This is a genomic window from Brevibacillus borstelensis (genome assembly GCF_036700025.1).
Classification (GTDB): Bacteria; Bacillota; Bacilli; order Brevibacillales; family Brevibacillaceae; genus Brevibacillus; species Brevibacillus borstelensis.
On sequence record NZ_CP144922.1, the window covers coordinates 240,001 to 297,671 of the forward strand.

A 57,671-nucleotide genomic window follows, 5' to 3' on the forward strand; every position below is an offset into this window, starting at 1 on the left:
CGTTCCGAAGAACAGGTACCTGTCTTCGCTGAACTCTTTTACCGGGATGACCGCACTGACCCGCTCCCCTTTTTCGATCTGAATCAGGTTGATGATCGGAGTGCCTTTGGCTGTACGGTTGAGATCCGGGATTTCGTAGCCCTTCAACCGGTACACCTTGCCCTTGCTGGTAAAGAACATGATGTGGTCGTGCGAATTCGTGATATACAGATGCTCGACAAAGTCGTTATCCTTGGTGCCGATTCCCTGGATACCGCGACCGCCCCGCTTCTGCGCACGGTAGGTAGTCACCGGCAAACGCTTGATGTACCCATCATGCGTCAGCGTGATCACCACATCCTCTTCCGGAATCAGGTCGGCATCCTCGATGCTTTCCTCGTCAAAGGTAATGACCGTACGGCGCTCGTCGCCAAACTTCTCTTTGATCTCCTCAAGCTCTTCGCGGACAATCGCGTAGATCTTGTTTTCATCGGCGAGAATAGAGCGCAGCTCGGCGATTTTTGCCAGGAGCTCCTGGTATTCGTTCTCGATTTTTTCGCGCTCCAACCCGGTCAAGCGCTGCAGGCGCATGTCCAGAATGGCTTGAGCCTGCTCATAGCTTAGACCGTAACGGTTCATCAAGCCGTCACGCGCTTCTTCGGTCGTTTGCGAAGAGCGAATCAGGCTGATGATCTCATCGATATGATCGAGCGCGATCCGCAAGCCCTCTAAAATATGGGCCCGCGCTTCCGCTTGCTTCAGATCGTACTCGGTCCGTCTGCGGATGATTTCCCGCTGATGCTGGAGATAGTAGTACAGCATATCCCGCAAATTCAGAACGCGGGGACGATTGTCGACCAGAGCCAGCATGTTCACGCCGAAGGTGCTCTGCATCTGCGTATGCTTGAACAGATTGTTCAAGACAACCTTCGGTACCACGTCGCGGCGCAATTCGATCACGATCCGCATACCTTTGCGATCGGACTCGTCACGCAGATCCGTAATGCCCTCCAGTTTCTTTTCGCGAACGAGCTCGGCAATCTTCTCGACGAGCCTTGCCTTATTCACCTGGTAAGGAAGCTCGGTTACGATGATGCGCGGCTTTCCTTTTTCTTCCTCAATCATGGTTTTGGCACGCATGATAATCGAACCGCGGCCAGTTTCATAAGCCCGGCGGATGCCGCTGTAGCCCAAAATTTCACCCGCTGTAGGGAAGTCAGGCCCTTTGATGATCTTCATCAGATCCTGCAGGGTAATATCGGGGTTGTCGATCATGGCAACAACGCCATCGATGACTTCTACCAGGTTATGCGGTGGAATATTGGTCGCCATCCCAACGGCAATACCTGCAGAGCCGTTCACCATCAGGTTGGGAAAACGGGATGGAAGTACGACAGGCTCTTCTTTCCGCCCGTCGTAGTTGGGAGTGAAATTGACTGTTTCTTTATCGATATCTCGCAGCAATTCAAGCGCCAGCTTGGACATGCGGGATTCGGTATAACGCATGGCAGCCGCAGGGTCCCCGTCCACAGAACCGAAGTTGCCCTGTCCCTCAACCAAGAGGTAGCGCATGTTGAAATCCTGAGCCATCCGGACCATTGTTTCATAGATGGCGCTGTCACCGTGAGGATGGTAGTTGGCCATTACTTCACCGACGACGTTTGCCGACTTTCGGAACGCTTTGTCCGGAGTCAATCCCATGTCGTGCATGGCATACAAAATACGCCGGTGAACCGGCTTCAGCCCGTCGCGAACATCTGGCAACGCACGGCTCACAATTACACTCATCGCGTAGCTAATGAACGATTCTTTCATCTCATGACTAATGTCAACTTTAGGAAACCGAGCTGTTTCTTCAGCCATAAAGAGTAAACCTCCAACTGGTTATCGCAATACGTCATTATACCATATTCGGACGGTCCTCGTCCAAAGTCTCGCAAAAAGCGCAACCAGGCTGTTTCTCAAGATGGATGAATGTCGGCTTTCTCCTTGCTCTCCACCCGTCGCCATACATACACAGAGTAGATCACCAAGAAGAGAATCACGAACAATGTGGAGAAGCGATACATGTGGGCAAAGCCCGTTGTTTTCGCCACCGCGCCCAGCACCATCGCCCCCATCCCGATGCCGAGATCAAAGGCGGAAAAGAAAGTCCCGTTCGCTGCACCGCGCCTGCCCGGCTCCACTCTGTTGATCGTCCATGCCTGCAGCGAAGGCTGAACAGCACCGAAACCGGCACCGAACAAAACGGCTGCAAGCGCCAGCCCGACAGCCGATGTGCTGAAGGAAAGAACTGCAAGTCCGATGCCCGCGATCAATGCACCAGGAATCAGCACCCAGACGTGTCCCTTTTGGTCAAACAGCTTCCCGGCAAAGGGGCGAACCAGCATCAGGGAAACGGCATTAAACAGGAAAAACAGCCCCACATTGGCGATGTGGACCTCTTGGCCAAACAAGGTGATGAAGCTGACGATACCGCCGTAGGTAACGCCAAACAGCAGGGCTAGCAGAGAGGGGAACAGGGCCTTTTTCTCTACCAATCCGCTCACCGCAGAATGGGCAGGTGCGGAAGCCGCCGGTTTTTCAGCTTTGATAGGCTCACTGACCTTCACAAACTTGGACATCAGCAGGGCAGCCACCGTAAGCAGCGCGGAGATGGCAAACAACCATCCGTATCCGCTGGATTCAACCAGCCACAGTCCAAACATCGGTCCCAGAGCCATGGCGAGATTGCCGAACATCCCGAAGTACCCCATCCCTTCTCCCCGCCGCTGGGCCGGAATCAGGTCGGATGCGATCGTTCCATAGGTCGTCGTAGCAATGCCCCAGCCGATGCCGTGGATAAATCTGACCACGAGGACAAGTGCTACTGTCGTCATCCAGTAATAGCCGGAGACGGACAGGAAAAAAATCGCCAGTCCCACTACGAGTATGGGCATTCTTCCGATGGAATCGAGCGCTTTTCCAGCGAAGGGGCGGATCAGAAGCGCCGAAATGGTAAAAATGCTGATCACCAATCCGACGTCCACCTGGTCACCGCCGCGCTCCGTAACAAAAAGCGGAAGGGTGGGAATCAGCATTTGAAAGGCGATAAACAACAAAAAGTTGGATAGCGCCAGGAGTATAAAGTTTCTCGTCCAAAGGGACTCTGTTTCTGTCATGACTTTCTCCCCTTCCTGCATTGCCGAAACAAACGTAACAAGCAAACTTCCTATACATTATGCTTTTAAAAGTTTTTTAATGTCAACATGCAAACTTTACTCACGGTCCAGCTCCCGCAATTGTTTCAAAGTTTCCCGGTAAGCCCTCTCCATTTCCTCCTTCTCGGCTTGTTCCAGCTTTGGCGACGACAGACGGCCGATCAAATCGGTCAGTCTCGTTTCCAACACCATCCGCTCTTCCTCCCGCCCTCGTTTTGGCTTGTTTTTCCGTTCCAGATATTCTTGATAGGTTCCGGAAAAAAGTGTGAGCTTTTCTTCGTCAAGACAGAGAACAGCATCGGCTAGCCGTTGGATGAATTTGCGGTCGTGGGAGGCGAACAGGATCGTTCCGGGAAACTCCAGCAGGATCCGCTCCAGCTCTTCCTGCGTAGGAATATCGAGAAAGTTGGTTGGCTCATCCAGCAGCAAAACATTGTAGTCGCCGAGGAAAACCTTCGCCAGTGCGGTCTTGACTCGTTCACCACCACTTAAAACCGATACCGTTTTGTGAATTTCATCGTTTGTAAACAACATCCGGGCCAGTGCCGTGCGAATCGTTGTGTCCGAGTGGCGACTGCTTTCCCTGACGTTATTCCAAATGCTCTTGTTCTCATCAAGAATGGATAGGCTCTGGCTGAAGTACCCGACTCTGCTGCTCGGAGATACAGATATTCCGTCCGCCTGGCTGTATATCATGGAGAGGAGCGTCGATTTTCCGCAGCCGTTTCCCCCAATGATGGCTACCTTTTGGCCGGGGCGGACGGAGAAGGAAAGCTGTTCAAACAGCGTTTTCCCTTCTACACGCCTGGTAACCTTCCCGACCTGGATGACCGTTCGTCCATGCTGTTCTCCGTAGTGATTTACATCAAATCTGACGCTTGGCAGCTCCTTCGGCTTTTCCTTTTTTTCCAGCCTGGCCAGACGGCTCTCCATGGCGAGAGCGGCTTTCTCCACCTTTTCCCGTTTGCCATTTGCTTTTCTTTTGTGCAGGCGGGCCTCAGAGTTTCCCATTCGCTTCGGAGCCTTTCTGATCTCGCTGGCCCGTTGCTTTGTCTCCGTAAACGCTTGAGTCAGCCGCTCCTTTTCTTTGCGGTATTCCTCGTACTCAAACCACTCCCGTTCGCGCTTTTTTTCCTTCTGCTCGCGATAGTCGGAGTAATTCCCCTTGTACTCGCTTATCTTGCCGTCTTCCACTTCCCAAATGCGGGTGCATATCGTGTCAAGCAATTCGCGGTCGTGCGAAATCAGGATTACGGCTCCATCGTAAGCGAGCAAGGACTCCTCAAACTGGCGAATCCCGGTCATGTCGAGATGGCTCGTCGGTTCATCCGCAAAAAGAAGCGGAGCTTGCTGTTCCAATGCAGCGGCAATTTTTAGCCGAACCGTCTCGCCCCCGCTCATTTGCGAATGAATATGAGAGATGCCCCACATGCGTCTGGCGTGCCCGGTTGTTTCCGCCGCTTCTTCCCCCTGATCGATCTGCTGAATCAAGGCGGTCGAGCCGTACCAGTTGACTTGGCCTGCATCCGGCTGCGTAAGCCCTGCAAGCACATGCATCAACGTGCTTTTTCCGACGCCGTTTTGACCGACGATGCCGATCCTGTCTCCGTAGAATACCTCCAGTTTTTTTGCTTCAAAAATCACTCTGTCGCCAAAGCTTTTTTCAATCTGACGCGCTTCCAGCAGTAGCATAAAAAAATTCCTCCTTTGCTGCCTTTGGATTGGTTCCTGCCTGGTTGGAAAGCAAGACTTTCTTCCGAACCAGGCAAACAAAAAAGAGACGCCGAAACATACCGACGTCTCCTCTGGGAAAAACGAACGCCGCCGCTTGCGCTCGCCTCTTTCATGCAGCTATAAAAAAGAGCGCTCGCAATACGGCGCTCCGTTTTTTCCAATACAAACGCTCCCGTCATGCCGGAAGCCCGCTCCAGATGACTGGAAATAGAAAAAAGGCACCGGCATATCGGTACCTTTCGTATCGCGTTTGTCTGCCGCGTTGCAAGCATGGCAAAAAGCAAGGTTATAGAGCACCCGATATGTTTTCGTTACTATGCAGTTGAGCTGTATTCGTAACGAAAACTACTTTCAATGGACTGCCCTCCGGTTCTGACCACAGTAATGAATACCTTACTTTATCAGTATAGCTTACATCTTTCCCCAAAACAAGAAAAGACAAGCATCTATTGCTTATTTTTTGCAAAAGCAGGGACGCTCCCGTAGGTGAAGAGCCGCCACAGCCATTCCATCGGCCCCATCGCAAACCGGGCCATCCGCCAGCAGCTTTCGGCCGGTTGCACGAATATGCTCGATGTAGATGGCGATGCAATTCAACATGGTTTGTACGTATCCGACTTTGGACTGAAGAGCAAACAGATTGGCAATGGCCACAATGAGCGCCGTTCCTTACGCCTCATGCGAGCAGTTATCACAGCTTGACGATTCCTTCGAGACTGCTGTTTTGAATCGTAGATTTGGCGTCTACCACTAATCGGATGGCTATGAGAACCATATGAATAACCCGTTTCATAAAATGTTCTCCCCTTTCTTGCTGTCGTTTCTGACTTCATTGTAAGGGGAACGGGAAAGGGCCGCTATCGAATTGTCTTTCAGATTGCTTACATTGTCGTAAGGCAGAAAAACGGTGTAGGATCATGACATTTTTGCTGTCAAAGAGGAAATACACTGCTCAATCTAAAGAAAACAGCTTCTCTTGGCCAAACAATTTTCCTGCAAAGAACACAACAAATAAATATTGAAATAACCATATGATTATATTAGTATCTGAATCAGAAGAGGTATTGGAGGAGAATGATGGACACGAAACAGGTAGTAGCCATGTTAAAGGCTTTAGCAGACCCTACAAGGCTAAAAATTATTGCCTTATTGCAAACTCGCAGCTGCTGCGTATGTGAGCTTGTACCGATCTTTGGCATATCCCAACCAGCGATTTCCAAGCACATGAGCCGCCTGAAAAGTGTGGACCTTGTCATCGAGTCAAGAAAAGGCCAATGGGTATTTTACACTCTCAATAAAGCACGCTTGGAACAAGTAGCGCATGCACTCGGTAACCTGCCTGATTACTCCGAAGAATTTTCAAAGTTGGAGCAGCAGGGGTTATTGGTTACCTGTGAATAGGAAGGACTGAATTAAATCATGTTCGCTATCTGGAGTGCCTTTCTGATTTTTGCTTTGACATTAATTTTTGTAATTTGGCAGCCAAAGGGGCTTAACATTGGCTGGTCTGCTGCCGGAGGAGCCCTCCTGGCCTTGCTGTGCGGCGTTGTCAGCTTTGCGGATGTTGTCGCCGTCACCGGTATCGTGTGGAATGCCACATTGGCCTTTGTAGCCATTATTTTCATATCGCTGCTCCTGGATGAAATCGGCTTCTTTGAGTGGTCCGCTCTGCATATGGCCCGTCTGGCAAAAGGGAACGGGCGACTCATGTTCATCTATGTCGTGTTGCTCGGAGCCGCAGTAGCCGCTTTCTTTGCCAATGACGGAGCTGCTCTCATTTTGACCCCCATTGTTCTGGCGCAAGTCAGAGCATTGAAGTTTCCTGACAAGATGGTCCTGCCCTTTGTCATGGCTAGCGGTTTTATCGCAGATACGACATCTCTGCCGCTGATCGTCAGCAACCTGGTTAACATTGTATCTGCCGACTACTTTGACATCGGTTTTGTCGAATACGCTTCCCGTATGATCATTCCGAATTTCTTTGCCCTTGGAGCCAGCTTGCTTGTCTTGTATTGGTATTTCAAAAAAGATATTCCCCGACAATACGATTCGTCACAACTGAAAAAGCCGCATGAAGCCATAAGAGACAAACGGCTGTTCCGGCTATCCTGGGTGATTTTAACGCTTTTGCTCGTTGGTTACTTGATGAACGAGCTTCTGGCTGTTCCCGTATCGATTACAGCAGGACTTGCAGCCGTGATCTTTCTCCTGATCTCACGAAGAAGTAAAGTCATCGCCACCAAACGAATCATAAAAGAGGCTCCCTGGTCGATTGTCATTTTCTCAATCGGGATGTATGTCGTCGTGTATGGGTTGCGTAATGCGGGATTGACTGACATGCTCAGCGATGTCATCCAGAAAATCTCTGATCAAGGGCTCCTGGCTGCCACAATCGGCATGGGCTTTTTATCTGCCTTCCTGTCTTCGATCATGAACAACATGCCTACTGTCATGATCGATGCTCTCGCTATTCAGGGGACGCAAACATCCGGGATAATTCGGGAAGCACTGGTGTACGCAAACGTAATTGGTTCCGACCTCGGTCCAAAGATTACGCCGATCGGTTCGCTCGCCACTTTGCTCTGGCTCCACGTGCTTTCCCGGAAAGGAGTTGCGATCAGTTGGGGGCAGTATTTCAAAACCGGGATTGTCTTGACGATTCCCACATTGTTCATCACACTGCTGGGCTTGTATCTATGGCTGCAGATCATTTCGTAATGAAAACCAACTTTTCATCCATGAAAGGAATGGCGATGTCATGCAGAAAAAACCGTTGATTTACTTCCTTTGCACGGGAAATTCTTGCCGCAGCCAAATGGCTGAAGGCTTTATGAGATCACTTGGCGGAGACCGTTATGAGGTAAAAAGCGCAGGTCTGGAAGCCCATGGACTAAACCCGCTTGCGGTACGTGTAATGAAAGAAGACAATGTAGATATTCGTTCGCATACGTCCGATGTGATTGATCCCGATACGCTTGCCCGCGCCGACTACGTGATTACGCTTTGCGGCCATGCCGATGAGCATTGCCCGGCGGTTCCCGGCAATAGCGCAGTAAAATGGCATTGGGGCTTTGATGATCCGGCTAAAGCCAGCGGCACGGAAGAAGATATAATCAATCGTTTCCGCGTTGTACGTGATTCTATTAAAAGTCGGATTGAACAGTTTTTGAAGGAAGGCAAATAACGAAAGCATAACAAAAAGCTTGCCCCCGAGAGGACAAGCTTTTCTTAATTCTCTTCCAGACAGTTTTGAGAGAAAGTATTCCTAAATATCCAAATCCCGCACATTCGCCGCATACTGTTCAATAAATTCGCGACGCGGCTCTACTTCGTCGCCCATCAGCGTCTGGAACACCAGATCGGCCTCCATCGCATCATCCAGGTCTACCTGCAGCAGGGTGCGAACTGCAGGGTCCATGGTTGTTTCCCACAGTTGCTCTGCGTTCATCTCACCCAATCCTTTGTAGCGCTGAATGTTTGGCTTAGGCGTAGTTTTCAGCGAAGCGAGGATTTCATCACGCTGTTGATCTGTATAGGCATAGTGAATTTGTTTACCCTGCTTGATGCTGTAGAGCGGCGGCTGAGCGATGTAAATATAGCCGGACTCGATCAATTGCCGCATGTAACGGTAGAAGAACGTCAAGAGCAGTGTCCGAATATGGGAACCGTCGACGTCGGCATCCGTCATGATGACCACTTTGTGATAGCGCGCTTTGGAAATGTCAAAGTCTTCACCTACACCCGTTCCGAGCGCAGTGATGATCGTCCGGATCTCATTGTTTCCGAGAATTTTGTCCAGACGGGCTTTCTCTACGTTCAAAACCTTACCGCGCAGCGGCAGAATGGCCTGAAAATGACGGTCCCGCCCCATTTTGGCAGAGCCGCCCGCGGAGTCACCCTCAACGATAAACAGCTCGGACTCGGAAGCATCCTTGGACGAACAGTCGGCCAATTTACCCGGCAATGCGCTCACTTCCAGCGCGCTCTTGCGCCGGGTCAGCTCGCGTGCTTTCCGTGCTGCTTCACGCGCACGCGCAGCCATCAGAGCCTTTTCCACGACCTTCTTGGCGACGCCTGGGTTCTCCTCCATGAAGGTGCTGAACCGATCGCCAAAGACCGACTCGGTAATACTGCGGGCCTCTGAGTTGCCCAGCTTCGTCTTCGTCTGACCCTCGAACTGCGGCTCGGGAATTTTCACCGAAATAATCGCGGTAATCCCCTCGCGCACGTCGTCGCCAGACAGGTTCGGATCTTTTTCCTTCAGGAAGTTGAACTTCCGGCTGTAATCATTGATCACGCGGGTGAGCGCAGTCTTGAAGCCGGATTCATGGGTTCCGCCCTCATGCGTATTGATATTGTTGGCAAAGGAGTAGATGTTGCTGACATAGCTGTCGTTGTACTGCAGGGCGACCTCTACCACCAGGCCATCCTTCTCTCCCTCGCAGTAAATCACTTCCTCGTGCAGAGGTTCCCGGTTTTTATTCAGGTACTCCACAAACTGGATAATGCCGCCCTCATAGTGGAACGTTTCTTCTTTTTCCCGCTCCGGACGCAGGTCCTTCAGCGTAATTTTCAGTCCTTTGTTCAGGAAGGCGAGCTCGCGAATCCGCTTTTGCAGCACTTCGTACTCGTATTCGGTCGTTTCGGTAAAAATCGTCGGGTCGGCCTTGAAGGTCACCTTTGTCCCGGTCTCTTCGGTCTCTCCGACCACGGCCAGATCGGCCTCGGGAACCCCTACATTGAACCGCATGAAATGAATTTTGCCGTTCTGCTTTACCTCTACTTCCATCCACTCGGAAAGAGCGTTCACGACGGAGCTGCCGACACCGTGCAGACCGCCGGATACTTTGTACCCGCCGCCGCCGAACTTACCGCCGGCGTGAAGAACCGTCAAAACCGTCTCTACCGTTGATTTCCCCGTCTTCTCATGAATGCCCGTAGGAATCCCGCGGCCGTTATCCGTTACAGAGACGGAATTATCAGGATGGATCTCGACGAGAATGCTGTCGCAATACCCGGCAAGCGCCTCGTCAATGGCGTTGTCCACAATCTCCCATACGAGGTGGTGCAGCCCGCGGCTGCTGGTAGAGCCGATATACATCCCCGGACGCTTCCGAACAGCTTCCAAGCCTTCCAAAACCTGAATCTGACTGGCATCATAGTTTGTATTATCTTTCGTCGTCACTTGATCCACTACTAGTCAACTCCTCCACTTCAGCTTGTACAAAGGAAACCTGATCCAAGCTGTCCACGAACTGAGCGCGTCGCTTCAGCGTCAGGGAAGAAATAGGCGAACAATAAATGGCATCTGTGGTGATGACGTATGACTTCGTCTCTTCTTGGTCTGAGTCAACGACCATCTTCTTTTTCTCTTGCAAAAACGCCTTGTTGTTCTTAGACGATTTTACAGTCTGATGATCCAAGATTGAGATGACATCCTTGGTGCTCACAACAGTATCTCCACCAATGTGTATAAACATGCCTGTTCCCTCTACCTTTCCCCGGAGATTTCCCCTTCCCGCACATAAAAACGAGAGGCTTGCTGGAGAACCTGATGTTTTAAGCCTTCCACACCTGTGGTGCTTACAAACGTCTGAACCCGATCTTGAATGGTTTCCAACAGCAAGGTTTGCCGATGTTCATCCAATTCGGAGAGCACATCGTCCAGCAAGAGGACCGGATACTCTCCCACTTCTTCCTTGATCAATTCGATTTCGGCCAATTTAATAGACAGCGCACTCGTACGCTGCTGTCCTTGGGAGCCGTATGTTTGCACATCCATGTCGTTTACTTTCAAGGTAAAATCGTCCCGGTGCGGGCCAATCATCGTGCTTCCCCGCGCCAGTTCCCGGTCAAAGACCTCTTCATAAGCTGCCAATAGCATATCCACCGCCTGTTCTGGAGTTTGCTCCTCCGTGACTGGCGAAGAATTTACGTAGTGCAGCGAGAGGATCTCTCTTTTGCCGGTAATGCCGCTGTGAATGTCTTTGGCCCACGCTTCCAGCTTGCGGAGAAACTCAAAACGCTTCCGCAACAATTTTACCGCTAATTCGGCCAATTGAATATTCCAAATCCCCAGCATCTCCTTGGACCGGCTTTTTTTCATCGCCATGTCCTTCAACAGTTGATTGCGCTGGGCCAATACTTTGTTGTAATTGCTCAAATAATACAGATACGTCGGAGACACCTGGCCGATTTCCATATCGATAAATCGGCGTCGCTGGGCAGGCGCTCCCTTGACGATCGCCAAATCCTCGGGAGCAAACATGACCACATTCAGGGCTCCAACGTATGCACTCAGCTTTTGCTGCTCCATCCCATTAATTTTGGCCCTCTTTCCCTTTCCCGTCAACTGCAGTTCCAAGCGAACCGATCCGTAGCGACGCTCGACATCACTACGGATCGATGCAAAATCGGCTCCCCAGCCAATCAGTTCCTTGTCTCTGGGGGTGCGGTGCGACTTGGCCAGAGCCAGTACGTAGATAGACTCCAGTACATTGGTCTTGCCCTGCGCATTGTTGCCGATAAACAGCTGGATGGGACTGTCAAAGGAAAGAGAGAGCTGCCCGTAATTGCGAAAATGGGTAAGCGAAAGGTTCTTGATAAACAAGAATAGCGCTCTCCTCTCAGCGGCGAGTCACTTTGTAGCGGCCGTGTCCCTCGACGTCAATTTCGTCTCCGGGATAGAGCTTTCGGCCGCGACGATTTTCTTCTTCGCCGTTTACCTGAATGGGAACCTCTGCTAGAAACGCTTTCGCCATTCCTCCGGTATCAATGAGATCGGCCAGCTTGAGAAACTGGCCAAGAGCAATGTATTCAGTCTGAATGGAAACCTCACGCATGGATAGGCCTCCTTTCTGTTTGGCTGCTAGTAGGTTCGAACCGGCAGGATGAGGTGCAGCGTCCATTCGTGATCTGTCGGGCGAAGGACAAACGGGCTCATCGGACCGGTAAAGCATGCTTTGATCTCGCTGCTGTCGATAGAACGAAGCGCATCGATCATGTACTTGGCATTGAACGATATTTTCAGCTCTTCGCCATCCATCGCTTTTGGCATGACGATCTCCGTCACCTTGCCGATTTCCGGAGCGTTGGACGTAATTTCCACGCTGCCGTCAGGAAGTGTAACGAGGCGAACCACGTTGGACTTGCCTTCCCGGCTGAGCAAGGAAGCGCGTTCAATCGACTGCAGGAATTCTTTTGTGCTCACGGTAACTTCCGTCTTGCTGCTTTGCGGAATGATGCGGGCCGTATCCGGATAGGTCCCTTCCAGCAGACGGGAGTAAAACAGGATATGCTTTGATTTTACCAGTATCTGGTTGTCCGACACAACGATATCCACAGGATTCTGGTCCTCATCCAATATCTTTACCAATTCGTTGCAGCTTTTTCCCGGAACGACCACATTGGTAAAGGAAAGCTCCTCTGGACATTCTACCATAGCTGTGCGGCTGGCGAGTCGGTGGCTGTCCGTTGCCACAAATTTCAGCTGTCCTCCATCCAAAGACCACATCAGGCCAGTGAGGATCGGACGCATTTCCGATGTAGACACGGCAAAAACCGTTTGCCGGATCATCGATTTCAACAAATCGCCGGGAACGCTGAATACTTTATCTTCTTCCAGTTGCGGCAATTGCGGAAACTCGTTTGCATCCATGCCGTTAATCGTAAATTCAGCTTGTCCGGAACGAATCTGGGTCACGAGTCTATCATCTACCTGGATCTGAATCTCGCTGTTTGGCAGCTTGCGGACAATTTCACTAAAAATACGAGCTGTCAGAACAATGCTGCCTGGCTGATGAACGGTGACTCCCCACTCATCTGCTTCTTCGGTCGGAATCAAAACCTCGATGGATACATCAGAGTCGCTGGCAGTCAGCGTCAGTCCCTCCTGATCCGCTTTCATTTTGATCCCTGTCAAGATCGGAATAGTCGTTCTGCTGGAAACCGCCTTGCTGACGTGCGAAACGGCATTGGACAGTTTGTCGCGTTGAACGGTAATGTGCATCAACGTGAACCTCCCTTGTTCGTTCCATCTGTGTAATAAGCCTCAGGCATATTTGCCGGCGCCTATTCATATATCTATTAGGATAAATCTTTTAACAGAAGTAGTAATAGGGCTTGTGGATTTGTGGATATCTATGAATAGCGACGTAAAAGATAGCCTATACACATGTGGGTAAGTTGTGTATAGGCTTTTCGTGTTATTCACAGGTTAATGGTTTGCTTTCAATTTTTCAATCAAAGACTGAATCGTTACTTGCATCTGCGGATCGGTCGCCAGTGCCCGCGAGATTTTCTCATGGGCGTGGATGACGGTCGTATGGTCGCGGCCGCCAAATTCGTCGCCGATCTTCGGCAAGGAAGCGTCCGTCAGCTCGCGGGACAAATACATCGCGATCTGCCGCGGAAATGCCACAGACTTGGTGCGTTTTTTGGCCTTGAAATCTTCCAGCTTGAGATTGAACTCTTCCCCGACGGCACGTTGAATGTCGATGATGGTGATGACTCGCGGACGGGAAGACGGAATGATGTCTTTGAGCGCTTCCGCCGCCAATTGTGTATCGATATCGCGATTGATCAGGGACGAATAGGCGACTACGCGGATGAGTGCACCTTCCAATTCGCGAATGTTGCTGTCGATTTGATTGGCGATGTAAATCATCACTTCATTGGGAATGTCGAGGTTTTCGGCCTTTGCCTTCTTTCTGAGAATGGCAATCCTCGTCTCCAGATCAGGCGGCTGGATATCGGTAATCAAGCCCCACTCGAACCGGGAGCGGAGGCGATCCTCCAGAGTCGGAATCTCCTTGGGGGGACGGTCGGAGGAAATGACGATTTGCTTGCTTTCCTCGTGCAGCGCATTGAAGGTATGGAAGAACTCCTCCTGCGTCTGTTCCTTGCCCGCCAAAAATTGAATATCGTCGATCAAAAGCACGTCTACACTTCGATATTTATTGCGAAACTCTACCGTTTTGTTGTCCCGGATCGAGTTGATAAATTCGTTGGTAAACTTTTCAGACGACAAATAAACGACTTTCGCAGAGGGATTATGCTGAATCACATAATGGCCGATCGCATGCATCAAGTGGGTCTTGCCGAGTCCAACTCCTCCGTAAATAAACAATGGATTGTACGCTTTCGCAGGCGCTTCCGCCACAGCAAGAGAAGCCGCATGTGCAAAGCGGTTTCCTGAACCGATCACGAATGTGTCAAAGGTGTATTTCGGGTTCAGTATGCTCGGGGGCTGGTCGTCACCATTGCTGGGAGGTGCAGATACCTTTACGCGGGGAGCCGGCTGTTCATCGGCGAAAGCGGCATCGGGATTTTGCATGGCTACGAATTTTACCTTCATATTGACGCCTGTTACCTCATAGAGTGTATCAGTGATCAATTGAGAGTAACGGGTTTCCAGCCAATCGCGGGCAAAGTCGTTGGGTGCGACGACAATCAGCGCATCCTCTTCCAATGTGGTCGCCTTGGTCGCCTTCAGCCAGGTATCGAAGCTTGGTTTACTGAGCGATTTTTCTATCTTGGCAAGTACTTTGCGCCAAAGCTCGCTAATCGCTGCATCCAACCAGAATCCCTCCTTTCGGGAACATATAGAGAAATGATAATAAGAGCCAACGATCAAAAGAAAACGTGTATGAAATCAGCTGTTAATGAAAGAATCGACTGTGGATAAAAAAAGTCGAAAAAAAGGGATTCCGCTCGGATAAGCGAAAAAAAGTAGACGTTATCCGCACCTTTGTGAATAAAATGATTCACAGATGAGGAAATCTGTCCACAAACTTATCCACATGCTGTGGAAAAGTAAAATGTTCGGCTGAAGTTATTCACGTTCCAAAACAAAAACATAATAACAGATAAAAGGCATGACAGCAATGGTTTTTTCATACTTATCCACAAACACAACTGATTGTATACTACACATATTCACACCCCAATATTTTGTGTACAAGCTGTAGATAATCTTGTCGAAAGATGGAAATGTGGATAATAGGATATCCACAGTCTTGGGAAATATCTCTTTGGGGATATTTACCGAGATCCCTGATTTCCAGCCTTTCTTGACTTTTTAGGCGAATCTCCTTATAATGCGTAGGTAATGGTTTTTGAGGACGGAGGTGTATAGAAATGAAACCATCGTTTAACCCAAATAATCGCAAACGTAAAAAGGACCACGGGTTCCGCAAGCGTATGAGCACGAAAAACGGCCGTAAAGTCTTGGCTGCCCGCCGTCGTAAAGGTAGAAAGGTACTTTCCGCATAGGCCACAACTTCGGTGGCCTTTTTTGCTGCATATCGGTCGGGAAAATCTCCTTGTGCGCAGGCTCCCTGGGGGGAGAGACATGTGCTTCTTTATCATTCAGATTTGTGAAACTTTCAGGCGTTGGAATCGTTTTATAGATCGATGCCCGGATTGTTTCGCAGAAAAAGAGGGTTTGATGAGGAGGCTAGCATGGAGCGCCAAGGGGATTTCACCGACTTTTTTCTTACATTGGCTGATGTATATCTGAAGCAAAACCCGTTTCCGGGAATGATCTGTGCGTATGCAGGGGCGTACCGGTACGTGTACGAAGCCCGTTGCGTTTATGATCCAGATGGCCGCTACCGGGCGTGGAAAGAAGAAGCGATTCGTTTCTTGGAGTCGGAGGAAGGAAAAAGCAAAATGCTGGTTCAAGCCCGCACGGTCGTGGACGAGAGGAAGCGATGGGCGGAGGAAGCGCTGCTTGGCGGACTTGCCAAGACAGCATGGCTGGCCGGTGTTTCGGCATGGCTGGATGCAGTCATCATGTACGCCTGGTTCGAGAAGCGTACGCTTGCAACGGGGAAGCTCGTCCCGGCGATGAGGGAGCTGGCGGCCTACGGTGAATTCGTTTCACTGTTTCCGGCCATGTACCGAGATGATCATGATCTGTGGGAGCGCTTTCATGCCGTCGCGGCTTATCGTCGCTACTTCAGGGAGGCAGGAGGGGACGAATTTGCTTGCTCCGAGCTGCAGGATCTGCTGATGGAGCGAAAACTCGAGCGCCTTGTCCGGCAACGAGACGAAGAAGCGGCCCGCTGGCTTTTGCTGACCGAAGCAGCCTGGCTGTATCTGTCCTGTTCCGAAGAGGAGAGCCTTGATGAGCATGTCGCCGCACTGCCGCTGCCTTTGCAAGAAAAGCTGGGGAAAATCGGGTTTTCCGAAGCAAATGCAGACATGATCCGGCACGTCGGCAGGTTGTCCGATCAGGTTGTCGAAGCTGTTTTCCAAAGAAGGAATTGAAGAATAGATGCCGTTTTTGGGAAAAAAGTGGTCGAAACAAGGATATACTGGTAGATGCTGCATACGTTTTCTACTATAATTATGATGTTAGGGGTTGTTTACCTTGCATCGTTCCCATCGGCTCAGAAAGAATGAGCAATTTCAGGAAGTGTTTCAAAAAGGAAACTCAGCAGCCAACAAGCAGTTTGTTCTCTATTCTGCCAAACAGGAGGGACAAGCCGCTTTTCGCGCCGGGATTTCTGTCAGTAAAAAAATAGGTAACGCGGTTATCCGCAATCGGGTCAAACGGTTGATTCGCGAGGCGCTCTCCCGTTTGGAAAGCAAGATCCCATCCGGACTTGACTTGATCATTATCGCCCGTCCTGGTGTGGAAGCGATGTCATTGGATGCCATCGAGCAATCTTTGGTCCATGTCATGAAGCGGGCCAAGGTAATCAGGCAGGTACCGGTACAAAACCACAAAAGAGGGTGAGGCGGTCATGGGGCGCGTATTCATATGGCTGATACGAGGATACCAGTTGTTCATCTCGCCGTATAAGCCGCCATCCTGCCGTTTCGCTCCTACGTGTTCCCATTATGCGATAGAGGCTATTCGCCGTTTTGGGGCATGGAAAGGAAGCTGGCTGGCCATTCGCCGCATACTGAAGTGCCATCCCTTTCATCCGGGTGGATTCGATCCTGTACCCGAACGCCGCAATCATTAGCAGTTTTGATGAAATATAACCGATAACCGTTACAGGGAAAAGGAGGACCATCCCTTGAGCAGACGCATCCTCAGCATATCCATGCTGGCCCTGCTGGTTTTGATCCTGTCGGGCTGTAATCCTCAAGCGGCAGCACCTATTGGGCCGGACGCAGAAGGAATTTGGGACAAGTATTTTGTCTACCCGCTGTCCTGGCTGATCCAAGAGAGTGCCATGCTGCTCGGAGGCAGCTACGGCTTGGGAATTTTGGTAGCGACCATCATCATCCGGCTGATCGTGCTTCCGCTGATGGTGAAACAGATCAAAAGTTCCAAGAAGATGCAGGAGCTGCAGCCTGAGCTGCAGAAAATCCGCGAAAAACACAAGAACGATCCGCAAAAGGCCCAACAGGAAACGATGCTTTTGTTCCAGAAAAATCAAGTGAATCCATTGGCCGGTTGTTTGCCGCTGCTCGTGCAAATGCCGATCCTCATTGCGTTCTATCACGCGATTATCCGGACAGAAGATATCAAGACACATACGTTCTTGTGGATGTCCTTGGGCGAGAAGGACCCGTATTACATCTTGCCGATCATCGCCGGGATTACCACGTATTTGCAGTCCAAAATGATGGGTTCGGTCACTCAAGGCAACCCGCAAATGCAAATGATGCTGGTAATCATGCCGCTGATGATTCTGGCGATCGCCGTCACCTTGCCGTCCGCTCTGTCTCTCTACTGGGTATACGGCAACCTGTTTACCATTGTGCAAACATATTTCTTGTATCGCGATACCAATAAAGCGCCCCGTCCGAAGGAGGGAACCTCCAAGTGAAAAAGGTGGTAGCTACGGCTAAAACGATTGACGATGCTGTGCAAAAGGCCTTGGAAGAGCTGAGTGTGCCTCGTGAAAAAGTTAGCGTTCGCATCCTGGAAGAACCGAGCCGCGGTTTGTTCGGTCTGATCGGTTCCCGCGATGCCAAAGTGGAAGTAGAAGTTCAATTCGATCCGGTTGATCAAGGGCTTGCTTTCCTTCAGGACGTACTTGCCAACATGAACGTGGACGCCAGAGTAGAAATGCGCCGTGGAGAAGAAGGCATGCTGTTTGACATTCAAGGTGCCAACCTGGGAATTATCATCGGCCGCAGGGGACAGACGCTGGATTCGCTGCAGTATCTCGTAAACGTCGTAGCAAACCGCCATGCGGACAAGCATGTACGAATCGTACTCGATGCCGAAAACTACAGGCAGCGCCGCAAAGAAACACTGGAGCAGCTTGCCGAGCGCGTAAGCAGAAAGGCGCTGGCGATGAAACGAAGCGTCCGTCTGGAGCCAATGTCTGCAGCCGAACGAAAAGTCATCCATTCGTTTTTGCAAAAGCGTACGGATGTGGTAACGTACAGCGAGGGTGAAGAGCCCAACCGCTATATTGTCATCGCACCGAAAGAAGCCTCGTCGTAGGCTTCTTTTTTTGCCCATTTGCTCATAAAACACCAGAGACCGGCGGAATGGAATGGACAGTCTACCGAGTAAAAGGCAATGGGAATAGGCGTCAACGCACAAAAGACATGGATCTATATCTGTCTCTATTCAGGGGACTATAGTCAGGAAGGGAGCACGCTTATCGTGCTTCCTTTTTCTTATCAACTGGTAGAGGTCAACCCGCCGGGTCGAGGCAACGAACAACAATGATAAAAGAATCGAATCATTGAAGAGCTAGTAAATGTGGATAACCAAAGTATAATGGGTTGGAGTCAAATAAATCGAACATACTGTGGATAACGCTAAAAACAGGGCAATCAGTCGAGCTTGTGGATAAATTCCGGGAAAAGTGCATCAGGATTGTTTCTTTTCTTGGAATTTTTCTAGGTGTTCTGTTATGCTAATAAGTTAGTGGCTGACTCGTTTGTTTGGAAAGCTAGAGGTGAACAACATGAATTTTGATACGATCGCAGCAGTTGCGACTCCGATGGGAGAAGGTGGGGTCGCGATTATCCGGGTCAGTGGACCGGAGGCGATTGAAGTTGTGGATAAAATTTATCGAGGGAAAAAAACGCTGTCCACTGTGGATAGCCATACGATAAACTACGGACATTTGCGAAATCCACAGACAGGGGATTTGGTGGAAGAGGTGCTGGTGTCGGTCATGCGGGCGCCGCGTACGTTTACACGAGAAGATGTGGTAGAGGTCAACTGTCATGGTGGAATTGTTTCTGTAGAGCGGGTGCTCGAGCTGATTCTGGAAAACGGTGCAAGGCTGGCCGAGCCGGGCGAGTTTACGAAGCGTGCGTTTTTGAACGGACGCGTCGATCTGTCTCAGGCGGAGGCGGTCATCGATTTGATCCGGGCAAAGACGGACAGGGCGATGAAGGTAGCGTTGAACCAGGTGGAAGGCAAGCTGTCCAGACTGATTCGGAGCCTGCGACAAAATCTGATCGAAGCAATGGCCCATATTGAAGTCACGCTGGACTATCCGGAGCATGATGTAGAGGATGTTACCCAGAAGCTGCTTCGAGACAAGTGCCTGGAGGTAAAAGCAGAGATCGGCCGCTTGCTGCAGACGGCAAGACAGGGGAAAATTTTGCGGGAAGGGCTCTCCACAGCGATTATTGGGCGTCCTAACGTAGGGAAATCATCGCTGTTGAACAGCCTCGTTCAAGAGGAAAAAGCGATTGTCACAGACGTGGCGGGAACTACGAGGGATGTCATCGAGGAATTCGTAAATGTCCGTGGCGTGCCGCTTCGCTTGATCGATACTGCCGGGATCAGGGAAACAGAGGACATCGTCGAGAAAATCGGCGTGGAAAAATCTCGTCAGCTTTTGCAAAAAGCCGACCTCGTCCTGCTTGTACTCAATTATAATGAACAATTGACAGAGGATGACTATCGGATTTTTGAAGCCGCCAAAGGCTTTGAAGTGATCCTGATCATCAATAAATTCGATTTGCCCCAGCGCATCGATCTGGAGGAGGTTAAGCGTCATTTCCCCAACCAGCCGTTAATCATGACGTCTGCCAAGGAGGAAACCGGCATTGACCTGTTGGAGAAGGCGATCGCCGATCTGTTCTTCTCCGGTCGCGTTCAGCAGGATGATCTGACCTATGTGAGCAACGCGAGACATATCCAGCTGCTGCGGCAAGCGGAGCAGGCCATTGATGATGCGGTAAACGGGATTGAAGACAGAATGCCTGTCGATATGGTCCAGATCGATATCAAGAAAGCCTGGGAATTGCTCGGTGAAGTGATCGGAGAGAGCGTAGGAGAGGATTTGATTGACCAGATTTTCTCTCAATTTTGTCTTGGCAAGTAAACAGCTTTAGAGAATTGACTCACCCAAGAGGAGGAGAATTCATGATCCCAACCTATGAAGCGGAATCGTATGACGTCATCGTCATTGGAGCAGGGCATGCCGGAAGCGAGGCGGCTCTGGCAACTGCGCGAATGGGGTGCAGCACGCTGCTGTTGACCATTAATCTCGATTCCGTTGCGTATATGCCCTGCAACCCGTCCGTCGGCGGTCCGGCGAAAGGACATGTAGTCCGGGAGATCGACGCCCTGGGCGGTGAGATGGGGAAAAATACAGACAAAACGCATATTCAAATGCGTTTGCTCAATACCGGTAAAGGACCGGCTGTACATGCTCTGCGAGCGCAAGCGGACAAAATTGCCTACCAGCACGAGATGAAAAAGACGATTGAAAACACGCCAAATCTGATTCTTCGCCAAGCGATGGTAGAAGAGCTGATCATTAATAACGGCGTCTGCGAAGGAGTTATTACCCAGACTGGGGCTCGTTACAAGGCAAAGGCTGTCGTTCTGACGACCGGGACTTATTTGCGCGGAAAAATCATTTTGGGTGATTTGCAGTACGAAAGCGGCCCGAATAACATGCGCCCCTCTGTCCGGCTCGCTTACCACTTGAAAGAGCTCGGCTTTGACATGGTGCGATTCAAGACGGGAACGCCGCCCCGCGTCCACAAGAGCAGCGTTGACTTTTCCAAAATGGAAATTCAGCCCGGGGACGATGTTCCGCGTGCGTTTTCCTATGAAACAACCGAGTTCATCATGGACCAGCTCCCTTGCTGGCTGACGTATACGAACGAAGAAACGCACCACCTGATTAACGACAACCTGCACCGCGCGCCGATGTATTCCGGCACGATTGAAGGGACAGGGCCGCGTTACTGTCCGTCCATTGAAGACAAGATCGTTCGCTTCAACGACAAGCCGCGCCATCAGATCTTCCTGGAACCGGAAGGCCGCAATACGGAAGAGATGTACGTTCAGGGCTTGTCTACCAGCTTGCCGGAGGAAGTGCAGGTTCAAATGCTGCGCTCTTTGTCTGGGATGGAGAACGTCCGCATGATGCGTCCGGGATATGCCATCGAGTACGATGCGATCATTCCGACACAGCTTTGGCCGACTTTGGAGACAAAGAAAATTGAAGGATTGTTTACAGCAGGCCAGATCAACGGCACCTCGGGGTATGAAGAGGCTGCCGCACAAGGCTTGATGGCGGGGATCAACGCTGCCCGCAAGATCCAGGGCAAGACTCCTGTCATCCTCGGCCGCGAGCAAGCGTATATCGGCGTTCTGATTGACGATCTGGTCACAAAAGGCACCAGTGAGCCTTATCGTCTGCTCACTTCCCGGGCGGAATACCGTCTGCTGTTGCGTCACGACAACGCAGATTTGCGTCTGACCGATATTGGCCATGAGATCGGCTTGATCAGCGAAGAGCGGTACCAGAAGTTCTGTGCAAAACGCGAGCTGATCGAAAAGGAGAAGGAGCGGATCACCAATACCCGTGTTCGCCCAGACATGGCGGAAGTGCAGGAAGTCCTGCGTCAGGCAGGTTCTCCGGAACTGACAGAGGTAATCGAGCTGGCGCAGCTTTTGCGTCGTCCAGAGATCACGTATCAGCATATCGCCCAAATGGCGCCGTCGCCGGAGCCTCTGCCGGAGGATGTGACAGAACAAGTTGAAATCCAGATCAAGTACGACGGCTATATCCGCAAGTCATTGCAGCAAGTCGAGCGGATGAAGAAGATGGAGGAGCGGCGCATACCGGAATCGCTCGACTATCACCAGATTTCCGGCATGTCCAAGGAATCTCGCGAAAACCTGAGCAAAATCCGACCGCTCAACATCGGCCAGGCTTCTCGTATCTCGGGCGTAAACCCGGCAGACATTTCTGTTCTGATGGTCTATCTGGAGCAATACAATCGTGCAGGGACGGCAGCGGAGTAAGCCGCAGGCTGGGTCTGATTTGGCCAGATTGGGCCTCATTTGGTCAATTTGGACCAGCTTGGATCAGATTGGATCCGTTTTGTTCAGTTTGAACCAGGCTGGACCAACTTGGAACAGCTTGAACCAGTCTGAACCAGTCTGAACCAGTCTGAACCAGTCAAAACGTGCTTAGCCGTATAAACCTGCGAGTAAGCCAGTGGGTAAGGGAGTATAGCGTATGAACAAGGAGCAATTTGCCGAAGCTTTGTCTGCCAGGGGAATCGAGCTTTCTGAACGCCAACGGGAGCAATTTGATGGGTACTACCGTTTGTTGGTGGAATGGAATGAGAAGATGAACCTGACGGCGATCACCGAAGAAGAACAGGTGTACAACAAGCATTTTTACGATTCGATCACACCGGCTTTCTACTTTCCCTTTGATCAGGTAGAAAAGGTGGCAGATATCGGGGGAGGAGCGGGCTTTCCCAGCATTCCGCTGAAGATTGTCTTTCCCCACCTGCATATGACCATCATTGACTCCCTGAACAAGCGGATGAACTTTTTGCAGCATGTAGCGGACGAACTGGGATTGGAAAACCTCTACCCCGTACACGGAAGGGCCGAGGATCGGGGACAGGAGCCCCAGTACCGGCAGGCGTTCGACCTGGTCGTTGCCCGTGCGGTCGCCAGGTTAAACGTATTGTCCGAATACTGCCTTCCTTTTGCCCGTGTCGGAGGGCACTTCATCGCTTTGAAAGGAGCGGACATTTCCCCAGAGCTAAATGAAGCCAAAAAAGCGATCAAAACGCTCGGAGGCAAGACCAAGCAGGTAGAGACATTCCAGCTTATGGAGGATGCGGGAGAGCGGAACATTGTCATCATGGAAAAGGTAGAGAATACGCCAAAGGGATATCCGCGCAAAGCCGGAACCCCGGCAAAAAAACCTCTGATTTGATTGGTGACAGGGATACGCCATCTTGTAAGGGCTGATCCCGTTATATATGTACGTTCAAGGGCTGTGGCATTTTTGCCGCAGCTCTTTTTTGTATGGAGCGTGCCCAGCAAGCCGTTAATTGCTAGTTGGTGAAAGTCCAACCGAGGCAGGAGCCAAGTCACCTCGTAGCTGACAGGCAACTGGTGGAGAAATCCTAAGGTTGAAGCCCTGTGACAAAGTAACTCGAAAGAGTGCGAGCAAATCAGCAGGCCGTAACATAAAGTGAATCCTGCAGCCTCGTTAAGAAAGACCACCGAGAGGTGGACAAAGGGAAGCCGAGCTTGTTTCATATGGGCGAAGGCCAAGGACGGTGTGGAGAACTTGGAATACAGCACCTATGAATCCCTCGGGGTATGGGGAGCGGTATGTTGAGAAAGTAGTTAACGGAACTGGGGAGACCCTACTCTGCACGCCCCGTCAGGAGCGTAAAACGGAAACCTATAACCGTAAGGGAAGTGGTGGATGGCAGAGAGGGAGTCGGAGGGGTTCATAGTACCGATGAACATAAGGACAACACAACCTTATGGAGGGAAGGAGCCCTGCTTTGTTCACGGGTCGAAGGAGGTAAGAGTGAGTGAATGCAAGTAAACTTGCTAACTACACCGATGTAAAAGCTCGACAACTTTGGACAACCCTATATCTTTGTGCCAAGGCAAACTCAAAACGGCGATTTCATGCCTTGTATGACAAAATCTACCGCCCGGATATTCTAGCGACAGCTTGGAGGAGAGTAAAAGCAAATAAAGGGAGCGGAGGAATCGACGGACAATCCATCGCACAGATTGTGGAGGAGTATGGGGAGAGCCGTTTTCTTAACGAGATCTATCTAGATTTAAAAGAAAAGCGGTATCGTCCACATCCGGTTCGTCGAACTTACATCCCTAAACCGGATGGCAAGAAACGTCCACTCGGCATCCCGACGATCAAGGATCGGGTGGTCCAAATGGCTACTAAGCTAGTCATTGAACCGATCTTTGAAGCTGATTTTCGGGACTGTTCTTATGGCTTTCGGCCAGGAAGAAATGCTCACCAGGCAATTGCACAGATACGCAAAGCAAGCAAGAGGTGTTATTGGGTCGTAGATGTTGACATTAAAGGGTATTTCGACAACATCAACCATGAGAAGTTGATGAAACTGGTCGAAATGAGAATCAGCGACAGACGTGTTCTGAAACTTATCCGACAATGGCTGCAGGCTGGGGTCATGGAAAATGATCAATTCCATGAAACAGAACTGGGAACTCCGCAAGGAGGGGTAATCTCGCCTCTTCTTTCAAACATCTATCTAAACTACATGGACACCATTTGGGAAAATCAATTCTCCCATCTTGGCACACTTATCCGCTATGCGGATGACTTCGTTATCATGTGCAGAACCAAACAAGAAGCATTGGAAAGCATTCAAGTGCTGATGGCTATTCTAAACAAGCTGGAGCTTAGTCTCAGTAAAGAGAAATCTAGACTCGTTAATATTTGGGACAATTCCACTGGGTTTGACTTTCTTGGGCTGCACCATCGCAAATTCCCCGTGTTCAACAAAGGGGGGAGCAAGGTATTTGCTATGTCTCATGTACCAGCTAAGAAAGCAATGAAGGAAATGAGACGTAAAATTAAGGAATACACTGCACCAAGGAACAAACTGTTTCTGTCTCTAGAAGAGCTAGTGAAAGGGCTAAATCGCAAGCTAAGGGGGTTCAAGAACTACTACTTCATCTCGCCCATCGCCAAACGATGGGCAAGACGGATAGACTGGTATGTGATTGAACGCCTTACAATCTTCTGCAACAAGAAAAGAAGCAAGCGGAATAAACATGCCGGAAAGCTGAAGGTCATACAAAACACGCAGGGTAGTTTATTGAAATTAGCCGGATAAAGTAAGCCGAATGCCAAAGAAAGAAGAACATCGGAAAGCCGTATGAGGGAAAACCTCACGTACGGTTTGATGAGGGGGAGCTGAAATGAGCAAGGCGACCATACGGTCGCCCGAAAGTTTCAGTTCTCTACTCTACAATGCTGGTCTTTTGTATGGAAATAGTGGCCTTTTGGGCAAATGTCTGATGCAGCCAACTGCAGAATGAATGTGGGCTGAACCGCCTCAGAGCACCGGAACGCGTGGTTCTTCAGGCGAAAGGCATCGTTCAAAAGGCCGTATGCCCAATTTTTTAAGTTGAACAAGTGATCCTTTAACAAAATGGAGGAAATACTGCAAGCAAATCGAATAAGCTGTCGCTTTGCAAACTGGGAGGTAAGCTCAGGTAAATCAAACGGCTGTCCGTTGGCAAAATGGAAGTAAGCCGCAGGCAAATCGAGCAAAACGTCCCCTTTGTAACCCGGAAGGAGAGCTGTGGGCAAACGCTTGTTTTATTCGGAGAACTGATAAATGGAGTCTTGTCTGCATACATGTAACTAAGGCAGGATTCGTAATGGAGCATACAGGAATGAAGGAATGTTGGAGAGGGGGAATAGGAATGAATACTGCCTTGACGACATTTTTTCCACCGGAATTGCCGACCATACTATTGCGACTGTTTCTGGCTTTTATTGCCGGTGCTGTAATGGGATTGGAGCGGGAGCGTTTTATGAAAGGGGTCAACAGGCAACGCGGGGCTGGCTTTCGGACGTATAGTCTGGTCTGTTTCGGCTCCTGCCTGTTCGGTTTGGCATCCATCTACGGATTTTCGTCAAGCGGAGTAAATAACGATCCGGGACGTGTAGCAGCCCAAGTGGTCACTGGAATGGGCTTTCTGGGAGCGGGGGCCATTATCAAGCTAAATGGAAATGTAAAAGGGCTGACAACGGCCGCCGGCATGTGGGTCGCTTCTGCGATTGGCTTGCTGTTCAGCGCTGGAATGTACATTACGGCTATCGTCGCTGCTTTTTTTGCTTACCTCACACTGGACTTTCATCGTCTGTTCCCGCATCTGTTTCTTTTTTCAAATGATGCGCATGACGCTGATGATGATGTTTTTTCGGAAGATGAACGAAGGCATAAAGGAGAGGATCGAGCCAGGCATCCGGATGAGGATAGTTGATATGCGATTTGTTTCACGTGAAACATAGGAACTCATTCTCTTGTGCTATTTTCGATTTAGCTGGAGAAATTGGAGCATGTAAAAAAGGCTAGGAGGCTGCTGATTCGGGGATACCGATATGGGAATGCAAGAGATAAGCCACAAAGGGAGAAAGGTGTTTCCGTACAAATGTACGTTGAAGGGGCTATGGTGTTATCATCATGGCCCATTTCTTTTTAAAAGGCCGATTTCGGGAGGATGACAGATGATTTTGTTAATGGCGGTGAATTTCCAAGTGCCGTTCCGTCTCTATCCAGAATGATGGAATAACCGACAGGTCTTGGGGAGACTACCTTTTTTGGTGGATGGAGATTTTCCTATGATACATCTATCATTAGTCTCTTTCTATTGTATCGTATGCGACTTTGCGACAATTCTATAGCCAAGGCTTGGCTGAGAGACGGAAGGCAGGGGACAGAAGACAGAGACATTGATAGTAATAAAGACAGTGAAAGTGAAAGAGGTAGGGGCGGAGAATTGTAAGAATAAGAGACAGTCACAGAAATAGAAGCAGACACAGAGGCAAAGACAAAGACAAAGACAAAGACAAAGACAAAGACAAAGACAAAGACAAAGACAAAGACAAAGACAAAGACAAAGACAAAGACAAAGACAAAGACAAAGACAGTAACTCATAGACAGTAGCCATAGCTAAGCTATACCCAACTATAGCAGTAACAGGGGCAGATTCCTACTTCTATAATTGACTGTGTCATATATTTTCTCCCAAACCAATGGCCATTCCAAAACTCCCTATCAGCACCTTCTCGGTAAAAAATAATCGCCTAAAAAGGATCTCGGTACTGGTGACGTTACTTTTAACTGACTTCCAAATCCAACCATCCCCGCAATTGTGGCACTAGGGTGAAAGTAGCACATGTTTCACGTGAAACACGCTTTTCACAGCAGGAATTGGCCCTTTGATGCAGAAGTATTTCATTACGAATATAAACAGAAAAGTTGTCGCGATTTTTGCCATAGAAAGCTAATGAACGCAACGGCTGATGGAACGGTTGGAAGTGGGGGATTTTACCATGGCAGTAAAGGATTCGTTTTCTCGTATCTTCGGGTTGACGGACAAGACAGAAAATGAGGAGATCAGGCAAATACCGGTAGATGAGATTGTTCCCAATCCGTATCAGCCTCGTACGGTGTTTGACGATGAAAAGCTTGATGAGCTTTGCCAGACGATTCGGACGCACGGCTTAATTCAACCTATCGTTGTACGGATGAGAGATAACCGATACGAGTTGATAGCCGGTGAACGTCGCTGGCGTGCGACAAAGAAGCTGGGATTGGAACGAATACCTGCGATTGTTAAAGAGTTTAACGATACGCAAACAGCTTCGATCGCGCTGATCGAGAACCTGCAGCGGGAAGGATTAACGGCGATTGAAGAAGCGGTAGCTTACCAGAAGTTGATCGATTTGCATGATCTGACCCAGGAAAGCCTGGCACAGCGTTTGGGAAAAGGGCAATCCACGATTGCCAACAAGCTTCGTTTGCTTAACCTCCCTCAGGAAATTCAGGATGCGCTGTTGGCTCGACATGTGACGGAGAGGCATGCTCGCGCGTTAATCCCATTGAAGGACAGCGAGCTTCAGTTGAAAGTTCTGCAAGAGATTCTGGAGCGGGATTGGAACGTTAAGCAGACTGAGACGAGAGTGAAGCAGCTGTTGGAAGCATCGGAAAACCCGAAGCCGGAAAAAGAACCGAAACCAAAGTGGAAAGCTTTTTCCAGAGATACGCGGATTGCAATCAATACGGTGAGACAGTCGATCGATATGGTCATGCAAACGGGTCTTCCTGTAGAAACAGACGAGGAAGACCACGAGGAGTTTTACCAATTTACGATCCGCATTCCCAAACGCAGGGACGGCAAGTAACGATTGTTTTGATCCGGAATGACAAGACAATCAACCATTGGCATAGCAGCAAGCTGGAAAATGATTGATAGGAAGCAGGACCAAAAAAAGGAGCTATAGTGGGGAGCAGGGGCTGTAAAAAAGGAGAAGATGGTGGCACAGCAGGCCGCCTTTCTTTTTGGCCGAGCTTTCGCGGAAGCCTTCTTCAAGCGTCAGCCGAAGCTCGCAGGGAGTGTTTCTATCTGGCGGGACATTTGTCCAAGAGGTTTGCTGTCATGAGGAAAAATGCTCAATTCAAGAGAAGTAAGTGGGATGGATAGAGAAAAGAGGCGCTGGGAGAGGTGCCTTTTTTCCGCTTTAATCAACAGGCTGACTCACATGAAAAAACGTTTGTACAAACGATACGTTTCAAGCATCGTCTACCGCAGATGCAGTGTTTTTTGGCAACCTGCAGCCAGCCTGAGTCCCGATTGGATGACGATAGAAGCACTTTGGGAAATATTTCTCTTCCAAAAAACAGGGTATGTCAACAATAAATCTGGTAACATGTTTAGTAGATTGGTGTAAAAATGAGGTGGAGAAGTTGGGTAAAATCATTGCGGTAGCAAACCAGAAAGGTGGCGTAGGAAAGACAACCACATCTGTCAATCTGAGCGCATGTTTGGCCTCCCTGGGGAAAAAGGTACTGCTGGTGGATATAGACCCCCAGGGAAATGCTACAAGCGGAGTTGGCGTGAACAAAGCAGACGTGCGTTATTGCATCTACGACGTGCTGATTAACGACATCAGTCCTGTGGATGCTACTTTGCCTACTGAAATCGATGGTCTCAAGATCATTCCTGCTACCATTCAATTGGCCGGTGCGGAAATCGAGTTAGTCCCAACCATCTCGCGTGAGGTTCGCTTGAAAAAAGCACTGGAAGTTGTAAAAGATAAATACGACTATATTATTATTGATTGTCCGCCTTCATTGGGGATTTTAACGGTAAACTCTCTAACCGCATCCGACTCGGTACTGATCCCGATTCAATGTGAATACTATGCGTTGGAGGGCTTGAGCCAACTGCTCAATACGATTCGTCTGGTTCAAAAACATCTGAATTCTCAGTTGGCTATTGAAGGTGTCGTTTTGACCATGCTGGACGCACGGACCAATCTCGGATTGCAGGTCATCGAGGAAGTGAAAAAGTACTTTCAAGACAAGGTATACAAGACAATCATCCCTCGCAATGTACGGTTAAGTGAAGCTCCTTCGCATGGACAGGCCATTATTACGTACGATCCGCGTTCCAGAGGGGCGGAGGTATATACTGACTTGGCGAAGGAAGTGGTAGGTGTATGAGCAGAGGGCTTGGAAAAGGTCTGAATGCACTGATTACGTCCAACATGATTGAAGAAGAAGAGCATGTTTTGGAAATTCCTGTCGCAGATATTCGGCCCAATCCGTATCAGCCTCGAAAGGAGTTCGAATCGTCGGCGATCGAGGAATTGGCTCAATCGATCAAGGAGCATGGCATCATTCAGCCGCTAATCGTCAGAAAGAGCATAAAAGGATATGAATTGGTTGCAGGGGAAAGACGGCTTCGTGCAGCCAAATCACTAGGGCTGAAGAAGGTTGCGGCTGTTGTAAAGGATTACTCTGACCAGCAGTTGATGGAAATTGCGCTGATTGAAAACCTGCAGCGTGAAAATCTGAATCCGCTGGAAGAAGCGGAAGCCTATGAGAAATTGATCAGCCATCACTCTTATACGCAGGAGCAGCTGGCCAAAAAAATCGGCAAAAGCAGACCGCATGTCGCCAATATGCTTCGTTTGCTGCAGCTGCCCGAGCAAATCAGGAAGATGGTCTCGGCATCAGACTTAAGCATGGGACACGCGCGTGCTTTGCTTGGGGTAGAAAAGGAAGAGCTTCAGCTTCAACTCGCCAAAGAGGCAGTAAAGAAGGGGCTCAGCGTACGGCAACTGGAAGAGCTGGTGAAACAGGCAAATGTTTCACGTGAAACATCGAAAAAGAAGCCGCTGAAAAAGGAGCCCCAGCTTATTCAATTGGAAGAAAGATTAAGAAGCAGACTGGGTACCTCGGTAAAAATCAAAAAAGGGACCAAAAGAGGAAAAATCGAAATCGACTTTTACTCCCAAGAAGATTTGCAGAGGATCCTGGAAATATTGGAGCAGGAGTAAGATCACAAGGAGGAAGCCATGCGAGTGATTTACTTGGACAATGCTGCATCAACGTGGCCTAAACCGCCGGCAGTAAAGGAAAACATGGCAGAGGTAATCGAGCATTTTGCAGCCAATCCGGGACGGGGCGGTCATGCGTTGGCAATGAAAGCGAGCAAGGCTGTGTTCCGAACGCGGGTCGAGCTTTCACGGTTGTTTGGGATTCAAAACCCGAATGACCTCTTTTTTTATATGAACGCAACCCAAGCCCTAAATCAGGCGATCAAAGGGCTGCTGAAAGAGGGAGACCATGTCGTTTCCTCTTCAATCGAGCATAACTCGGTGCGGCGTCCATTGGAATATATGGCACGTACAAAAAAGGTCGAGATTACGTTTGTAGAACCACGTGAAGATCAACTGTATTACACAGAAGACTTTGAACGGGCGATGAAGCCGAATACGAGACTGTTGGCAGTCAGTCACGCATCGAATCTGACCGGAGTTATTCTTCCGATTGCAGAGCTGGGAGAACTGGCAAAACGGCATCAGGCTTTGTTTCTCGTGGATGCTTCGCAGACGGCAGGCGTTTTGCCCATTCATGTAGGAGAGATGAAGATTGACATGCTTGCTTTCCCCGGGCACAAAGGACTGTATGGGCCGCAGGGAACTGGCGGACTGTACGTCCATCCTTCTGTCGATTTGGAACCGTTGATTCACGGCGGCACCGGGAGTCAGTCAGAGGCCATCGATCAACCGACGACCAGACCGGATCGCTATGAGAGCGGTACAGCGAATACAGTGGGACTGGCCGGATTGCAAGCAGGTGTATCGTTTGTCCTGGAAAAAGGGGTAGAGAACATCCATGCCCATGAATGGAAGCTGACAAAACAAACAATCAAAGGCTTGCGCCAAATAAAAGGCGTAGAAGTTTACGGACCGGGAGAAGAGGTCGAAAGAGTCGGTGTGATTTCGTTTAACATCGAGGGTGTCGATGCGTCAGAAGCATCGTTTATCCTCGATCAGCAGTACGGAATTGCGACTCGTGCAGGATATCATTGCACACCTCTGGGACATCGGACAGCCGGAACAGAGCAACGTGGAGCAGTGCGGGCCAGCTTTGGCGTATTTAACACTGAACAGGACGTGGAAGCACTGTTGAACGCGGTACGGGAAATCGCATCCGCCTTTCAGTCTTCATGATTCGCAGGGGAGTGGAGTAAGTGATTTTGTTGGGGACTCTGGTTAATGCGATTGCCATTATCGCAGGAGCGTTGTTGGGACGCTTGCTGTCAGGCATACCAGAATCAATTCGGAAAACCGTTATGCAAGGAATTGGGCTTGCGATTGTCTTGCTGGGAATCAAAATGAGTCTGGAAACACAAAATTTCTTGCTCGTTATCCTGAGTATCGTGATCGGTTCGATCCTGGGAGAACTCATTGGCATTGAGTCAGGCTTAAACAAGCTGGGACAGTGGCTGGAGAGCAAAATGGGGGGAAGGAGCCAGGGAAGCATTGCGACTGGCTTTGTCACTACGACACTGGTTTATTGCATTGGCGCCATGGCGGTGCTTGGGGCAATGGACAGCGGACTCAGAAACAACCACGAAATATTGTACACAAAGGCAATGCTGGACGGCTTCTCTGCGATTATTTTTTCATCGACGCTTGGAATTGGCGTTTTGTTCTCTGCAGTGCCCGTTTTCTTGTACCAGGGCGCGATTGCGCTTTTATCCACACAGATTTATAACTTTGTCAGTCAGGAAACACTCGATGCCATGCTGGTTGAAGTGACAGCCGTTGGGGGCTTGATGATCATCGCGATCGGCATCAATATTTTGGAGCTGAAAAAAATCAATGTAGCCAATATGCTGCCGGCTTTGGTTATTGCAGCAATAGGAGTGCCCATCGTACGTTGGTTGGCAGTGTGGTTTGGGTGAGGGGCAGAGAGAAATGAATTCCTTAAAAGAAAAGGCGTGAAGCCAAAAGCAGACGGATTCCCTGAAAAAGGAGTCCGTTTTTTTAGAAGGATTTTGCTAGGCAAAGAAAAAGCAGCATGTAATAATACAGAAAAAACAGCACAGATCGCGGGGAGAGTGCAGATGCTCGGATTTATCGTAAATCCAGTGTCGGGAAATGGAAGAGGGCTGCTGGTGTGGAAGCGCCTTGAGAAGGAACTGGAGAGGCGCAGAGCCATTTTTCGAGTAAAAATGACAACAAAGCAGGGGGAAGCCAAAAAGTTGGCTGTCGAGCTGCTGCAAAAAGAGGAAGTAAGCAAAATTATTGCGGTCGGGGGGGACGGCACAGTAAACGAAGTCATCAGCGGGATGAAAAAAGCCAACATTCCTTGCATATTTGGTCATATTCCGGCTGGCTCGGGAAACGATTTTGCCCGCGGACATTCGTTGCCGGGTGACCCGGTTGCCGCACTTGAACATATCTTGTCCGGCATGGAGGGCAAAGCGATTGACCTGTTCCGGGTAAACGGAGAAATCGCCGTGAACGCGGTAGGAGCCGGTTTCGACGGAGAGGTAGCCCGGGTAACCAATGAAGCTGCTTATAAAAACTGGTTGAATCGTTGGCGGCTTGGAAGGATGTCCTACATCATTTCTGTAATTCGGGTATTTTTGTCTTATCGGACGAGTCGGGTAAAGCTGACGGTTGACGGAAAAGAGACAAGATTGGAGAAGGTCTGGCTGGTGGCGGTGGCAAACATTCCGAATTACGGCGGGGGGATGCTGATTTGTCCGAAAGCTGTACCTGATGACGGGATGGCAGAAGTATGTGTAGTGAGCAATGTATCAAAATGGTCACTGATTAGGGCCTTTCCGATGATTTTTAACGGTTCCCATGTACGCCACCCTGGCGTTCGGTTTTTCCGGGGAAAACAGATTGTGATAGAGGCGGATAGAGAATTGAAGGTGCACGTAGACGGAGAAGTATCGGCATCAACGCCGATTACGGTAGAAGTAGAGCCAAGAAGCCAGTTGATATGTGGATAGAGCTCCAAGTCACCCGTTCATTTTTATAAGCGCAAAAAGAAGAAAGACTTGGAAATCCCGCGGTACGGGAGGCAAGTCTTCTTTGATCGCCATGATTTCATTTCGGTTTGATCATAATTTTGCAAGCACCGTTAAAAGACGTGGCGGAGCTGTCGTTCTGTGCCTTACTCAGGAAAAGCGCTCACCCGCTGGGAGTCGCCCGACGAGTGAAGCAAGGAAGCTTTAAACAGACCGGCCGCAATGATTTCAGCCATCCGCATGACCACGTACAGCCGGGTATTTTGCAGGACAAAGTATTCCATAAACCCGCCGACATTGACGATTCCTGTGATGTGAAAGGTCCCGACGGCAGGAAGCTCTTTTTTGACACCGGCACCGGGCTTGAGCGGGCCATCGATCACGTTGATATTTCCGACATTGCTGAATTGCCCGAGACAGGCATCGATGGCAATGATCAAGGAGTGCGGATGCTCCTGGCGGATTGCCTCCAGCTTCTCGCTCAGATTCATGGCATGCACGGGATCCTCCAGGGTACCGTAGACATGCAACGGAAGGGGCTTGTATGACAACAGCTTGCTGCCCACGAGGGGGCCGAGCGCGTCTCCGGTCGAACGGTCGGTACCTATACAAACAATGACAATCTCATCGCTGTACATATGCGAATGAAATCGCTGGACAAGATGTTGAGCCAGTTGGTCGACAGCAGTCTCATTGCGATAATCCACTTTCAGCGGCGGAAGCAATTGTTCCTTGCAGTTATCAGAGAGATTCATGACTACCCCCAATCCTGGCCACGGCCGAAATCAAAAGAGTATTCACAGTATAGTACCGAGAGAGCTTTTTTATACCCGCAAATGCCAACGTTGGGCAGGTTTCGAACAGTTTGCCAACTATCGCGACTCTCATTAGCATGAACAATGGAAACAGAACGGATGATGCAGAGGGGAAGAGAACTGGCGCGAACAGGGCTGAACAAGTAAAATAAGGAGTAGCACATGCGGGCTCCACAGAGCTTTTTTGGCGGGGGCTTGGTAACCGACGACAGAAGTCTTGCTTGCTCACTTTGCGATCAAAGTCTCGCAGCGGTACCCTATTGCCGATATCACATCGTGTTTTCCTGTCGGCCAAGCAAAAAGAGGGAGGGAAAGGCGTGGAGCAGGATACGGTCTTGATCGCATTTGATTCGACTCAGCAGGCTTTGCGGGCGGAAATGCTGCTGGAGTATGCCGATATCGACATTGATACCCGTCCGACCCCGAAAGAGATCACGGCCGGTTGTGCCCTTTCCATCGAATTTCCCGTGGACAATTACCAACAGGCCCGGGAAATCATTTCTGAGCAGCATGTTGAGATACGCGGCTACTTTCGCTTGTTTTCCGACTGCTACCATGAAATTGACGAATGCGGAAACAGGAAGGAGCAGGATAGATGAACGAAGAAATCGCAAAACAGGGAAGCTGGTTGGAATCGGTATATGAGAAAACCGTGGCCTATGTGACGGACCCGGAGATGTGGGTTCGGATCGGGCTGATCCTGTTGAAAATATTGCTGATTGTGGTTGTATCAAGGATTGTTGTGTCGATCGTCAATGCGGCGGTCAACAAAGTGTTTCAGCACCGGCAGGGAAGCAAGCTCCAGATGGAGCAGCGCCGTGTGGATACTTTGCGTGTACTGGTAAACAATGTTGTACGCTACGGGATTTACTTTTTGGCGATACTGCTTGTCCTTCAGCAGCTAGGAGTGGATCTGAGGCCAGTATTGGTCAGCGCGGGCGTGCTGGGGCTGGCGGTAGGCTTTGGTGCACAGAGCCTGGTGAGGGATGTCATTACCGGATTTTTCATTATTTTTGAAGACCAGTTTGCGGTCGGTGACGTGGTGACTATTAACAATATGACGGGAACCGTTCAGGAGATCGGATTGCGCATTACGCGGATTCGAAGCTGGACAGGCGAGGTGCATATTTTCCCCAACGGTACCATCAATCAGGTCACAAACTTTTCCCTGCAGAACACGTTGTCTGTGGTCGATGTGTCTGTCGCTTATGAGGAAGACCTGAATCGGGTGGAAGAAATCATCAAGGGGACATTGAAAAAGGCACAGGAGGAATTGGAAGACATCGTGGCCGAACCACAGTTTTTGGGCGTTCACGCATTGGGTCCGTCCGAGGTTACGATGCGGATTACCGCCGAATGCAAACCAAATACGCATCACGGCGTAAACCGGAAGCTGCGAGCGATGATTAGACAGGACCTGAGCAAGCAGGGAATAGAGATTCCTTATCCGCGTGTGGTGACCATGCCGGGGAGAGGATTTGAACAGGGGCAACAAAAGCAGTCGCAGTCGTAAAAAACAAGGAAAGAACAAGCGGGCGGCGAGGCAGCTGGAGCGGCAGATATAGAGAAACAAGGGGGCACCAACATGCAGAGAAAGCAATTTACATTGGGGGATGTGGTCCAGATGAAAAAGGCCCATCCCTGTGGCACGAACGCCTGGAAGGTAATCCGGATGGGGATGGACGTCCGGATCAAATGTACAGGATGTGAGCACAGTGTAATGATTCCGCGGCTGGAATTTGAGCGCAAGATGAAAAAAGTGCTGATCCACGCCGAAGGGACCCCGGAAGAGTAAAGAGAACCGAATAGCGAGACGAAAAGAGGATGCAGCCACTATACTGGGCGTGCATCCTTTTTCATCTAGTCGGTGATGAAAGGTAACCTTACACCCCTTCGACTGGCTGGATGGCAGAGGGATGGTTAGTCGCAATCACAACCAACGATAACAAGCAGGATAAAGAGAACCAGCACGAGCGCGAAATCGTCGAAGTTGCCGTTGAAGAGACCCACTAGCTGACACCTCCTACCATGGATTCAATACCTATGCTATGTCGCAGAGGCAAAAGCGGTATGGGCGTTTGTCACGGGTCTGGGTAAAAATAAGTTATGCACATGCTATCCACAGAAAATGTGGACAACTTGATGCTGAATTGGGCTAATCCAACAATCAACTGTGGATAATAGTTTGTTCGATGAAAAGTTATCCACAAAATTATTCACAAAACAGAAAATTCTTTGGATAAATCAACCCCTTTTCCGTAATATTTAAAAAATTTTTATTAATAAGAAGGGATTTTTGGAGATGGATATAATTAGACTATATAGCAAACGGTAGAAAAGAGAGTAAAGGGGCGATTTTGTTGAAAAAGCAAGCATTTATCACACTGACAGCGATGGCAATTGCGCTGTCAACCGTCAGCACACCGTTTATCCCTTACAGTACACAAGTGGTTGCGGCAGCAGAGAAAGCACCCGTCTACAAAGACCGCTCCGAAATACCGGACGCCTACAAGTGGAAGCTCGACCACATTTATGCGAATGTGAAGGATTGGGAAAATGATGTGAAGAAAGCGGAAGACCTCGCAAATGCCTTTACCAAGCATCAAGGCAAGCTGGGCCAGTCTGCCGATTCTTTGAAAAAGGCGCTCGACGACTACAGCGATCTCATGCGTGTCACTGAGAAGGCCTATGTATACGCCAATATGGCGCTGGATGTAAACTCCGCGAATGCCGATCTGCAAAAGCTGGCTGACCGCGCAGAAAAAATGTACACTCTGGTCTCGGAAAAGACAGCCTGGATGCAGCCGGAAATTGTCGCGATACCGGACGGCAAAATGAAGAACCTGCTTGAGGCAAAGGATCTTGCTGCTTACAAAATGATGTTGGAGGATATGATTCGTACAAAGCCGCACTCCTTGTCAAAAGAAATCGAAGAGCTGCTGGCCAAATCGTCGCCACTGGGCAGCTCGCCGACCAACATTTACGGCATGCTTTCCAAGGACGTCCGTTTTCCGAAAATCAAGGATGAAAACGGAAAAGAAGTGCAGCTGACGAGAGCCAATTTCGTTTCGTATCTGGAAAGCAAGGACCAGCGGGTGCGCAGGGATGCGTATCAGGCTTACTACAAGTCCTTGATCGATTTTCAGGACTCGTTCGCTCAGACGCTGGCAGCCAAGGTAAAGGCGGACAATTTTTACGCGGATGTCCGCAATTACGACTCGGCTCTGGAGGCGAGCCTGAATCCGAACAATATCCCGACCAAGGTGTACGATGAACTGATCGAGACTGTCAATGACAATTTGCCGCTTCTGCACCGCTATATTTCCTTGAAAAAGAAAATGCTTGGCGTTCCCGAATTGCACATGTACGACATCTATGTGCCGATCGTACCGTCCGACGACAAGTACATCCCGTATGAGGAAGGCAAGAAAATGGTCGTGGATGGCCTTAAAGCAATGGGGGACGAATACGTCAAAGTGCTGGCCGAGGGATTGGAGAGCGGCTGGGTGGATGTCTATTCCACAGATGACAAGCGGAACGGCGCGTATCAGTGGGGAACGTACGATACTCATCCTTACGTGCTGTTGAACTACCAGGGCACGCTCGACGATGTTTACACCATCGCTCATGAGATGGGGCATGCCATGCAGTCTTATTACACGAACAAAAACCAACCGTATATTACGTCCAACTATCCGACATTTACCGCGGAAGTCGCTTCCACGATGAATGAGACGCTTTTGTTCAAGAGCATGTACGCTCAGGCCAAAACGAAGGAAGAAAAAATGTATCTCTTGAATCACTATCTGGAAAACTTCCGTTCGACCCTGTTCCGACAAACGCAGTTTGCCGAATTCGAGCGGGCGATCCACGAGAAGGAGCAGGCGGGAGAGTCCCTCAACGCGGAAGCGATCAAGAAGATCTACCTGGACATCAACAAAAAGTACTATGGCAAGGATATGGTTTCTGACGAAGAAATCTCGATGGAGTGGGCACGCGTTTCTCATTTCTTCAATTACAAATACTACGTCTATCAATACGCGACCAGCTTTGCCGCATCACAGGCGCTGGCCAAGCAAGTGATGGACGAGGGAGAAACAGCCGTAGAGCGCATTCAGAAAAACTTCCTCGAAGCAGGCAACTCCGCGCCGCCGATCGAAGTGTTGAAAGCAGCGGGCGTAGATATGTCTACCTCTCAGCCGATCGAACAGGCTATGCAAATCTTTGAAGAGACATTGAACGAGCTGGAAAAACTGGTGAATGAGAAGTAGAGAGCGGGCAAAAGCAGGAAAGCAGGAGAGTAATCTCTCCTGCTTTTTTGGTGCGCCCAGCATGGGCGATAGCTATAGGGTGAAAGTCCCGAACGGGGGTTGGCTGTACCAACCGTTAGCTCAAGGCAAGGGTGTCGACCGCGAGGTCGAATCTGAAGGAAGCCGGCGGCAAAATCCCGACCTGAGGTACACGAACCCAATTTGAGGCTGTTGTATCCGGGCGAGTCTGCCAAACAAGACAAAGCCCCATACAGCCAAGGGATACAGTAGTAAACTTGGGCAGGTACATGGGATGAAAGTTATCGTTCTTACCTGGGGAGGTCTGCATGAAACGCCTTCAACTGTTGGTAACCGTCTCCGTAAGGAGACGCTGAACATGCAGAAGTCAGCAGAGGCCATAGTACCCGAGTAGAGGACGCTTGAATGGGGAAGGGCCGAACATCAAGTCAGCATGCGATCCATGTCTTTTGATACGGTACGTCGAAGCAGAATTCTGTCAAGGAACTACTTTTGAAGAGCAGGGGTGAAGCCCCGAGGGTACAAAAGAGGGCTGAGTATCGTACAGCAAGCACGGAGTCCGCATGTGCGAAGGAAGGAACATCATTATGGATTTGCTGGAAAAAGTCTTATCACGGGAAAACTTACGGATGGCACTCCAACGAGTGGAGGAAAACAAAGGTGTCGGTGGAGTCGATGGTGTTTCAACCGAACAACTACGCGATTATCTACGTGAACACTGGCAAGCCATCCGCGAGAAGATGGAAAGGGGAACCTATAGACCTTCACCTGTTCGCAGAGTCGAAATCCCGAAACCTGACGGTGGTGTAAGGTTATTAGGCATTCCCACCGTGGTAGACCGCTTTATTCAGCAGGCCATCCTCCAAGTGTTAACGCCGATCTTCGACCCCACCTTCTCGGAATCTAGCTATGGGTTCCGTCCAAAACGTAGCGCTCACATGGCAGTAAGGAAAGCGCAAGCGTATATCTCCGAAGGATATCGTTTCGTGGTGGACATCGATCTAGAGAAATTCTTTGATCGCGTAAATCATGATATTCTAATGAGCCGTGTGGCTCGAAAAGTTCAGGACAAGAGAATTTTAAGACTGATTCGTTCCTACTTGAATGCGGGGATCATGATAAATGGCGTCTGTACAACATCAAGTGAAGGAACACCGCAAGGTGGGCCGTTAAGCCCACTTTTGGCAAATATCCTACTTGATGATTTGGACAAGGAACTCGAAAAAAGAGGCCACCGTTTCTGCCGCTACGCAGACGATTGTAATATCTACGTGAAAACAAAACGGGCAGGGGAACGAGTAAAGAAGAGTATTCAAAACCACTTGGAGAAGGTACTAAGGCTAAAAGTAAATGAGGAGAAAAGCGCGATAGACCGACCATGGAAACGAAAATTCTTGGGCTTTAGTTTTACCTTTGCAAAACAGACAAGGATTCGCATCCACCCCAAATCCCTCCTCAAGCTAAAAGAGAAAATCCGCACGATCACGAATCCGGTGTGGAGCATCTCGATGGAGAAGCGGATTGAAAGAATAAATCAGTACCTCATGGGCTGGATTGGATATTTCGCCCTTGCAGACGCGAAGGGCATTCTACAATCCATTGAGGAATGGACAAGGCGCAGGCTCCGTCTTTGTTTGTGGATGCAGTGGAAACGCGTGAGAACCAGATATCGAGAACTTCGTTCTCTTGGCATATCTCACGTAAAAGCCATTGAAATTGCAAATACCCGCAAGGGTGCATGGCGTACCACAAAGTCTCCGCATATACACAAAGCCCTCGGCATTGCCTACTGGCAACAACAAGGGCTGAAAAGCTTAGTGCAACGATATTCTCAAATTCGTCAAGCTTGGTGAACCGCCGTATACCGAACGGTACGTACGGTGGTGTGAGAGGACGGGGGTTAGTCGCCCCCTCCTACTCGATTATTCACCCGTGCCATTCGCTCCTCAGCAGGGAGAACATGATGACATCAACGAGTTTTCCTTTCGACATTTCGTATTCCCGCAGTCGTCCTTCTTCCGTAAACTGCAGCCGCTTCAACAGCTTGATCGAAGAGACGTTCTCCGGTTCGACCTTGGCCTCGATCCGGTTCAAACCCAACTGTTCAAACCCAAAGCCGAGCATAGCGCGGATGGCCTCCGAGGCATAGCCGCTGCCCCAAAAGAAACGTCCGAGGTCATAGCCGATTTCCGCCCGTTTATTTTCGTGATCCAGGTAATTGAATCCGCAAGAGCCGATAATTTCAAATGGCTGCCGCAGCGTAATCGTCCACCTGCACGCTTTTCCTTCCTGACTGAGTTCTTGCAGAAGCGAAATCATCTGTTCCGCTTGCGCCACATCTGTAAAAGCTTCAATGTTCATGTGCTTTGTCACAGCAGGATCAGACCAAAACGAAAACAGCGCGGGAGCATCCGTCAGCTCCATTGGCTTCAATTCCAGGCGGTCGGTTGTTACCTTATTCATATTCATTGCGTGTCCTCCCATCTATTGATGCAACTAAATTGAAAAACTGCAGTCTCTACCTGGGCATAATTCAGTCCTTTCAAAAAGAGGGATGACAAGCAATTCCCATAATATCACAAATAAACCGCCAATGCCCTCTCGTAAATAAGGAGAAGGTGCAACTCGTTTGCGTACATGCCTTTCATTGCCGGAAAAATCAAGCGGGAGCACGAATTTTGGCGGAGCCGAGAAATTTTTGACAAGAGCTCTGTCTTTCGAAAAGATATAAATAATAGAAGAAAGAGGAAAGAAGAACGAGTTTCCACATGGATTCGATTGTAATCCGCGTCGCAAGTTTTTATACTAGAAAGGATGTGAATGAAAAAAGGTACAAGGAGTTGTATATAGATGGGTGCATCTTGTGGCATTGTAGGACTTCCCAACGTAGGCAAGTCGACTCTGTTTAACGCGATTACGCAGGCGGGCGCAGAATCGGCCAACTATCCGTTCTGTACCATCGATCCCAACGTGGGGATTGTCGAGGTGCCGGACCCGCGCCTGAACAAACTGACGGAGATCGTCGTTCCGAATAAAGTGGTTCCGACGGCGTTTGAGTTCGTGGATATTGCCGGTCTCGTAAAAGGAGCCAGCAAAGGAGAGGGCTTGGGCAACCAGTTTCTCGGACACATCCGGGAAGTGGACGCAATTGCTCACGTCGTTCGCTGCTTTGAGGATGAAAACATCACACACGTAGCGGGACGGGTAGATCCGTTAAGCGATATTGAAACGATTAATCTGGAGCTGATCTTTGCCGACCTGGACTCGGTAGAGCGCCGGATCGACCGGATTGGCCGCAAGGTAAAAGCGGGAGACAAGGAAGCCAAGCTGGAGCTTGACGTGCTGGAGCGGCTGAAGGCTGCGTTTGAAGCGGGACAGTCCGCGCGCAGCGTCGAGATCAGCGATGACGAATTCAAGCTGATCCGCGAGCTTCACCTGCTCACAATCAAGCCGGTACTTTACGTTTGCAACGTGGCCGAGGACGGGATTCACGATGCCGACAACAATCCTCATGTACAGGCTGTCCGCAAGCACGCTGCGGAAGAAGGCGCACAGGTAGTCGTCATCAGCGCCAAGGTCGAAGCCGAGATCGCCGAGCTGGAGGGCGAGGACAAGCAGATGTTTTTGGAAGAGCTGGGACTGCAGGAATCCGGTCTCGACCGCCTCATCCGGGCTGCGTATGAACTGCTTGGCCTGATCACTTACTTTACGGCTGGCGTGCAAGAGGTGCGTGCGTGGACCATCCGTCAGGGAACGAAGGCTCCCCAGGCTGCAGGCGTTATCCACACCGACTTTGAGCGCGGCTTTATCCGTGCCGAGGTGATCGCTTACGACGACCTGGTTGAGGCCGGATCTGTAGCAGCAGCGAGGGAAAAAGGAAAATACCGTCTGGAGGGCAAGGAATACCTCGTCAAAGACGGAGATGTCATGCATTTCCGGTTCAACGTATAGAACTCAACCTTGCTTCGAACTAGGCATTTTGCTATAATACGATAATGCGAGTATTTATGGAGTGCATGTTTCATGCGTTTCGCAGCACTCGCTCCTTGCCCGCTTGCGGGCCGCTAAGTCCATAAGGAGGTGAAAAGGTATGCGTCAATACGAAGTGATGTACGTATTGCGTCCAGACCTTGAAGAGGAGAAAATCAAAGCTAACGTTGCACGTTACAGCGAAGTTGTAACCAGCTTTGGCGGAGAAGTAACCAAGCTTCAAGAAATGGGCAAGCGTCGTCTTGCGTATGAGATTCAAAAGTTCCGTGAAGGTTACTACGTTTTGATGAACTTCAAAGCGAATGCTGACGCTGTTGCGGAAGCAGATCGTCTCATGAAAATCAACGACGACATTATCCGCTTCTTGTTCGTACGTGAAGAGAAGTAATTGTCGTCTCGGGCAGAGGGGGACCCAAGATGAATAAAGTCATTCTCATCGGCAACCTGACAAAAGATCCGGAGCTGCGCTATACGCCAAACGGCGTGGCCGTTACTACCTTTACCCTGGCGATCAACCGTCCGCGTACCAACCAGGCAGGCGAACGCGAAGCCGACTTTATTAACATCGTCGCATGGCAGAAGCTGGCTGACTTGTGCGCTACCTATCTGCGCAAAGGCAGACAAGCGGCTGTGGAGGGCCGTATTCAAACGCGCTCTTATGATAATAAAGAAGGAAAAAAGGTTTACGTAACGGAAGTCGTCGCTGAAAACGTCCAGTTCTTGGGCGGAAAAGGCGGAGAAGGCGGCGGTTACGATCCAGGCTTTGGCGGCATGAAGCCGTCGGGCGGTCAGAGAGATGAGATGGATGCGTTTGGGGATCCCTTTGCGAATACAGGCAAGCCGATCAACATCTCGGATGATGACTTGCCGTTTTGATTGAAGGACACTCGATCGTATAACGTTCACATTTCCTGATAAAAGGAGGGACTTTCATGGCACGTAAAGGACGTCCAAATAAACGCCGCAAGGTATGTTTCTTTAAGGTTAATAAAATCAAGCATATCGATTACAAAGATACCGATCTGCTGAAGAAATTTATCAGCGAGCGCGGCAAAATCCTGCCTCGTCGTGTAACTGGTACTTCTGCGAAGTATCAACGTGCTTTGACAGTAGCGATCAAACGCGCTCGTCAAGTAGCACTGCTGCCGTACACCACTGAATAATTGTTACAAGCAAAAAAAGGGGGACACAATCGCGTGGCCCTCTTTTTTCCATATTTTTTATTGGTCGTATTGCTTTTACTTTGAAGATACACGATGAGGTGTCGCCATGCCTTCAAAAACAAAACAATTGGCGGAAAACGCCCTTTTGCTGGGAATTGCACTAGTGCTGCTGTTTATCAGTACATACACAATTGCAGGGATGGTCACCAGCCTGCTTTTGCCGTTGCCGTTTGTCATCCTCGGGATGCGGCGGCCGATTTCATCCTCCATATGGATTGTCGCCGTGTTCACGTTTTTAGCTGGAGTGCTAACCGGGATATTCTCGGCTATGATGGCTTTGATGATCGCGCTCTGGGGAACAGTAATGGGTCACATGTACGCCAAAAGAGGGACAGCTATGTCCGCGATTGTCGCGGGAGCTGCAGTCGTTTTCCTCGGGTATGTGGCGATGCTCGCTCTCTCCACGTACGTCATCGGGATGGGCTTGAATGAAATGATTCAGGAGGCAACGAAGCTAAGGCCTGATTTCGTGCCCAAAGAGCAATTTGAACAGGGAATGCAGCTCATTAAAATGGTCATGCCGGCCTTTTTAGTCATGATGAGTTTTATACAAAGCGGGATTACGCACTGGATAGCCCGACTGGTGGGCAAACGGATGAGATTGTCGGTTCCGGCCTTGCCTCCTGCCAGAGAGTGGTCTTTTCCGCGTTCGATCCTCTACTACTATTTTATTTCCATGGTAAGTATTCTTTTGATGGGAGAAGAATTGCAGGGAACATTTTGGACAAGCGCCGTACTCAACGTAAAGGTGATCCTGGATGTGATCCTGACGTTGCAGGGCCTTGCTTTCTGTCTGTTTGCCATTCATTTGTACAACAGGAAGGGATTGGCCCCCGTGCTTATTGTCTCTCTATTTATTTTTCCCCCGCTAACCACTATACTTAGTTTATTAGGCATCTTTGATTTGGGTTTAGGCTTGCGAAAGAGACTGGAAACAAGAGTGAAGAGGGGCTGAGGAAATGCCCAAATTCCTGTTAAAGCGTTGGTACGGGCTACACATGGTCTTGGCTCTAAGCTTTAGCTTGTTGCTGTTGGGAATTTTGACGCTTCATCACTGGATGTACGGGGCGATCGGGATCATTTGCCTGATCGGGCTCGTGGTTTACGCGCTGCAGGCCGAAAAAGGCTTCCAGCGGGATCTTCGTCTGTACTTGGCTACGGTTACCCACCGGGTGAAGAAGGCGGGCGAAGGCGTCATCCAGGAAATGCCGATCGGGATTTTGTTGTTCAACGAAGAAAAGACCATCGAATGGGTAAATCCCTTTATGACCAATATGTCCGGTGATGAAATGTTGATCGGGAAAACACTGCCTGATGTATTCCCGCAGCTCGTTCTGAAACCGGACCAGAAACGGCTGGAGTTTGTTTACAACGAGCGGACCTATGAAGTGCTTGTCCGAGCAGAGGAGCGTCTGCTTTACTTTACGGACATCACGAATTTCAAAGAATTGACGCTTCGCTACCACCGTGAAAAGGCTGTGCTTGCCATCATCCACCTCGACAACCTGGACGAGGTCGGACAAGTGATGGACGATCAAAGCCGGACACTGCTTTCTACGAGTGTGGCAGGGGTCATTACCGAATGGGCAAACAGGCACGGCATCTATCTGCGCCGCATTTCCGCAGATAAATTCCTGGCGTTGATGGAGCGGGAGACGCTGGACAAACTGGAAGAAAGCCGTTTTGACATTCTGGATGTGGTCAGGGAGATGACTGCAGACAACAAGATACCGATCACGCTTAGCATCGGAGCCGGAGCTGCAGCCAATTCCTATATCGAGCTGGGACAAATGGCCCAATCGAGTTTGGACATTGCTTTGGGCCGCGGCGGAGACCAGGCAGCGGTCAAGATCGGAAACAAGCTGACGTTTTTCGGCGGCAAGTCCAATGCCGTGGAAAAGCGGACGCGTGTACGTGCCCGCGTGATCGCCCATGCGCTGCGCGATCTGATTCACGAAGCGGAGCACGTCATCGTCATGGGACACAAGCAGCCTGACATGGATTCGATCGGCGCCTCCCTGGGCGTACTGAAAGCCGTACAGCTTCATAAAAAAGACGCATATATCGTGATGGATGAAGGCAATTCGTCTGTGGAGCGTCTGATGAAGGAAATTTACGCGCATGAGGAACTGGCCGAGGCTTTCATAACACCGGAGCAAGCGATACGTCTGATTACCGGGCGGACGCTCTTGGTAATCGTCGACACGCATCGCCCGTCGCTGGTAATCGAGCCGCGCCTGCTCAGCGAAACAAGCCGGATTGTGGTGATCGACCACCACAGGCGCTCGGAAGAATTTATCGAGCCGGTGCTTTTGTATCTGGAGCCGTATGCTTCTTCTACAAGCGAGCTGGTTACAGAGCTTCTGCAATATCAAAGCGACCGTCTGAACATCGACAATCTGATCGCTACGGCCTTGTTGGCGGGGATTGTGGTCGATACGAAAAGCTTTGCTTTCCGCACAGGCTCGCGAACCTTTGAGGCAGCTTCGTTTCTTCGCCGGAATGGCGCGGATACTGCGGCTGTCCAGCGCTTGCTGAAAGAGGATTTGACGCAATATGTAAAACGTGCTCGGGTGATCATGAATACCGAGACCTATCGGGATAACATGGCGATTGCCGTGGGCGACCCCAGTGAGGAGTACACGCAGGTACAGGTGGCCCAGGCAGCCGAGCAGCTGTTGACGCTCTCGGGCATTCAGGCGTCCTTTGTCGTTGCCAGAAGAGCTGACGATACGGTGCTGATCAGTGCCCGCTCACTGGGCGACATCAATGTCCAGTCGATCATGGAACACATGGGCGGAGGCGGCCATTTGACCGCAGCAGCCAACCAGATCGAAGGAATTTCCTTAAAAGAGGCCGTCAGACGTCTGAAGGAAGCTATCGATGCAGTCGTCTAGAACAGCCGTCTAGAGGAGGAGGAAGCACAGATGAAAGTTATTTTTCTGAAAGACGTAAAGGGTCAAGGGAAAAAAGGCGAAGTCAAGGATTTGTCGGAAGGCTACGTACGCAACTTCCTGCTGCCGCGGGGATTGGTCAAGGAAGCCACCGAAGCCAATATGAAGACGCTGGACGCGCAGCAGCGCAGCGAAGCCAAGCGTAAAGAGCAGGAAAAGATTGAAGCTCAGCAGCTAGCTGAAAAGATGAACGAGATCACCGTAAAGGTATCGGGAAAAGCAGGGGAAGGCGGCCGCTTGTTCGGGGCTATTTCCAGCAAGCAGGTCGCGCAGGCTTTGGAAGACCAGTTCCAAATCAAACTGGACAAACGCAAGCTGGAAATGGAAGCGATCCGCGCACTGGGCGTTACCCAGGTGAAAGTGAAGCTGCATAATGAAGTGACGGCAACGCTCAAGGTTCATGTAGTGGAAGAATAATGAAGCAGTAATTCATGCTAATACGGGATAAGCGAGGGGTGTGACGTGAGCGACCTGTTTTTGGACCGTGTGCCGCCGCAAAACAACGAAGCGGAACAGTCAGTTCTGGGGGCCGTGTTCTTATCGAAGGAAGCTCTCATCACGGCAATTGAAATTCTTCGACCTGAAGATTTTTATAAAACCGCCCATCAGCGCATCTTTAAAACGATGCAGGACCTCTACGACAAGGGGGAGCCGGTCGACCTCGTAACGGTGACGGCAGAGCTGCAGGACCACAAGCTGCTGGATGAGGTGGGCGGCGTTCCCTATCTCACGGAGATTGCCAGCTCGGTTCCGACTGCGGCCAACATTGAGTATTACGCGAAGATCGTCGAGGAAAAGTCGCTCTTGCGGCGGTTGATCCTGACGGCGACGAAAATTGCCAATGAAGGGTACTCCCGTGAAGACGAGGTCGGGGAGATCATCGCGGATGCAGAGAAATACATCCTCGAAATTGCCCAGAACCGGAACAGCGGCGGCTTTACGCCGATCCGCGACGTACTGCTGGAGACGTATGAACGGATTGAGTTTCTCAGTCAGCGGCGCGGGGATGTGACGGGGATTCCTTCGGGATACCCGGATTTGGACAAGATGACAGCCGGCTTCCAACGAAGCGACCTGATTATCCTGGCAGCCCGTCCGTCTGTAGGGAAAACGGCCTTTGCCTTGAATGTAGCCCAGAACGTAGCTGCTCGCGCCGGCGAGACAGTGGCCATCTTCTCGCTGGAGATGGCCGCTTCTCAGTTGGTACAGCGGATGATTTGTGCGGAGGGCAATTTGGATGCCTCCCGCATGCGTTCGGGTTGGCTGGAAGAGGATGACTGGCAAAAGCTGACGATGGCCATCGGGACATTGGCGAAAGCGCCGATCTACATCGACGATACGCCGGGTGTGACGGTACAGGACATCAGGGCGAAATGCCGCCGTCTGCAAGCGGAGCGCGGTTTGGGCATGATCCTGATCGACTACCTGCAGTTGATTCACGGACGGGGAAAAGGCGACAACCGCCAACAGGAGGTATCGGAAATTTCCCGGACCTTGAAGGGGATCGCCAGGGAATTGAACGTGCCTGTGATCGCCTTGTCCCAGCTAAGCCGTTCGGTGGAGCAGCGTCAGGACAAGCGGCCGATGATGTCGGACATCCGTGAATCCGGTTCGATCGAGCAGGACGCCGATATTGTTGCGTTCCTTTATCGCGATGACTACTACGACAAAGAAACAGAGAACAAAAACGTCATCGAAATCATCATTGCCAAGCAGCGTAACGGCCCGACCGGAACGGTGGAGCTGGCATTTTTGAAGGAATACAACAAGTTTGTCAGCCTGGACAATCGCTATCGCGATGCAGCGGGGTAAAAAGCAATAATAAAAATAAGTTCTACCCAGGTAAAAATCGCCTGTTTTTACGGAAAAGCCGGAACATACTCCGGCTTTTTTTCTATTATGAAAATACCGAACGTATAAACTTTCTAAATTGTTAACGTTCGTATTTTCATTGACAGCAACAAAATCGTTTAGTACACTTAGATTGTTTCAGGCCCAGTAAGGCAATGATGAAATCAGGAGGTGTTTTTCGATGTCAACTGTAGTTGTCGTCGGAACCCAATGGGGCGATGAAGGTAAAGGGAAAATTACCGATTATCTGGCGGAAAGCGCCGAAGTGGTGGCCAGATATCAGGGTGGCAACAATGCTGGACACACGATTATTTTTGGTGGCAACAAATACAAGCTGCACTTGATTCCATCCGGAATTTTTTATACAGATAAAACTTGCGTCATCGGCAACGGCATGGTTATCGATCCGAAAGCGCTGGTAGCGGAGCTGGATTACATTCACAGCTTTGGTTTCAAGACGCACAACTTGAAAATCAGCGATCGCGCGCATGTGATTCTGCCTTACCACATCAAGCTGGATGCTGTGGAAGAAGACAGCCGCGGCGCAAACAAGATCGGTACGACCCGCAAAGGGATCGGACCGGCTTATATGGACAAAGCTGCCCGTATCGGTATTCGCATTGCCGATCTGATGGACAAAGAAGAGTTCGCCCGCAAGCTTGAGCGCAACCTCGCTGAGAAAAATCTTCTGCTGGAGAAAATGTACAATACCAGCGGCTTTGAACTGAACGAAGTGCTGGAAGAATACCTGGGCTATGCCGAGATCATTCGCCCTTATGTCACCGATACGTCTGTCGTCTTGAACGATGCCATCGATCAGGGCAGCCGCGTGCTGTTTGAAGGCGCCCAAGGCGTTCTGCTGGACATCGATCAAGGTACGTATCCGTTCGTGACTTCTTCCAACCCGATTGCCGGTGGGGTCACTATCGGTTCCGGTGTAGGACCGACCAAGATCAACCAGGTTATCGGTGTGGCAAAATCGTACACCACTCGCGTAGGGGATGGTCCGTTCCTGACCGAATTGACTGATGCGACAGGCGATCATATCCGCGAAGTAGGATTTGAGTACGGTACGACGACAGGCCGTCCGCGCCGTGTCGGCTGGTTTGACAGCGTAGTTGTCCGCCATGCACGCCGTGTGAGCGGCATTACGGGACTGGCGATCACCAAGCTGGACACGCTGAGCGGCATTGACACGCTGCGCATTTGCACAGCCTACAAATACAACGGCGAAGTGATCGAGTCCTTCCCGGCGAATCTGAACCAGCTCGCCAAGTGCGAGCCGGTATACGAGGAGCTCCCAGGCTGGAAGGAAGACATCACTGGCGTTCGCAGCCTGCACGAGCTGCCTGAAAACGCACGTCACTACATCGAGCGCATCACGCAACTGACCGGCATTCCGCTCTCCATCTTCTCGGTTGGACCGGATCGCGAACAAACCGTGGTTGTTCGCGGTATCTACGGATAAACAATTGGCTCTATGCGAAAAAGCTGTCGAACCTGGTTCGGCAGCTTTTTTATTGAAAGTAGGAAGGATGCACCTCTCCCGGCGCACGTTGCGGCGCTGCATGGCAGTGGTCGAAAACGATCAGGAAGCAAAAATGGACGACAGGGCTTCTTCTTTTTTTGCAAGGACAGACACGAAAAGCAGACTTCTGGGCATATGGTAAGGCATATCAAGGAAAAATGAGGTGGTCACGATGATGGGATTTGATCAGAAGGCGATGAAGCTTCTGGGCAAGAATGTTCAGGTTAAGATGTTTAACGGCGTCGTCATCAAAGGAACCATGACTCATTTTAACAACGGCTATCTTTGTTTTATTACCACGTACAAACAGCGGGACGACCAAAAAACGACGATTCGCCGTTTGGCGGTCAAAGACATCACGTCGATGGTAGAGGTGTAGATGTGTAACGGCATATAGCCACCTGTCCCGAAAGAGGGGAGGTGGCTCTGTTGTTGTGTTTGGTTTCCTTTGCTGCTGCCTGCAGGAAGCAATCGTTTAGATGGTGCCTCCGAACGATTCGATGATCTGTACGGCTTCATCGCCTCGTTCTTCCGGTACGACTGCTGTCAGTAGAATGTTTCCGATGTTTTCTACTCCGCGATCAGCCATCCCGCTGGCATCCGGACCTGCGGCTGCCAGGACGCTGGCATCCCGGCCATTCGGAAAGTCACCGGCCTGGGTCAGTGTGGCCAGGCTGGGGAAATCGCTTGTAATCGGATTTGTGATCTCTTCCAGTCCGTCGCCCGGGTATTGTCCAATATGGGCGATCTGAATGGTTTCAAAGCCTGCCTGACGAAGGGATTGTGCCGCTTTCTCTGCCGCTTCAATCGTTTTAAAACCAGCCAAAATGTTGCGTTCCTTCACTGCCTGCCGCTCCTCTCGTACCCTTTTGTTAATAACCGTCAAATATGGTGTACCTATTATGAGCAAGAAACCCAAAATCCATTCGACAGCATTTTACACTTGATGTTGTCGTTATTTTTGTGGTAAAGTCGACATAGTTGGTTTCTTTAGGCAATTTGGCAGATAATTGAAACTGAATATCCGGGTTATTAGACCTAGTACATATCGCAAAAAAATTCAAAATAGTTACGTTCATGAAGGAGATGTATCTGTTTTCAGGAGGGACAAGGTATGCAATGGGCCGAATGGATGGCCAAGCTGCAAAACAAGACGAAGCACATCGTCGAGAATAGCAGCCGAGCTACACAGCGGGCGGTCGAGAGAGCAAGCACGTTTGTCCGCACTCACAAAAAGCAAACGGCAACGATCACAGCAGGACTCGTACTCTCAACAGCAATCGGGGCATCCGCCTACTTCTATTACAAGAGCAACATTATTTCGATTTATCATGTAGCAGTGAATGGACAGGAGATTGGTGTCGTCAACAATCCGGAGGTTGTCCATTCGTGGACAAAGGCCAAGCTGGACGAGGAAAAGGCAAAGCACGGCTTGAACCTGACGTTGTCCGACTATATCACATTTACTGAAGAAAAACTGTATAAGGGACACTACGATAACGAGGCAGCCATCAAAGCTCTGTCGGATATTGCCGACATCAAGGTAGAGGCTGTCAAATTGGTCGTTGACGGAAAAGTGGTCGGTTATGCCGAGAATGCAGAGGCAGCCGAGAAAGCGTTGGAATCTGTGAAGGAGAAGTTCTCCGGAATACCCGCAAACAACGTGAAGAAACAGGCGGTAGCAGCCGCATCCATAGACCAGCCGAAAGCTCCTCCTGCGGTGCAAGTGTCGATCAAGGAAGACGTGAAGCTGGAAAGCGATTCGGTAACCGCTGCTCAGGTTCTTCCGGTGGACAAGCTGGAGGAACTCTTGGCCAAGGGTACGTTCAAGCAAGTAACCCATACCGTAGTCGAGGGCGACTGCGTAGGCTGCATCGCCAAAAAGTACGGCATTACGTCGAAAGATATTTATGCCAATAACCCTGGCATAACGGAAAATACATTGCTGCAATTGGGACAAAAGATTAATGTAACGGCGCTTCGCCCGTTGGTGACTGTACAGGTGAAGGAAGAGGTCAGTCAAAAAGAAACCATTCCGTTTGCCACGCAGGTAAGGAATAACGACAAGCTGCCAAAAGGCGAAACAAAGGTTGTCCAGGAAGGAAAAGAGGGCAGCAAAACCGTCCGTTATCTCGTTGTGAAAGAAAATGGACAAGTTGTCGACAAAAGCATCCTGGATCAGCAAGTCATTGACCAGCCGCTGGTCAAAATCGTCGAGCGCGGAACCAAAGTCATTCCGTCTCGCGGGACAGGCCGTCTTTCGTGGCCGGCCAGAGGCTCTATCAGCAGCGGTTTTGGCATGCGCTGGGGCCGTTTGCACAAAGGAATCGACATTGCCGGTTCCGGATCTGTTCGTGCTGCCGACAACGGCCGCGTCGTACAAGCTGGATGGGATGGCGATTACGGAAATTCCATTTTGATCGACCATGGAAACGGCATGAAGACCCGTTATGGGCATCTTCGCTCCATCAGCGTCAAAGTAGGAGATGTCGTCTCCCAAGGAAAAGCAATTGGGGTCATGGGTTCTACCGGAGACTCTACCGGTGTCCACCTGCATTTTGAGGTTATACAAAATGGACGACTGCAAAACCCGGTTCGTTTCCTAAAATAAGCAGGAAAGTATAGGAAAATCAAAATAATGATTTTCTTTGATTCTTACAATAAAGGGTTCTCTCAAATGAGGGGGCCCTTTTCCTATTGGATCGAGGGAAGCGTCCAAGGCGGCTGTCTGATACAATAAGAGCATGTGGAGATGGCAGGAAACATTACCAAGCATCAGATGTGGAGGAAAACACGGACGTTTCGTGGAATCCATTACGTACAGAAGGGGGAGAGCGCTATGGCAAAACTCCTGGTTGTGGACGATGAAAAACCAATTGCCGATATCTTGAAGTTTACCTTTGAAAAGGAAGGGTACCAGGTAGTCTGCGCCTATGACGGAGAGGAAGCTCTTCTTCTCGTGCAGAATGAAAAACCGGACCTTATTTTATTGGATGTGATGCTTCCGGGCCGGGATGGCATGGATGTCTGCCGCTCCGTTCGGAAAAGCTGCGATGTGCCGATCATCATGCTGACGGCCAAGGATTCCGAGGTGGACAAGGTGCTCGGCCTGGAGCTGGGTGCGGATGATTACGTGACCAAGCCATTCAGCGCACGGGAGCTGGTGGCCAGAGTCAAAGCGCAGCTCCGCCGCCAGCAGCCCAAGAGCGAAGAGCAGGACAATCATCTGCTGCGGATTCATGAACTGGAGATCGATCTGAATTCCTATACCGTCGAGAAGATCGGGGAGCAGCTTGAGCTGACCCATCGGGAATTTGAGCTGCTTGTCTATCTGGCTCGCCACCAGGGACAGGTCATGACGAGGGAGCATCTGCTCCAATCCGTCTGGGGATTTGATTACTTCGGGGATGTGCGGACAGTCGATGTGACGATCCGCCGGTTGCGTGAAAAAATCGAAGACGATCCGAGCCAGCCGAAGTATATCATCACGAGGCGCGGACTTGGCTATACCATGCGTAATCCGGGAGCGGGAGGAACTCCCGGATGAGTCCGTTTCGCCTTTTTCGTCTGTTTCGCCTGTTCAAGACGGTCCAGTGGAAAATGGTCGTCATTTACATGCTCCTGATCCTGATGGCGATGCAGTTTATCGGGGCGTACTTTGCCCGGGAAGTGGAAAGCTACTACATCAATAACTTCTCGGAGACGTTGAATGCGCAGGCGAGCCTTTTGGCGACGCTTTCCCAAGGATACCTGCGGCCAAACGAAGGCAAGGAGCAAAGCCAGGATGAGGTCAGGCAGGGAATCGACAATCTGATCACCCATCTGGTGAAGCTGAACGGGGCCAATGTCCGCGTCATCGACTCGAACGGGACGGTTATCAGCACGACGGAAGACAAGCGTACGATCGGGCAGCGAAACACTCAGCCAGAGGTAACGATTGCGCTTTTGGGGACACGCAGCGAGTCGACCCGGATCGATCCGCGGACAGGCGATCGGGTCAAGGTGCTCGTGCTGCCGGTGAAAGGAGACAACATTGTCTACGGGGCAGTATACATGGCTGCTTCCATGGAGGCGACCTATACGACGATCCGCAAGATGAACGGGATTCTCGCTTCGGGGACGATGATCGCACTGCTTTTCACCGCAGCCTTGGGTGTCGTGCTGGCCCGGACGATTACGACGCCGGTGAAGGAAATGACTCGTCAGGCCCGGGCGGTTGCCGATGGAGATTTTAATAGAAATGTACGTGTGTATAGTGATGATGAAATTGGGCAGCTCGGGATGGCCTTCAACCATATGACTTTCAGGCTGCAAGAGGCGATCATGCAGCAGGAGGAAGAGCGGGAGAAGCTGGCCGGTATCCTGCGCAACATGTCTGATGGGGTAGTCGCCTCCAACCGCAACGGTCAGATCATTTTGATGAACCGGTCGGCGGAAGAGATGCTGCAGGTCACCATGGACGACTGCATGGCCAAAGGATTGACGCTGTACGATCTCTTGAAGCTGCCGCCGGAGGAAGAAATGCCGCTGTATTCGCAGGTGGATCCGTTGATCATTGAAATGGTGCTGCCGAACCGCGAAGTCCTGATCCTTCGTGTGACATTTACACCGCTTCAGCATGACAGCGGGAAGCGGGGCGGCATTATTACGGTGCTGCAGGACGTGACGGAGCAGCAGCGGCTCGACCAGCAGCGCAAGGAGTTCGTCGCCAACGTATCGCATGAGCTGCGGACGCCGTTGACGACGATCAAAAGCTATGTGGAAGCGCTGTTGGACGGCGCAGTAGAGGAACCGGAGCTGTCCAACCGCTTTTTAAAGGTGACCATGTCAGAGACAGAGCGGATGATCCGTCTCGTAAACGACCTGCTTCAGCTGTCCCGTTTTGACTCGCAGGGCATTCACCTCCACTACAAAGAGGTAGACGCCGATCAGCTGCTTCGTTATGCGGCAGACCGCTTTTCCATGTTCGGGGAACAGCAGGGCGTCCAGCTAAAGCTGGAGGTGCCGGAAAATCTGCCTCCTATATACGTGGACAAGGATGCGATCAACCAGGTGCTGGACAATCTGCTGTCCAATGCAGTCAAGTATACGCCCGAGGGAGGCACGGTCGTCCTCATGGCACAGGTCAACCGGCACCAAAAGCGTCTCCACATCTCCATTTCCGATACCGGGATCGGGATTCCCAGCCGGGATTTAAAGCGCATCTTTGAACGCTTTTACCGGGTGGACAAGGCTCGTTCGCGCGGGCAAGGCGGAACCGGTCTCGGCCTCGCCATCGCCCGGGAATTGGTACAGGCTCACGGCGCGGAAATCGAGATCTCCAGCGAATTGAATGTGGGCACGACGGTCACCTTTTGGGTGCCATTTGCAAAAGGAGGGACGGCGGGATGATACGGTGGAAGGAGCCGGCCAAAACCTTGCTGCTCACCTTGCTGGTTCTGTCCAGCTTTCTGTTGACCGCGCTTTTGTGGACAAACCAGCCCCAATTTCAACTGATCGAGCCTGCTCAGTACAAGGAATCAAAGCCGGTACAGGAAAGGCAACTGGAGGACTTGATCGCACCGGAATCGGTCATCTTTCACTACGGGGAGGACCGGCATACAAAGGCGACAGCGACAGACGGCCAGTATCGCATCGTCAAAGAAGAGATGAAGAAATGGATCTTCCTCGATTTCGCGCCATTTTCCTTGCCGATTGAGAAGTGGGAGAAAATCTCCCGGGAGAAGCAAGGAATTGAAATACGCTTTCGCAACAGTGTCCCTCTTTCTGTCGTTGGACGGCTTGTGACATTTCGCGATGAGGTCAGCGACAAAGGAAAGGGAATCGACCGCCTGGTGCTTTATTACGAGGAAGAGGAAGACGTGGTCTATGCCTTGTTTATCCTCTCCGGCGAGGAAATGGTGCTTCGCAGCCGTACCTCGATCAGTCCAAAGGATTTGCGGCAGTCTTATCTGCCGACGGGCAACCTGATGCCGGAACAAATCATGAAGGTCGTCAAGCCGAATCCTGTCCCCCCGATCATAGAGCAGGGGAGGGCGGCAGGGACGATTTACTATTTGCCGAAAAACCCGGTGAAAATGCAGGCCTTTCGCTTTACATTCCGGACGATCGACAACGATCAGCTACTGGATGCGTATTTTCTCGATCGGACACTGGTCCGCCAAATCGTGGAGCGGGACAAGACGATCATCTACACCGATGGCAGCCACTCCATCCAGTTGCGTTCGGATCAGCAGGCCATTACGTTTACGGACCCGGCCATCCTGTCAGTCGCACCGGAGCTGACGGATGAGGAGAAGGTAAAGGCAGCCATTTCATTTATTAACAAACATTTGGGATGGACGGATGATTTTCATTTCGAGACAATCAGAAAAAGCTATAACGACAAAGACGTTGTTACCTTCCGCCAGTACGTCGGAGCGTATCCGCTCTACAGCAAGGAAGGCTATCCGATCGACACCATCCGGGTGACGATGGAGGCGGGCCAGGTAGTGACGATGGACCGCTCACTGATCGATCTGGACCGCTACATCCAGAACAAAGGGTGGACGGCGATGTCGGGACCGGAATTGTTTCAATATATTCGCGAAAAGGGATTGGCGAATACAGAGCAGATCAGAAACGCATATCTGTCGTATCAGACGGTTACACACGAGGATTATGTGGAGCTGATCCCGATCTGGGTAGTGGAAGTGAACAATTATCCCAACCTGTACATTCCTGCCCAATTGAATCAGGGAGGAGGGCCGGAGCATGGATTGGAGTAAAACGAAAACGATCTTGATCTGGGCCTTTCTCCTGCTGGACGTGTTTCTCGGCTATCAGGTATACGCGACGAGGGGCGGCTACTGGCAAAATCCCGAGGCGTCCCAGAGCGAAAAGTGGGAAATGGATGACTATCTCAGACAGCACAACGTCACACTTGATGCAGAGGTGCCGTCGGACACGCCGGACATGACCTATCTCAATGCAGAGTATGTAGGGATCGGAGCGTTGGAGCTGCAGGGGATGGCAGGCATTGACGCTACCCTGGAAAAAATGGCCCTGGCGGCCAGACTGAAGCCGCCGATCGCCATAAATGGCCAGATCACCCCCAACGAGCTGTTGCGCCAAATCGGACCGCGCATGATGTATTCCGATCAGTACACGGCTGACCTGTACCAATCGAATCAGGGAAGACTTTTGTATTGGCAGGTGTACGATAAGGTGCCGATATTCATCGCGCCGCTCGAAGTCTACTTGGCCGATGGCTCGATTCTCGGGTATCGGCAAACCTATCTGAATATACGCAGCCAGGGTACGAGCCGCCCGATCATTTCTGCATATAAAGCGATCCGTTCGCTGGTGGAAAAACAGGTGATCCATCAGGGCGAGCGTATCGAAAATGTAACGCTGGGCTACTACGGTTCCTATGACGCGGAAATTCAGGGGCTGGCTCCGGTATGGCGGATCATTCACGATGGGAAGCAGCATTTTGTCAACGGATTTACAGGAGCCCAGGAACGCCCTTTGGTCACGAATTATTTCCCGGGGAAATAGGGATGGCGAAAGTAGCGGACAAGCAGGTGTTGGAAGACAGACCGAAAAGCCATCGTTAAAAGGGCAGCAGTTTCACAGCTATAGACAGCATGTTAGATATAGACAACATTTTGCAAGGGAAGCAGGTACACGGCCGCGGTGTGGGGAGATGGAAGGGACAAAACTGCTCCACTGCGGCTCCCTTGTGTGCGTGCAAGCGAGAGAAGAGGGATTTGTAGTGAGATTTAGTGTATTGGCAAGCGGGAGTACCGGCAATGCGATCTACGTGGCAACGGATCGC

55 protein-coding genes (2 of these 55 only partly in view) are annotated in these 57,671 nt (G+C 50.4%); 41 read left to right on the plus strand and 14 right to left on the minus strand.

Features of this window, described 5'->3' with window-relative positions; genetic code table 11:
• From gyrA to V5G20_RS27075, 4 genes are all read right to left on the minus strand, one after another.
• On the minus strand, positions 1–1,842 hold the 5' portion of the coding sequence (gene gyrA, locus V5G20_RS01330) for a DNA gyrase subunit A (protein WP_024983197.1). It extends 699 nt beyond the left edge of the window; the window shows 1,842 of its 2,541 coding nt (coding positions 1–1,842); it begins with the start codon at positions 1,840–1,842; the stop codon falls past the left edge of the window.
• A gap of 98 nt (positions 1,843–1,940) precedes the next feature.
• Positions 1,941–3,140 carry an MFS transporter gene (locus tag V5G20_RS01335; protein ID WP_085974955.1) on the minus strand — a complete coding sequence of 400 codons (1,200 nt, stop codon included), beginning with the start codon at positions 3,138–3,140 and terminating at the stop codon, positions 1,941–1,943.
• Positions 3,141–3,236: 96 nt separating this feature from the next.
• Positions 3,237–4,871, minus strand: a complete 1,635-nt coding sequence (gene abc-f / locus V5G20_RS01340) for a ribosomal protection-like ABC-F family protein (RefSeq protein ID WP_031932425.1) — start codon at positions 4,869–4,871, stop codon at positions 3,237–3,239.
• A gap of 488 nt (positions 4,872–5,359) precedes the next feature.
• Positions 5,360–5,449, minus strand: a complete 90-nt coding sequence (locus V5G20_RS27075; protein WP_371862623.1) for a DUF418 domain-containing protein — start codon at positions 5,447–5,449, stop codon at positions 5,360–5,362.
• A 541-nt stretch (positions 5,450–5,990) separates the two neighbouring features.
• Here V5G20_RS27075 and V5G20_RS01350 point away from each other — a divergent pair.
• Genes V5G20_RS01350 through arsC form a run of 3 tightly spaced genes read left to right on the plus strand, consistent with a single transcriptional unit; the run spans position 5,991 to position 8,097 of the window.
• Positions 5,991–6,314 (plus strand): ArsR/SmtB family transcription factor, encoded by a 324-nt coding sequence (locus tag V5G20_RS01350; protein ID WP_024983200.1) that lies wholly within the window; start codon positions 5,991–5,993, stop codon positions 6,312–6,314.
• Between the two features lie 18 nt (positions 6,315–6,332).
• Positions 6,333–7,631, plus strand: coding sequence for an arsenic transporter (locus V5G20_RS01355; RefSeq protein ID WP_122958769.1), 1,299 nt, complete (start codon positions 6,333–6,335; stop codon positions 7,629–7,631).
• A 40-nt stretch (positions 7,632–7,671) separates the two neighbouring features.
• The gene (gene arsC, locus V5G20_RS01360; protein WP_003388873.1) at positions 7,672–8,097 is read left to right on the plus strand and encodes an arsenate reductase (thioredoxin); all 426 of its coding nucleotides are present in this window, start codon (positions 7,672–7,674) and stop codon (positions 8,095–8,097) included.
• 81 nt (positions 8,098–8,178) lie between these two features.
• Here the strand turns inward: arsC and gyrB are convergent, their stop codons facing one another.
• The 6 genes from gyrB to dnaA all read right to left on the minus strand — a co-directional run bounded on the left by gyrB (position 8,179) and on the right by dnaA (position 14,490).
• Positions 8,179–10,107, minus strand: coding sequence for a DNA topoisomerase (ATP-hydrolyzing) subunit B (gene gyrB / locus V5G20_RS01365; protein WP_003388872.1), 1,929 nt, complete (start codon positions 10,105–10,107; stop codon positions 8,179–8,181).
• Positions 10,082–10,393 (minus strand): extracellular matrix regulator RemB, encoded by a 312-nt coding sequence (gene remB / locus V5G20_RS01370; RefSeq protein WP_003388871.1) that lies wholly within the window; start codon positions 10,391–10,393, stop codon positions 10,082–10,084. The genes gyrB and remB overlap by 26 nt, the downstream gene beginning before the upstream one ends.
• Positions 10,394–10,404: 11 nt before the next feature.
• Complete coding sequence (recF, locus tag V5G20_RS01375; RefSeq protein ID WP_003388870.1) at positions 10,405–11,523, minus strand: DNA replication/repair protein RecF; 1,119 nt, start codon at positions 11,521–11,523, stop codon at positions 10,405–10,407.
• A gap of 16 nt (positions 11,524–11,539) precedes the next feature.
• Positions 11,540–11,755 carry a S4 domain-containing protein YaaA gene (gene yaaA, locus V5G20_RS01380; protein ID WP_003388869.1) on the minus strand — a complete coding sequence of 72 codons (216 nt, stop codon included), beginning with the start codon at positions 11,753–11,755 and terminating at the stop codon, positions 11,540–11,542.
• Between the two features lie 26 nt (positions 11,756–11,781).
• The gene (dnaN, locus tag V5G20_RS01385; RefSeq protein ID WP_003388868.1) at positions 11,782–12,921 is read right to left on the minus strand and encodes a DNA polymerase III subunit beta; all 1,140 of its coding nucleotides are present in this window, start codon (positions 12,919–12,921) and stop codon (positions 11,782–11,784) included.
• 207 nt (positions 12,922–13,128) lie between these two features.
• On the minus strand, positions 13,129–14,490 hold the full coding sequence (gene dnaA, locus V5G20_RS01390) for a chromosomal replication initiator protein DnaA (RefSeq protein ID WP_003388867.1): 1,362 nt from the start codon (positions 14,488–14,490) through the stop codon (positions 13,129–13,131).
• Between the two features lie 560 nt (positions 14,491–15,050).
• Between dnaA and rpmH the strand changes: the two genes are divergently transcribed.
• From rpmH to V5G20_RS01475, 17 genes are all read left to right on the plus strand, one after another.
• Positions 15,051–15,185: a 50S ribosomal protein L34 gene (gene rpmH, locus V5G20_RS01395; RefSeq protein WP_003388866.1), complete on the plus strand. Its 135-nt coding sequence runs from the start codon at positions 15,051–15,053 to the stop codon at positions 15,183–15,185.
• 189 nt (positions 15,186–15,374) lie between these two features.
• Complete coding sequence (locus V5G20_RS01400; protein ID WP_024983203.1) at positions 15,375–16,184, plus strand: hypothetical protein; 810 nt, start codon at positions 15,375–15,377, stop codon at positions 16,182–16,184.
• Between the two features lie 103 nt (positions 16,185–16,287).
• On the plus strand, positions 16,288–16,656 hold the full coding sequence (rnpA, locus tag V5G20_RS01405; protein ID WP_003388864.1) for a ribonuclease P protein component: 369 nt from the start codon (positions 16,288–16,290) through the stop codon (positions 16,654–16,656).
• A 7-nt stretch (positions 16,657–16,663) separates the two neighbouring features.
• Positions 16,664–16,888, plus strand: a complete 225-nt coding sequence (yidD, locus tag V5G20_RS01410) for a membrane protein insertion efficiency factor YidD (RefSeq protein WP_003388863.1) — start codon at positions 16,664–16,666, stop codon at positions 16,886–16,888.
• A gap of 54 nt (positions 16,889–16,942) precedes the next feature.
• Entirely contained in the window at positions 16,943–17,701 is a 759-nt protein-coding gene (gene yidC / locus V5G20_RS01415; RefSeq protein ID WP_003388862.1) for a membrane protein insertase YidC, read from the plus strand.
• Positions 17,698–18,327 carry an RNA-binding cell elongation regulator Jag/EloR gene (gene jag / locus V5G20_RS01420; protein WP_003388860.1) on the plus strand — a complete coding sequence of 210 codons (630 nt, stop codon included), beginning with the start codon at positions 17,698–17,700 and terminating at the stop codon, positions 18,325–18,327. The genes yidC and jag overlap by 4 nt, the downstream gene beginning before the upstream one ends.
• A gap of 472 nt (positions 18,328–18,799) precedes the next feature.
• Positions 18,800–20,176 carry a tRNA uridine-5-carboxymethylaminomethyl(34) synthesis GTPase MnmE gene (gene mnmE / locus V5G20_RS01425; protein WP_003388858.1) on the plus strand — a complete coding sequence of 459 codons (1,377 nt, stop codon included), beginning with the start codon at positions 18,800–18,802 and terminating at the stop codon, positions 20,174–20,176.
• Between the two features lie 41 nt (positions 20,177–20,217).
• Positions 20,218–22,116 (plus strand): tRNA uridine-5-carboxymethylaminomethyl(34) synthesis enzyme MnmG, encoded by a 1,899-nt coding sequence (mnmG, locus tag V5G20_RS01430; protein ID WP_003388856.1) that lies wholly within the window; start codon positions 20,218–20,220, stop codon positions 22,114–22,116.
• Positions 22,117–22,333: 217 nt separating this feature from the next.
• The gene (gene rsmG, locus V5G20_RS01435; RefSeq protein ID WP_003388853.1) at positions 22,334–23,050 is read left to right on the plus strand and encodes a 16S rRNA (guanine(527)-N(7))-methyltransferase RsmG; all 717 of its coding nucleotides are present in this window, start codon (positions 22,334–22,336) and stop codon (positions 23,048–23,050) included.
• 613 nt (positions 23,051–23,663) lie between these two features.
• Positions 23,664–24,962 (plus strand): group II intron reverse transcriptase/maturase, encoded by a 1,299-nt coding sequence (gene ltrA, locus V5G20_RS01440; RefSeq protein WP_024985477.1) that lies wholly within the window; start codon positions 23,664–23,666, stop codon positions 24,960–24,962.
• A gap of 595 nt (positions 24,963–25,557) precedes the next feature.
• Positions 25,558–26,121 (plus strand): MgtC/SapB family protein, encoded by a 564-nt coding sequence (locus tag V5G20_RS01445; protein ID WP_003388852.1) that lies wholly within the window; start codon positions 25,558–25,560, stop codon positions 26,119–26,121.
• A 1,073-nt stretch (positions 26,122–27,194) separates the two neighbouring features.
• On the plus strand, positions 27,195–28,046 hold the full coding sequence (gene noc / locus V5G20_RS01450; protein ID WP_003388850.1) for a nucleoid occlusion protein: 852 nt from the start codon (positions 27,195–27,197) through the stop codon (positions 28,044–28,046).
• Positions 28,047–28,608: 562 nt separating this feature from the next.
• The gene (locus V5G20_RS01455) at positions 28,609–29,367 is read left to right on the plus strand and encodes a ParA family protein (RefSeq protein ID WP_003388847.1); all 759 of its coding nucleotides are present in this window, start codon (positions 28,609–28,611) and stop codon (positions 29,365–29,367) included.
• Positions 29,364–30,206 carry a ParB/RepB/Spo0J family partition protein gene (locus V5G20_RS01460; protein WP_003388846.1) on the plus strand — a complete coding sequence of 281 codons (843 nt, stop codon included), beginning with the start codon at positions 29,364–29,366 and terminating at the stop codon, positions 30,204–30,206. Before V5G20_RS01455 ends, V5G20_RS01460 begins: the two co-directional genes overlap by 4 nt.
• Positions 30,207–30,224: 18 nt before the next feature.
• Positions 30,225–31,385 (plus strand): aminotransferase class V-fold PLP-dependent enzyme, encoded by a 1,161-nt coding sequence (locus V5G20_RS01465; protein ID WP_024983208.1) that lies wholly within the window; start codon positions 30,225–30,227, stop codon positions 31,383–31,385.
• 20 nt (positions 31,386–31,405) lie between these two features.
• Complete coding sequence (locus V5G20_RS01470) at positions 31,406–32,122, plus strand: DUF554 domain-containing protein (RefSeq protein WP_003388844.1); 717 nt, start codon at positions 31,406–31,408, stop codon at positions 32,120–32,122.
• Between the two features lie 162 nt (positions 32,123–32,284).
• Positions 32,285–33,184, plus strand: a complete 900-nt coding sequence (locus V5G20_RS01475) for a diacylglycerol/lipid kinase family protein (RefSeq protein ID WP_003388843.1) — start codon at positions 32,285–32,287, stop codon at positions 33,182–33,184.
• Positions 33,185–33,348: 164 nt separating this feature from the next.
• Here the strand turns inward: V5G20_RS01475 and yyaC are convergent, their stop codons facing one another.
• A complete protein-coding gene (gene yyaC / locus V5G20_RS01480; protein WP_031932430.1) occupies positions 33,349–33,957 on the minus strand; it encodes a spore protease YyaC in 609 nt (202 codons plus the stop codon).
• 377 nt (positions 33,958–34,334) lie between these two features.
• On the opposite strand from yyaC, the gene V5G20_RS01485 reads away from it, so the two are divergent.
• The 3 genes from V5G20_RS01485 (at position 34,335) to V5G20_RS01495 (ending at position 35,812) form a co-directional block, all read left to right on the plus strand.
• Positions 34,335–34,616 carry a DUF3343 domain-containing protein gene (locus V5G20_RS01485; RefSeq protein WP_003388840.1) on the plus strand — a complete coding sequence of 94 codons (282 nt, stop codon included), beginning with the start codon at positions 34,335–34,337 and terminating at the stop codon, positions 34,614–34,616.
• A complete protein-coding gene (locus tag V5G20_RS01490) occupies positions 34,613–35,530 on the plus strand; it encodes a mechanosensitive ion channel family protein (RefSeq protein WP_003388839.1) in 918 nt (305 codons plus the stop codon). The genes V5G20_RS01485 and V5G20_RS01490 overlap by 4 nt, the downstream gene beginning before the upstream one ends.
• Positions 35,531–35,602: 72 nt before the next feature.
• Complete coding sequence (locus V5G20_RS01495; RefSeq protein ID WP_003388838.1) at positions 35,603–35,812, plus strand: DUF951 domain-containing protein; 210 nt, start codon at positions 35,603–35,605, stop codon at positions 35,810–35,812.
• Positions 35,813–35,937: 125 nt separating this feature from the next.
• Here the strand turns inward: V5G20_RS01495 and V5G20_RS01500 are convergent, their stop codons facing one another.
• A complete protein-coding gene (locus V5G20_RS01500) occupies positions 35,938–36,027 on the minus strand; it encodes a YjcZ family sporulation protein (RefSeq protein WP_031932431.1) in 90 nt (29 codons plus the stop codon).
• Positions 36,028–36,377: 350 nt separating this feature from the next.
• On the opposite strand from V5G20_RS01500, the gene pepF reads away from it, so the two are divergent.
• On the plus strand, positions 36,378–38,288 hold the full coding sequence (gene pepF, locus V5G20_RS01505) for an oligoendopeptidase F (protein ID WP_003388837.1): 1,911 nt from the start codon (positions 36,378–36,380) through the stop codon (positions 38,286–38,288).
• 605 nt (positions 38,289–38,893) lie between these two features.
• Entirely contained in the window at positions 38,894–40,159 is a 1,266-nt protein-coding gene (gene ltrA, locus V5G20_RS01510; RefSeq protein ID WP_024985202.1) for a group II intron reverse transcriptase/maturase, read from the plus strand.
• 73 nt (positions 40,160–40,232) lie between these two features.
• Here ltrA (V5G20_RS01510) and V5G20_RS01515 read toward each other — a convergent pair whose 3' ends face one another.
• Positions 40,233–40,769 (minus strand): GNAT family N-acetyltransferase, encoded by a 537-nt coding sequence (locus V5G20_RS01515; RefSeq protein ID WP_024983209.1) that lies wholly within the window; start codon positions 40,767–40,769, stop codon positions 40,233–40,235.
• A 387-nt stretch (positions 40,770–41,156) separates the two neighbouring features.
• Here V5G20_RS01515 and ychF point away from each other — a divergent pair, with 387 nt between their 5' ends.
• The 10 genes from ychF (at position 41,157) to V5G20_RS01565 (ending at position 50,231) form a co-directional block, all read left to right on the plus strand.
• On the plus strand, positions 41,157–42,257 hold the full coding sequence (gene ychF, locus V5G20_RS01520; RefSeq protein ID WP_003388835.1) for a redox-regulated ATPase YchF: 1,101 nt from the start codon (positions 41,157–41,159) through the stop codon (positions 42,255–42,257).
• Between the two features lie 139 nt (positions 42,258–42,396).
• Positions 42,397–42,684: a 30S ribosomal protein S6 gene (rpsF, locus tag V5G20_RS01525; protein WP_003388833.1), complete on the plus strand. Its 288-nt coding sequence runs from the start codon at positions 42,397–42,399 to the stop codon at positions 42,682–42,684.
• Between the two features lie 29 nt (positions 42,685–42,713).
• Positions 42,714–43,172, plus strand: coding sequence for a single-stranded DNA-binding protein (locus tag V5G20_RS01530; RefSeq protein ID WP_003388831.1), 459 nt, complete (start codon positions 42,714–42,716; stop codon positions 43,170–43,172).
• Between the two features lie 56 nt (positions 43,173–43,228).
• The gene (rpsR, locus tag V5G20_RS01535) at positions 43,229–43,459 is read left to right on the plus strand and encodes a 30S ribosomal protein S18 (protein ID WP_003388829.1); all 231 of its coding nucleotides are present in this window, start codon (positions 43,229–43,231) and stop codon (positions 43,457–43,459) included.
• A gap of 106 nt (positions 43,460–43,565) precedes the next feature.
• Complete coding sequence (locus V5G20_RS01540; protein WP_003388828.1) at positions 43,566–44,474, plus strand: YybS family protein; 909 nt, start codon at positions 43,566–43,568, stop codon at positions 44,472–44,474.
• Between the two features lie 4 nt (positions 44,475–44,478).
• A complete protein-coding gene (locus V5G20_RS01545; protein ID WP_003388827.1) occupies positions 44,479–46,416 on the plus strand; it encodes a DHH family phosphoesterase in 1,938 nt (645 codons plus the stop codon).
• A 30-nt stretch (positions 46,417–46,446) separates the two neighbouring features.
• Positions 46,447–46,890, plus strand: a complete 444-nt coding sequence (gene rplI, locus V5G20_RS01550) for a 50S ribosomal protein L9 (protein WP_003388826.1) — start codon at positions 46,447–46,449, stop codon at positions 46,888–46,890.
• A 45-nt stretch (positions 46,891–46,935) separates the two neighbouring features.
• Complete coding sequence (gene dnaB / locus V5G20_RS01555) at positions 46,936–48,285, plus strand: replicative DNA helicase (RefSeq protein ID WP_003388825.1); 1,350 nt, start codon at positions 46,936–46,938, stop codon at positions 48,283–48,285.
• 220 nt (positions 48,286–48,505) lie between these two features.
• Entirely contained in the window at positions 48,506–49,792 is a 1,287-nt protein-coding gene (locus V5G20_RS01560) for an adenylosuccinate synthase (RefSeq protein WP_003388824.1), read from the plus strand.
• A gap of 235 nt (positions 49,793–50,027) precedes the next feature.
• A complete protein-coding gene (locus V5G20_RS01565) occupies positions 50,028–50,231 on the plus strand; it encodes a hypothetical protein (protein ID WP_003388823.1) in 204 nt (67 codons plus the stop codon).
• Between the two features lie 96 nt (positions 50,232–50,327).
• On the opposite strand, the gene V5G20_RS01570 is transcribed toward V5G20_RS01565, so the two are convergent.
• Complete coding sequence (locus tag V5G20_RS01570; protein ID WP_003388822.1) at positions 50,328–50,696, minus strand: hypothetical protein; 369 nt, start codon at positions 50,694–50,696, stop codon at positions 50,328–50,330.
• Between the two features lie 270 nt (positions 50,697–50,966).
• On the opposite strand from V5G20_RS01570, the gene V5G20_RS01575 reads away from it, so the two are divergent.
• The 6 genes from V5G20_RS01575 to V5G20_RS01600 form a co-directional block, all read left to right on the plus strand.
• Positions 50,967–52,463 (plus strand): M23 family metallopeptidase, encoded by a 1,497-nt coding sequence (locus V5G20_RS01575; RefSeq protein ID WP_338463057.1) that lies wholly within the window; start codon positions 50,967–50,969, stop codon positions 52,461–52,463.
• A 228-nt stretch (positions 52,464–52,691) separates the two neighbouring features.
• Positions 52,692–53,399, plus strand: a complete 708-nt coding sequence (gene yycF, locus V5G20_RS01580; RefSeq protein WP_003388820.1) for a response regulator YycF — start codon at positions 52,692–52,694, stop codon at positions 53,397–53,399.
• A complete protein-coding gene (gene walK, locus V5G20_RS01585) occupies positions 53,396–55,243 on the plus strand; it encodes a cell wall metabolism sensor histidine kinase WalK (RefSeq protein ID WP_003388818.1) in 1,848 nt (615 codons plus the stop codon). Before yycF ends, walK begins: the two co-directional genes overlap by 4 nt.
• Positions 55,240–56,619 carry a YycH family regulatory protein gene (locus V5G20_RS01590; RefSeq protein ID WP_031932436.1) on the plus strand — a complete coding sequence of 460 codons (1,380 nt, stop codon included), beginning with the start codon at positions 55,240–55,242 and terminating at the stop codon, positions 56,617–56,619. Before walK ends, V5G20_RS01590 begins: the two co-directional genes overlap by 4 nt.
• Complete coding sequence (locus V5G20_RS01595; protein WP_024984460.1) at positions 56,606–57,391, plus strand: two-component system regulatory protein YycI; 786 nt, start codon at positions 56,606–56,608, stop codon at positions 57,389–57,391. The genes V5G20_RS01590 and V5G20_RS01595 overlap by 14 nt, the downstream gene beginning before the upstream one ends.
• 217 nt (positions 57,392–57,608) lie before the next feature.
• A protein-coding gene (locus V5G20_RS01600) for an MBL fold metallo-hydrolase (RefSeq protein WP_003388813.1) crosses the window boundary here: on the plus strand, positions 57,609–57,671 show its 5' portion. The gene runs 726 nt beyond the window's last position; the window shows 63 of its 789 coding nt (coding positions 1–63); the start codon lies at positions 57,609–57,611; its stop codon lies off the right edge, out of view.

Excerpts from the sequence above, each read along its gene's own strand:
- V5G20_RS01335 (WP_085974955.1), bottom strand. The coding sequence starts at position 3,140 with ATGACAGAAACAGAGTCCCTTTGGACGAGAAACTTTATACTCCTGGCG.
- abc-f (WP_031932425.1), bottom strand. The coding sequence starts at position 4,871 with ATGCTACTGCTGGAAGCGCGTCAGATTGAAAAAAGCTTTGGCGACAGA.
- V5G20_RS27075 (WP_371862623.1), bottom strand. The coding sequence starts at position 5,449 with ATGGCCCGGTTTGCGATGGGGCCGATGGAATGGCTGTGGCGGCTCTTC.
- V5G20_RS01350 (WP_024983200.1), top strand. The coding sequence starts at position 5,991 with ATGGACACGAAACAGGTAGTAGCCATGTTAAAGGCTTTAGCAGACCCT.
- V5G20_RS01355 (WP_122958769.1), top strand. The coding sequence starts at position 6,333 with ATGTTCGCTATCTGGAGTGCCTTTCTGATTTTTGCTTTGACATTAATT.
- arsC (WP_003388873.1), top strand. The coding sequence starts at position 7,672 with ATGCAGAAAAAACCGTTGATTTACTTCCTTTGCACGGGAAATTCTTGC.
- remB (WP_003388871.1), bottom strand. The coding sequence starts at position 10,393 with ATGTTTATACACATTGGTGGAGATACTGTTGTGAGCACCAAGGATGTC.
- yaaA (WP_003388869.1), bottom strand. The coding sequence starts at position 11,755 with ATGCGTGAGGTTTCCATTCAGACTGAATACATTGCTCTTGGCCAGTTT.
- dnaN (WP_003388868.1), bottom strand. The coding sequence starts at position 12,921 with ATGCACATTACCGTTCAACGCGACAAACTGTCCAATGCCGTTTCGCAC.
- rpmH (WP_003388866.1), top strand. The coding sequence starts at position 15,051 with ATGAAACCATCGTTTAACCCAAATAATCGCAAACGTAAAAAGGACCAC.
- V5G20_RS01400 (WP_024983203.1), top strand. The coding sequence starts at position 15,375 with ATGGAGCGCCAAGGGGATTTCACCGACTTTTTTCTTACATTGGCTGAT.
- yidD (WP_003388863.1), top strand. The coding sequence starts at position 16,664 with ATGGGGCGCGTATTCATATGGCTGATACGAGGATACCAGTTGTTCATC.
- mnmE (WP_003388858.1), top strand. The coding sequence starts at position 18,800 with ATGAATTTTGATACGATCGCAGCAGTTGCGACTCCGATGGGAGAAGGT.
- mnmG (WP_003388856.1), top strand. The coding sequence starts at position 20,218 with ATGATCCCAACCTATGAAGCGGAATCGTATGACGTCATCGTCATTGGA.
- rsmG (WP_003388853.1), top strand. The coding sequence starts at position 22,334 with ATGAACAAGGAGCAATTTGCCGAAGCTTTGTCTGCCAGGGGAATCGAG.
- V5G20_RS01445 (WP_003388852.1), top strand. The coding sequence starts at position 25,558 with ATGAATACTGCCTTGACGACATTTTTTCCACCGGAATTGCCGACCATA.
- noc (WP_003388850.1), top strand. The coding sequence starts at position 27,195 with ATGGCAGTAAAGGATTCGTTTTCTCGTATCTTCGGGTTGACGGACAAG.
- V5G20_RS01460 (WP_003388846.1), top strand. The coding sequence starts at position 29,364 with ATGAGCAGAGGGCTTGGAAAAGGTCTGAATGCACTGATTACGTCCAAC.
- V5G20_RS01465 (WP_024983208.1), top strand. The coding sequence starts at position 30,225 with ATGCGAGTGATTTACTTGGACAATGCTGCATCAACGTGGCCTAAACCG.
- V5G20_RS01475 (WP_003388843.1), top strand. The coding sequence starts at position 32,285 with ATGCTCGGATTTATCGTAAATCCAGTGTCGGGAAATGGAAGAGGGCTG.
- yyaC (WP_031932430.1), bottom strand. The coding sequence starts at position 33,957 with ATGAATCTCTCTGATAACTGCAAGGAACAATTGCTTCCGCCGCTGAAA.
- V5G20_RS01490 (WP_003388839.1), top strand. The coding sequence starts at position 34,613 with ATGAACGAAGAAATCGCAAAACAGGGAAGCTGGTTGGAATCGGTATAT.
- V5G20_RS01495 (WP_003388838.1), top strand. The coding sequence starts at position 35,603 with ATGCAGAGAAAGCAATTTACATTGGGGGATGTGGTCCAGATGAAAAAG.
- ltrA (WP_024985202.1), top strand. The coding sequence starts at position 38,894 with ATGGATTTGCTGGAAAAAGTCTTATCACGGGAAAACTTACGGATGGCA.
- V5G20_RS01515 (WP_024983209.1), bottom strand. The coding sequence starts at position 40,769 with ATGAATAAGGTAACAACCGACCGCCTGGAATTGAAGCCAATGGAGCTG.
- ychF (WP_003388835.1), top strand. The coding sequence starts at position 41,157 with ATGGGTGCATCTTGTGGCATTGTAGGACTTCCCAACGTAGGCAAGTCG.
- rpsF (WP_003388833.1), top strand. The coding sequence starts at position 42,397 with ATGCGTCAATACGAAGTGATGTACGTATTGCGTCCAGACCTTGAAGAG.
- V5G20_RS01530 (WP_003388831.1), top strand. The coding sequence starts at position 42,714 with ATGAATAAAGTCATTCTCATCGGCAACCTGACAAAAGATCCGGAGCTG.
- rpsR (WP_003388829.1), top strand. The coding sequence starts at position 43,229 with ATGGCACGTAAAGGACGTCCAAATAAACGCCGCAAGGTATGTTTCTTT.
- V5G20_RS01540 (WP_003388828.1), top strand. The coding sequence starts at position 43,566 with ATGCCTTCAAAAACAAAACAATTGGCGGAAAACGCCCTTTTGCTGGGA.
- V5G20_RS01545 (WP_003388827.1), top strand. The coding sequence starts at position 44,479 with ATGCCCAAATTCCTGTTAAAGCGTTGGTACGGGCTACACATGGTCTTG.
- rplI (WP_003388826.1), top strand. The coding sequence starts at position 46,447 with ATGAAAGTTATTTTTCTGAAAGACGTAAAGGGTCAAGGGAAAAAAGGC.
- V5G20_RS01560 (WP_003388824.1), top strand. The coding sequence starts at position 48,506 with ATGTCAACTGTAGTTGTCGTCGGAACCCAATGGGGCGATGAAGGTAAA.
- V5G20_RS01565 (WP_003388823.1), top strand. The coding sequence starts at position 50,028 with ATGGGATTTGATCAGAAGGCGATGAAGCTTCTGGGCAAGAATGTTCAG.
- V5G20_RS01575 (WP_338463057.1), top strand. The coding sequence starts at position 50,967 with ATGCAATGGGCCGAATGGATGGCCAAGCTGCAAAACAAGACGAAGCAC.
- yycF (WP_003388820.1), top strand. The coding sequence starts at position 52,692 with ATGGCAAAACTCCTGGTTGTGGACGATGAAAAACCAATTGCCGATATC.
- walK (WP_003388818.1), top strand. The coding sequence starts at position 53,396 with ATGAGTCCGTTTCGCCTTTTTCGTCTGTTTCGCCTGTTCAAGACGGTC.
- V5G20_RS01590 (WP_031932436.1), top strand. The coding sequence starts at position 55,240 with ATGATACGGTGGAAGGAGCCGGCCAAAACCTTGCTGCTCACCTTGCTG.
- V5G20_RS01595 (WP_024984460.1), top strand. The coding sequence starts at position 56,606 with ATGGATTGGAGTAAAACGAAAACGATCTTGATCTGGGCCTTTCTCCTG.